Below are 57,671 nucleotides of genomic sequence, written 5' to 3'. Positions count from 1 at the left end.
CCGAGAATCTCGAGCGCGCGGTGGCGACTCCCCCGCCGCGCCAGGAACAGCGCGCTCTTGAGGTGCAGGGCGGTGGCCTGCATGGGTATGGCGAGGCAGATGACCGGTACCTGGAACCGGACGGCGAGCCGGGCAAGCCGTCCGCGCCCGGCCGCCGGCCGCGGACAGAACGCGACCACCTTGTTCTCGATGTCCGGGTCGAGGCCCTCGTGATTGGGGTTGAGGTGATGGCGCCGATGTTTGTCCACCCACCAGCCGAAACTCAGCCCGATCGCGACGTTCGTCGCCAGCAGGCCCAGCATGTCGTTGCCTCGCCGCGACCGGAACACCTGACGATGGCCGGCGTCATGCCCGAGGAAGCCGATGCGCGTGAAGGCCACTCCCAGCACGACCGCGACTCCCAGCTGCCACCACGACCGTCCGACAAGAACGAAGGCGACCCAGCCGAGGACGAGCAACGCCCAGTCCGCCGCGAGACACCACCCGTAGTAGGCCGGATTCCGGTCCATGAGCCCGGCGGCGCGCACCAGCGCCAGCAGTTCCGCGTTACGTCCCCGGTCGTCCGCCGTCGTGAGACTCTGCGCCGACCGGACCTCCACCAGGCTTGCCATGGATACGCTCCTCGAGCAATACCGACCCGGCCCACGGGAAACCGTTCCACCAGGCCTGCCGATCAGGGCTGGACGTGGCATTTCCGCGCGGTAGAATCATCATGAACACCGACCCGGATGACGCCGCCACCCTGGCCGCTACCGAGCCGTGCCCGGCCCGACGTTTCCTGCCCGTCAGTGTGGCAGCAATGCCCAGCCGGTGGAGCGCGCGATCGTCGGATTCGTCATGAATTCGACGAACTCGTCAGCCAGAATTTGGCCGTCAGACGCCGTTTCGCCGCGCATTGTCGCACGACGGGTACGGTTCACGGAGACGGCGCGGGCGGGGGGTCGCGGCGCAGGAGGTAGACGTCCATGATCCAGCCTTTGCGGCGACGGGCGTCGGCGCGGGTGCGGGCGATGGAGCCGCCGACGTCGCCGACGCGGCCGGACAGCAGCAGCTCGTCGTCGGTGCCGAGGTAGGCGCCCCAGTAGATGTGCAGGTCGGGGTCGTCGAGGTCGCGCAACGCGGTGCCGGCGTCGAGCATGACGACGGCGTCGTCGACGCCGGGCGGGAAGCCGTCCTCGGCGAGACGGCGACCGGTGGTGATCGTGACCGGACCGCCGACGCGGTTGAGGACCAGGCGGTGGCGGGCGGCGAGCGCCTGCACGCTGGTGATCCCGGGGATGACCTCACAGTCGAACGCGACCGCGCCGCGCGCCTCGACCCGCTCGAGGATCCGCAGTGTGCTGTCGTACAGCGACGGATCCCCCCAGACGAGGAACGCGCCGACGCAGTCCTCCGGCACCTCGTCCGTGATCATCCGCTCGTACAGCTCGGCGCGGCGGGCATGCCAGTCATCGACCGCCACGCCATAGCCGGCGGTGTTACCGGGGTCGCGGTCGCGGCGCGGGTCGGCGGCCTCGACGATCCGGTAGCTGTCGGGGACGAGATGCTGGTCGAGGATCTGGCGGCGCAGGGCGACCAGATCGGCTGCGGACGGGCCCTTGTCGAGGACGAAGAACACGTCCGCGCGGCCCAGGGCCCGCACCGCCTGCAGGGTGAGCTGGTCGGGATCGCCGGCGCCGATCCCGATCACCAGGATCGTCCGCACCGGCTCGCCTAGCCCGCGGCCCGACCGGCCGCCGCAGCGGCTCCGACGCCCCCCGCCGCCTCCGACGGCTCGGCGGACGCCGCCGGCTCGGCGGGGGACTCGGTGGACACCCGTGCCTCGACCACCGCCGGCTCGACGGCCTCCGCCTTGACAACCCGCGCCGCCGCGATCTCCGCCGCACCGAACTCCGCCTCGGTGCCCGCCGCCTGGTCGACCACTCCCGCGTCGACCACCGCGTCGATGACGGCGGTCTCGACGGCGTGGGCCACGAAGGCGGGGGACAGCGCGGGCGGCGAGCCGGCAGGGATGATCTTGCCAGGGTTGAGGTTGCGGCCGGGGTCGACGCCGTCGAACAGGGCGGTCAGCAGGCTCACGCCCGCCGGCGAGATGTCGTCGGCGAGCCAGGAGGCGTGCTCGACGCCGACGGCGTGATGGTGCGACAGGGTGCCGGCGAGGTCGATGAAACCCTGCTGGATCGCGGACTTCACCGTGTCGTAGCCGACGATCGCGTCGAGGGTGATCGGGGTGGCGTAGGCGAAGGTGAAGTACAGGCAGGCACCCGAGTGGTACGAGTGCGAGAGGTGGCACATGATCCACCCCTTGACGCCGATCTCCTCGAAGGCCTTGTTGGCCCGGGCGACCACACCGCGGTAGAGCGGGGCGAGCGTCGACCAGCTCGTCGCCGTCTCCGACACGTCCGCCACCGCGCCCTGGCCAAGCAGGAAGTCGCGGATGTAGGGGGTGTCGAACTTCTTCTGGTCGTAGAGCTGGCCGGGGCCGGTGCCGACGCACAGCCCGCCGTGGCGCCCGACGATCTCCCCGACGAGCTTGCGCTGGGCGCGCACATGCCCGGCGCTGCCCTCGAAGCCGATGAACGACAGGCACATCTGCTCGAGGTCCCACTTGCGCACGCGGCGCAGGTACTGCTTCATCCCCGAGGAGACGAGCCCGGAGGCGAGCGAGCCCTTCTTGCGGGTGGCGAAGGAGAACCGGGTCTCGTTGGCGTCGGAGACGCGGGTGACGGTCACCTGCGCCTCGCTCTCGGCGATCTCCCGCATCGCGACGAGCGCGTCGTCCCAGGTCGGGAAGAAGTAGCCGAGGATGACCCGCTCCTCGGGCACCCGGTGGACCTGCACGGTCGCCTCGGTGATGATGCCGAGCCGGCCCTCGCTGCCCAGCACCATCTCGCGCACGCTCGGCCCGGTGGACTGGCTGGGCACCGGCCGGGTGACGAGCACCCCGGCGGGGGTGACGACCCGCACCGCCCGGGTGATCTCGGCGATGTCGCCGTACTTGTCCGACTGCATCCCCGAGGAGCGGGTGGCGATCCAGCCGCCGAGGGTCGAATGGCTGAAGCTGTCCGGGAAGTGGCCGAGCGTCCAGCCCTGGGCGCCGAGCTGCTCCTCCAGGTGCGGGCCGAGCGCCCCGGCCTGCACGCGGGCCAGGCGCGCGTCGGTGTCGACGTCGAGCACCCGGTCGAGGCGGCCGAGGTCGACGGAGATCACCGGCCGGATCTCGTCGCGCGGCGCCTCCAGGCTGCCGGAGATGTTCGTCCCGCCGCCGAACGGGATCACGACCGCGTCGGCGTCCAGGGCGGCCGTGAGCACGGCGCGCACCGCGTCCTCGTCGCCGGGGTAGACGACCACGTCGGGCAGCCGGCCGAGGTCCTGGTTGCGGATGCGGACAAGGTCCCGCAGGCTCTTTCCGTACGCGTGGATCACCCGGTCGAGGGTGTCGGTGTGCACGTGCTCGGCACCGACGGCCTCGACCAGCGCGGCGCGCAGCGGCTCTGGGAGCGTCGGCTCGGCCACGTCGAGGTCCGCGAACGCCGGCGCCTGGGCCGGCGGGCGGGTGATGTCGAGCCCGATGTGGGTGCGGATGAACGGCGCGAGTTCCGGCTTGTCGCCGTGGCTGAACGAGACGCTCTCCCGCCCCCAGCCCCACCACTTCATGTGCTCGACCAACGAAGGCTCCTTGACGACGGCGAAACAGCTCGGACGATGGCGAAACAGCTCGGACGGCGGGTGACGGGCGGCGGTGGCGGGCGGTCAGGTTCCGGCGAGGCGGGCGACGACGGGCGCGAGGTCGGTGAGCGCGTCGAGGGCGACCCCGAGGGTGGACAGGCCGAAGCGCTCCCGGCGTTCCACCAGATCGTCGCAGATCTGGTCGACCGAGCCGACCAGGGCGTGCGGGGTGACCAGGGCCTGCTCGGTGGTCAGCCCGAACCCGGCGGCGAGCTGCTCGGCGATCTGGTGCCGGTCCTCGGTGACGATCGCGAGGTGGATGCGGACCTGCAGGCTCAGCTCGTCCCAGCGGGCGCCGGCGGCCTCGCGGATCCAGCCGATCTTCTCCTCGGTGGCGGCGGCCGTCGCGTTCGGCCCGAGGGAGGCGTCGATCACCCCGCCGGCCATGTTCATGTTCAGCCCGATGATGTCCGCCTCGCGCGCGGCCAGGGTCAGCAAGCGCCGCCCGCCACCGCCGATGACGATCGGCGGGTGCGGCCGCTGCGTCGGCTTCGGCGTGCCGTTGAGGCCGTCGACCTGGTAGTAACGCCCGTCGTAGTACAGCGGCTCCGGCGCGAACATGCCCTTGATGACGGCGAGGGACTCGGCGAGGCGGGCGATGCGCACCCCGGGCGGGTCCAGCGGCAGGCCGGCGCGCTGGTAGTCCGACGTCATCCAGCCGGCGCCGAGGCCGAGCTCGAAGCGGCCACCGGACAGCGCGTCGAGCGTCGCGGCCTCCTTCGCGAGCACCACCGGATGCCGGTAGTCGTTGCTGAACACCATCGCGCCGATGCGCAGCGTCGTCGTCGCGTCGGCGGCGGCCATGAGCGCGGCGATCGGGGCGACCTGCTCGTCGAGATGGTCGGAGACGGTGAGTGTTGCGTAGCCGAGGTCCTCGACCTGCCGGGCGAGCGCGGCCCACGAGGCGGGATCGACCCGCTCCGGGGACGAGCACTGGATGTTGAACCGGAACGGCCGCTTGTACGGCCCGCCGGAGATCTCGGTCACGGTCACCCCTCACTCACCGTCGTCCTCGCCGCACGCGAGCGCCCCCGTCCCGCCTCGCCGGCCCTGCCCCCACCCGCCGTTACCCGCTCCCGGCACGACCACGACCACGACGGCGCGCCAGCGAACGAAGGATGTCACGATAGCCCGCCCGGCCGTGCCCCTTCACGCCTCTCCCCGCGCCCGGCCACCGCCGTCGCCCGCCGCGTCCCCGGCGCACCGCGCCCCCGAAGCCGGGAGCAGGCCGTCCGCCGTCTCTCGCGTTGGGCTCGATGCCCGGTCAGTGCTCGGCGCGGCGCAGGGCCCGCAGCTCGTCGCCGGCCGCCTGGACCCGCGCCGCGTCCGGCGGTGGCTCACGCAGCGCCCGCGCGGCGGCCGTGCGGGCGTCACCGGTCAGCCGCTGCAGGTAGAGCATGCCGTCGAGATGGTCGACCTCGTGCTGGAAGCAGCGCGCGAGCAGCCCCTCGCCGGCGTACTCGACCGGCGCACCCGCCGCGTCCACCCCGCGGACCGTCGCGCACAGCGCCCGGGTGGTCGGGAAGTGCAGGCCGGGCACGGACAGGCAGCCCTCGGAACCATCCTGCCGCGCGCCGTCGTCGACGATCGTCAGCACCGGATTGACGACCGTGCGGGCCACCCGGGGCACGGCCAGGTCGCGCGGGTCGTAGTCACAGTCGAAGACGAACACCCGCAGGCCCACGCCGATCTGCGGCGCGGCGAGCCCCACCCCCGGGGCGTCGTACATCGTGTCGATCATGTCCGCGACGAGCCGGTCCAGCGCGGCGTCGAACCGGGTGACCGGCTCCGCCGGGGTGCGCAGCACCGGGTCGCCGACGGTGCGGATGGGAAGCACGGCCATGCCGGACACTCTGTCACAACCCGCCGCACCACCGTGTCCTCGCACCATCACTCCCGCGCGGCACTCCCCCGCGGCACTCCCCCGCGGCGACGCGCCTGACGGGCGCACACCGCGGCCGGTACGCGATGATCGGCAGGCGGAGCCGGGAGCGCGCCGCCACACGCGAACGTTTCGTCGGAGGTGGACGCCATGCCCGACCAGGGCCCGGGGAGCGCGCAGCGCACTGCCGCCGGCGGGCGCCGCGGCGAGGAGGACAACGCCCTCGTCGCCGCTGGGATCGCCCGGCTGCGCGCCCGCGGCGAGCGGGTCACCCCGGCTCGCCGCGCCGTGCTGCGCGTGCTCGCCGAAACCAGCGAGCACCTGTCGGCCGAGGAGGTGCTGGCCCGCGCGGACGAGATCGTGCCCGGCATGCACCGCACGACCGTCTACCGGGCGGTGGAGTCCCTCGGCGAGGTCGGCCTGATCACCCACGTGCACCCCGCGCACGGGCCGGCCGTCTACCACCTGGCCGCCGCTCTCACCGGCGGTGCTCACCTGCACACCCGCTGCCGCCGCTGCGGCGAGATCGCCGACGTCCCAGCCGACCTGCTCGACGACGTCGCCGCCCGGCTGGCCGCCACCGTCGGCTTCCGCCTGCAGCCGGACCACGCCGCGCTCACCGGCCTGTGCCGATCGTGCGCCGACGCGCGTGCCGCGGGCGACGGCGGGGCCGCCGCCCCGGCGTAGGCTCGACAGGCGTAGCCCCGCGAGCAGAATCGGCCCCTGCGCAGGCACGGCGCACCACCGGCTGGCCGGGCCGCCGAGCGGGCAGGGCACCACGAAGCAGGCAGATCACACAGGCCAGGCACACAGGCCAGGGACGCACGAGCAGGCACACGAGCAGGCAAGGAGGCCGCGGGGAATGCCGGCGCAGCACGGTCCGGTGGGCACGGGCGGTCCCGTGGTGATGGGCATCGAGACGTCCTGCGACGAGACAGGCGTCGGGCTGGTGCGCGACGGCGTGCTGCTCGGCGAGGCGCTGTCGACGAGCATGGACCAGCACGCCCGCTATGGCGGCGTCGTGCCCGAGATCGCCGCACGGGCACACGTGCAGTCGCTGGTCCCCTGCGTGCGCTCCGCGCTGGACGCGGCCGGCCTGCGCCCGGCGGACATCGGCGCCATCGCCGTCACCGCCGGGCCCGGCCTCGCCACCGCGCTGCACGTCGGCGTGTCGGCGGCGAAGGCCTACGCCACCGCGCTCGGCGTGCCGCTCTTCGGTGTCCATCACCTCGCCGGCCATCTCGCCGCCGACCTCGTCGACGGCGAGCCGCTGCCGAATCCGCTGATCGCGCTGATCGTCTCCGGCGGGCACACGTCGCTGCTGCGCGTCGGCGACCTCGCCCGCGACCCGATCGTCCACCTCGGCGACACTCTCGACGACGCCGCCGGCGAGTGCTTCGACAAGGTCGCCCGGGTCCTCGGCCTGCCCTATCCGGGTGGTCCCGCGGTCGACCGGGCGGCCGTCGGGCATGACCGGGCGGCGCTGGCGTTCCCCCGGCCGCTGACCGGGCGCACCGACGCTCCGTACACGTTTTCGTTCTCCGGGCTGAAGACGGCCGTGGCCCGCTGGGCCGAGTCGCATCCCGACTCCGACGTGCCGCCCGGTGACGTGATCGCCTCGTTCCAGGAGGCGGTCGTCGACGTGCTGACGGCCAAGGCGATCCGGGCCTGCCGCGACCACGGCATCGCCGACCTGCTCGTCGTCGGCGGGGTGGCGGCGAACAGCCGGCTGCGCGAGCTCGCGGCGTCGCGCTGCGCGGAGGCCGGTATCCGCCTGCGGGTGCCCGCGCGCCGGCGCTGCACCGACAACGGCGTCATGATCGCCGCGCTCGGCGATCTGCTGGTCCGCGCCGGCGCCGCGCCATCCCCCCCGGACCTGGCCGCGATGCCCGGCGCCTTCCTCGACCACGCCCAGCTCGGCCTGCCCACCCCCGCCGCCCACGCGGCCTGACCCGAGCGCGGCGCCGCACCCGCGCCGGACCAGCCCAGCCCACGGGTCGACGACGCCCCTGCGGGACCAGACCGGACCCGATCTCCCAGGGAGAACGACGATGCACCTCGGCCACGACCACGACCTGAACCCGCACGTCTCCGGCGGCGGTGGCGCGCCCGCCTGCGCGTCATCCCCCCTCGGCCGGGCACCGCGGATCGGGATCGGCGGCCCGGTCGGCAGCGGCAAGACCGCGCTGGTCGCCGCCCTGTGCCGGTCGCTGGCGGGGACGCTGCGCCTGGGTGTGGTGACCAACGACATCTACACCACCGAGGACGCCGACTTCCTGCGCCGGGCCGGCGTCCTCGACACCGCCCGCATCCGCGCGGTGGAGACCGGCTGCTGCCCGCACACGGCGATCCGCGACGACATCACCGCCAACCTCGACACCGTCGAGGACCTGGAGGCCGACACCGGCCCGCTCGACCTGGTCCTCGTCGAGTCCGGCGGCGACAACCTCACCGCGACGTTCAGCTACGGCCTCGTCGACCGGCAGATCTTCGTCGTCGATGTCGCCGGCGGCGACAAGGTCCCGCGCAAGGGCGGCCCCGGCGTCACCTCCAGCGACCTGCTGGTCATCAACAAGACGGACCTGGCCCCCCTCGTCGGCGCCGACCTCGACGTCATGGCCCGCGACGCCGCCGCCGCCCGCGGAACCCGCCCGGTGCTGTTCACGTCACTCGCGGCCGACCCGCGCGCCGCCGACGTGACAACCTGGGTGCTGACCCAGCTCGCCGACCTGGCACCGGGCGGCACCCGGCAGACCACCGTGCCGTCCGCCGCTGGGTGACGAGCGGGAGGGGACACGCCACGATGGCAGCCGCGCTGTTGCACCGCCGGTCGATCGACATCGAGGTGTACACCGACGACGACGATGACGTGTTCGTCGTCCGGACTCGGCTGCGCGACATCCGCCCCTGGCATCCCGACGCCGACCGCGTCGTCATGCACGACATCGAACTCGACCTGCACGTACGCCAGGACGACCTGCGCATCGTCGCCGTCGAGCCGCGGATGAACGCCTACCCGCACGCCGAGTGCCCGCTGATCAACCCGAACCTGCAGCGTCTCGTCGGCCTGTCGGTGCGCGGTGGATTCACCCGCGCCCTGCGCGAGCACATCGGCGGCGCCGAGGGCTGCGCCCACCTGCACGAGCTCGCCCGCACCGCCGGCCCCGCCATCATGCAGGCCACGATGGGTGCCCGCGCCGTGCGCCGGCTCGGCGTCACCCTCGACCCCGCCACCGCACCCCCGCCTCGGCCCGCAGCCGCAGCCGCAGCCGCAGCACCCATCATCCCTGGCGCTGCCACCCCGGGCGCCGCCGCTGCCACTCCCGCCGGCGGTGCCCCCACCGCCACTGGCGCGCCGACCGGCGAGGCGGTGGCCGTAGCGGGCGACAGCCGCCCGGGAGGTGTGCGGGGCACGCGGACCCCGCCGCCCCCGCGCGGCGCCGAGCAGGCGTCCGCGCCAGCGGCGGCCGAGGCCGGGAAACAACCGGTCGGCCCGCCGCCCGGCGCTGCCAGCTGCCACATCTGGGCGTCCGACGGCGTCGCCTCGCGCAAGCTCGCCGCCGGCTGGATCCCCGGCGTCGACGCCTACCCCGCGCCCGTCCTCGCCGCGTTCGAGCAGGCCCGCCAGCAGGACCCGGTCGGCTGACGGCGCGTCCCGGCCGGGACGCGCCGCCCCCGCCCCGGGCAGCCCCGCCGCGGCCTGCCGGGTCAGGCGCGGCGGTAGACCTCGATGCGGAACACGCCGGGATAGTCCTCGGTCTTGACGTCGGTGAGGGCGACCGCGACCCGCAGCGCGCCCGTGCCCGTCTTGGAGTTCACCAGGGTCTGGGCCGGGTCGAGGGCGCCGGTGGGGGTGTAGACCGGCGTGTGGACGAGGGCCGAGTGGTACGGCTCCTTGGACCACCAGACGAGCACGTCGTTGGCCTGCAGGCCGGCGGCCGTCGGCACCTCACCGATCTTGCGGTACTCGTCGGCGAGCACCTGCGGCACGCTCGAACCGAACAGCGTGTACCCGCCGACCGCCCCGAAGGCCAGATAGGACGTGCCGAAGCCGTAGCCGTGGCAGAAGAACCGCTGGTCGTTGACGGCGACCGTGGCGGCCGGCTGCCAGGCCACCACCCGGCTGCCCAGTGCCGTCCGCACGCTGACCGACCGGCCCGGTACCCCGTTCGCCGAGACGTTCGCGTTGGCCACCGTGTCGCCCGCGTTGGCATCAAATGGATGCATCGTCGCTCCCACCCGTGAAATCCACCGACTTTGCAAGGACGCAGAAGAAATCCCGGACCATCCCCGACACGAAACAGGCCCAGACGTTCGCCTACCGCCGAAATCGCTGTGACGCCAGACCGAACAAGGTCGGCGTACATTGTTCCGAGAAGGCCCTGGGGTGAATTACCCCGAATTCTCCGCGCAGAGGGAAGTCTGCACGATCACAGGACGGATCGTTACCCTTTTCGACCGGGTGCTCCGGACCGGTTGCCCACTGCCCGCTATGACCCGCTCCGCCCATTGCCGGGAGAGTTCCTGCGCAGGGACAGGCCGTCTCATCGAGGCGCCCGTGTTCGGCCCGGCGGCACCCGGGCCCGATCACCCCGCCCCACGGTCACGGTACTGTCAGCGTCGTCCCGCCGATGGCTCCGCCCGGGAGGCGCCCGATGCCGGCCGACCGCACACCTCCCTCCCCCGAGGCCGGCGCGCTGTTCGACCTCGCGCGCACCATCGCCGCGAAGGAGATCGAGCCCCGCGTCGTCGAGGACGAGGCCCAGGCGCGCTTTCCCCGCGAGGTCGTCACGACCCTCGGCGAGGCCGGCCTGCTCGCGCTGCCCTACCCCGAGCGTTATGGCGGCGGCGGCCAGTCCTACGAGGTCTACCTGCAGGTCCTGGAGGAGATCGGCTACCGTTCGGCGTCGCTCGCCGTCGGTGTCAGCGTGCACAGCCTGAGCGCCTACCCCCTCGCCGAACACGGCACCGAGCCACAGCGCGACGCCCTGCTCTCCTGGCTGCTCGGCGGCCGCACCCTCGGCGCCTACTGCCTGTCCGAGCCGCACGCCGGCTCCGATCCGGCCGCGATGACCACCGCCGCCCGCCCCGACCCGTCCGGTGCCGGCTGGCTGCTGTCAGGAACGAAGGCGTGGGTCACCCACGGCGGCATCGCCGACTTCTACACCGTCTTCGCCCGCACCCGCGCCGACGACCGCACCGGCGGCGTCTCGTGCTTCCTGGTCGACGCCGGCACCCCCGGCCTGCGGATCCAGCCCCCGGAACGCAAGATGGGCCTGACCGCCTCCCCCACCACCCAGATCGTCTTCGACGACGCGCCCGTCCCCGCCGAGCGCCTCATCGGCGGTGAGGGCGACGGTCTGCGCATCGCCCTGTCCGCCCTGGACGCCGGCCGTCTCGGCATCGCCGCCGCCGCCGTCGGCCTCGCCCAGCGCGCCCTCGACGACGCCGTCGCCTACGCGAAGCAGCGCCACACGTTCGGCAGGGCGATCATCGACCATCAGGGCCTCGGCTTCCTGCTCGCCGACATGGCCGCCGCCGTCGAGTCCGCCCGCGCCACCATGCTCGCCGCCGCCCGCCGCCGCGACGCCGGCCTGCCCGCCAGCCGCCAGTGCAGCATCGCCAAACTCGTCGCCACCGACGCCGCCATGAAGGTCACCGAAGACGCCGTCCAGGTCTTCGGCGGCGCCGGCTACACCAGGGACTACCCCGTGGAGCGCTACATGCGCGAAGCCAAGGTCATGCAGATCTTCGAGGGCACGAATCAGATCCAGCGGATGGTGATCGCCCGCCACCTCGCCCGCCCCTGACCAGCACAGTGTTTTCGCAGGTCACAGGCCCAGTTCGGGTGGTGGCGGCGGCTCGGCCGGCGCCGGGATGCTGTCCGGCTGAGTCTGGTTCGGTCCGACTGTTTCCGGCCCGCTGCGGATAGGGCGCGGATGAGAACGGGGCGCCTCGGCGACTCCGGGCGCCTGTGCAGAGGCTCCGGGAGCCTCCGCCGACTCGACCCAAGTGGCCAGGGCGGCGTCGATGCGCTGTTTGGCAATCGTGTCCTGTCCGACGATGCAGCGGGCGTAGACGAGGAGCAGGACGCGCACCGAGTGGCCTGCCCACGCGGCTGCCTGGGTGACGGGGACGCCGGCGTTCAGCCAGCCCGACACCGCGGCGTGCCGCAGGTCGTAGGGCCGCGGGCCAGCGGTGATGCCTGCTCGGCCGGCGACAGGGCCTCCTTGCGGGCCTCCCGCCACACCTGCAGGTAGCGGGTCGCCTTCACCGCGTTCCCGCGTCCAGACCGGAACAGCCGCCCGTCCGGGGTGACCCCGAAGGTGTCGATGTGCCGGCGCAGAACGGCGACAAGCCGCGGATTGAGCGGCACCGGCCGCACTTCGCCCTTCGCCCGATGTTTGAGCTCGCGGGCCTGGCGCGGCCCGTGCGGACTATCGGACCAGCGTGGTGAGATCTCCGGGTTGTTCGCCTCCAGCAGCACCTCACCCCACCCCGAGACGGGCAGGGTCAGCTGGTCGAGGCGCAACTCCTGCAGTTCACCGGGGCGGACCGCGGCGTGGTATATCGTCGCGAAGAACGCCTCCAGCTCCGGGGCCCGCCGCGCGACCGCCGCGAACAGACGGCCGGCCTGTTCGGCGTTGACGACCGCCCTGCGGTCGACCTCGACCACCGTGCGCGGCACCTGCCAATCCGCACCCACCAGCGGATTGACCTCCAGATCGCCACGCGACACCGCGTACTTGACCGCCATCTCGAAAACCTGCCGCCGTCGAATGACCGTGTTCGCCGCCGCCGGCCTGCCATCAAGACGTCGGGTCAACGCACCCAGCACCAGGCGCACCACATCCGGATCAGCCAGATCGGTGACCGGCCGGCTGTGCGCCTCCATCCACGCCACCACCCCCGCCCAGCCCTGCGGCGGCGCCACCTCCCGACGAACACCACCACGCCCCACCGTGGTCCGCGCACCCGTGTTGAACGACCAGCCCGGCAGCGCCTCGCGCACCAGCTCCTCCACCTCCACCGGAACCGGACCGTCGAACAGCACCACCGTCACCGCGGTCAGCACATTCGCGATCGACCGCCTGCTCCCCGGGGCCTGCCCCTGCTCCCACTTCGCATCCACAAACGCCCGCGCCACCTGCAACCAGGTTCTTGCCACCGCAGGCGGCTCCGCCGCCCGCCGCGCGAGCACCTCCCGCACCGGAAGACCCGAGGAAACCTCAAACGCCTCCCCTTTCTTCACCGCGGTCAGGATCTCCGCGCGACGCGCCTCCGCCGCCCCCTTCGTTGTGAACGAACGCGAGTTCTCCGATGGCCGGCCGGCTACCCACCACCGGGCCTGCCACGTCGTCCGCCGCTTCCCCTTCACCTCCCGCACAGCCCAGACCCGCACATCAAACGTGGACCGCGGCTCGTCCCCGCCGCCGACGTTCCCGCCAGACCGAGAGGAGCCGTGCCCGCTCACCGGGACGGATCCCGGGTCAGGCCATCAAGCCACGCATTCAGATCATCACGGGCAACGCGGATCTGCCCGTTCGGCAACTTGATGACCTTCGGACCCGTGCCCTTACGCTGCCAGTCCTGCCACGTCGACCGCGGCAACGGCCCCTCCGGCCCACCCAACTCCACCAGCACCTGATCAAGAGTCAGCAACACCCGCTGACCAGCCCCACCAGGCTGTCTACTCCCACGGCCACGCGCCGCCGACCGGCCAGCCGACTCCGAACCAGCGCCCCCGCCACCCGCAGGCCGCGCGACCACCGCCCGCGGAAACGCCGCCGCCCGGCCGTGATCGGGAATACCCGAACCACTCGGGACACCCTTCGAGACTCGACCCGCCGACACATCACATGAAGTGCATGCGGACCCATGCGAGGAAGGTCGCGCCCCTGGTCCCCAGCATCACCCCATCACCCTGAGGACGGACCACGACACCAGGCGCCGTCCATCACGAGTCAAGTCCAATCTCTCGCGCTGTCGATCGCATTACCAGCGGAATCCACGGGAGTAGGGAGGACCACACCGTATGGCTCACCTCAGTACATCTCGCCCACGCGGGAGGACGGATCACCCCCACGGGCGTGGGGAGGACACGACGTACCCGCCGCGGGCGCGGGATGTCGATCGGATCACCCCCACGGGCGTGGGGAGGACGGTGGCCTGATGCAGGCGATGACGGCCGGGCACGGATCACCCCCACGGGCGTGGGGAGGACCCCGAGCCGGCGCCCGAGTGCCGGCCTCCGCCCGGATCACCCCCACGGGCGTGGGGAGAACCGGCATGACGACACATGCGAAGGCGCCCTGTACGGATCACCCCCACGGGCGTGGGGAGGACGGACGACGGTCGGCGCGTGGACCTGGTGGAGGCGGATCACCCCCACGGGCGTGGGGAGGACACGAAACGAAACGCAACACCAAGCCGGCTCGGCGGATCACCCCCACGGGCGTGGGGAGGACACTCATCACGCCACCGCCAACTGCGCCGACGCCGGATCACCCCCACGGGCGTGGGGAGGACTACCACTGCCAGTCGTCATAATCGGTAGCTCTCGGATCACTGAGAGTGAGGTAGGCCGCTGGCTGGTCCTTTGCTCGTGGCCGGGACGGGGCCCGCGGGGCTCCCGTCGGGCACTTTTGCCGCCCGGCGGCGTGTGAACGCCGTGCTGCCACGAGTGTCGGCTTCGCCAGCGGCCCCCTTTCGATCCGTGCATGTGGTTCTCCCACACACGGCTCTCCGACACCGTTCACCGCGAGGCATGCGCGGTCACCCGCCGGGTCCTTCCGGAGAGACGGAACACACCTAGCCGGGAAAGCCAGACGGCGTTGTGACGCCCGGACCATCCCCGACCGGACCGGCCGTGCTTGTTGCTGGCGAAGATGGCAAGCCGCAGATGGACGTAGCTGTCCAATGACGAGAACACCCGGGAGGAGTTCCCCGCGGCGAAGTACGCCGCCCACCCCCGAAGGAGTCGGTTGAGATTCTCCACCCGCTCCGCCAGCGACTTCCCGACGAAGCGACGGGCCGTGCTGTCACGTATCCCCGCCCGGACCGACCGCGTCGCCGCCGCCGACGGCCACCGCATCAGGTAGAAACGTCGAGGCCCTTTCCACGACCGCACCTTGTGATGGTGCCAGCCGAGAAAATCGAATCCCTGACGTCCTTCCCGCAGGCACACCACGTCGACGAAGACGCCGGCGAACCCGGCGTCGGCGAACACGAGCCGTAGCCGCCGGCCGGCGACGTAGCTGTCGAGCAGGAGCTGCCGTCCGCCGGCGGTGTCGTGGGTACTGGCTGGGACGACGAGGACGGCCAGCAGCAGGCCCATCGTGTCGACGGCGATGAACCGCTTGCGGCCGTTGATTTTCTTGCCGGCGTCGTAGCCGCGGGAGGAGGCGGGCACGGTGTCGGCGCCCTTCACCGACTGGGAATCGATGATCCCTGCCGACGGTTCCGGGTCGCGTCCTTCCGCCCGGCGGGCCTGCTCCCGTAGCGCGTCGTGGACACGTTCGGTGACACCCAGGTCGTGCCACAGGGCGAAGTAGTAGTACACGGTCTGCCACGGTGGATAGTCCGACGGTAGCGCCCGCCACGCGCACCCCGAGCGCACCACGTACAGGATCGCGTCGACCAGATCACGCCGATCATGCTTCTCCGGCCGGCCCACCGCCGCCGGCGGCGGGAGTAACGGCTCGATGAGAGCCCACTGCGAGTCCGACAGATCCGACGGATACCGATGACGGCCAGCAGACGACATCCACACACGATCAGCCGATCACCGCCCGCGGCAGGCCATGATCCGCCGACTGCACCCCCATCGCACACCCCTGAAAGTCACACACCGTCATCAGCAGACGTTCTCAAACACCTTCTCAGCGAGAAATAGTCAAGACTTGTGGATGTTGATCGTTAGGCTGCTTGGTTGACGGATGTGGTGGTGGGTCGTTCGACGAGCTGGCCTGCTTCGAAGACGGCGCCGGCGCGGACGAGGGCGACGAGGTGGGGTGCGTTGACCGCCCGCCAGCGGACCTGGGCGGCCTCGATGAGCTTGAACGCCATGGCCAGCCCGGCGGCACGTGATGGGCCGAGACCAGAGCGTCGCGGCGGGCGGGCGTCCGTACCTGTCGTGCCCGAGCGGGTACCAGTCGCCGTCAGGCTGACCGGGTCTCAGCCGGCCTGAAGCCAGCCCACCCTCCCGGTCAGGGAGTTCGACGGCCGCGGGACAGCCGACTCCGCCGATGCAACAGCGCCCAATAGTACTCGTAAACCCCCATGATCACAACCGGGTGCTCCATGATGCCAATCACTCACGTCACACGCGGCGAACATGAGGAAGAACGACCGGCGGTTGGTGCCGTGCTGGATCACCGACCAGATCCAGTAGGCCTCCAGGCCCATGAACAGCGCGTAGCAGAACGGGACCAAAAGTAGCCGTAGAGCCTTCGAAATCCTGCCGCATAACAACCTGGATCACCGTCGCCGAGTCCGGTACTCAGATCCCATGCTGGGAACGATCAGCCGCGCCCTGGAATCGATCCGACCCACACCGAGGTCCTCATCTCAGGAGGAATTTCTCCTCTCCCGCCACCCAGCAGACGATCCCCGGGGAAAGCCTGGGGTTAGAGTCGGTCGACATGCGGACAATAGATGCGGAGCAGGCCCGGCTGATGCGCGCCCGCACGCAGGGCATCGGCGGCGGGCTGCGCGGCGCCTCAGTGGCGGACGTGATGGACCGCGCCTTCGCCGTGCAGGCGCAGGACGCGTCGGCCGCGGCGCTCGGGCTCAGAGCTCGGGCCGCCGGCCTCACGGCCGAGGCGGTGACCAGGGCGGCCGACGTCGAGCGGAGCGTCGTACGCGGCTGGTTCATGCGCGGAACTCTGTATCTGGTGTCCGCCTCCGATCTGCGCTGGCTGACCCGGCTGCTGGGCCCTATCTTCCTGAAGCTCAGCGTCCGTCGCTACCGCGAGCTCGGCCTAGACGACGGCGCCCTCGCCCACGCCGAACACCTGATCACCTCCGCGTTGGCCACCGAGGGCCCGCTGACCCGTGCCGAGCTAGCCGAACGGCTGGCGGGGGCCGGTCTCGATCCCCGTGGCCAGGTGCCGTTCCACCTCGTGCGGCGCTGCGCTCTGCTGGGGCAGATCTGCCACGGCCCCACCAGGGATGACGGAGAGGCCACGTTCGTCCTCCTCGACGACTGGCTACCGGCGGACGACAGGCCGACCCTTGAGGCGGGGTCGGCCGCCGTCGAGCTGGCCCGCCGCTACCTGGCCGCCCACGCGCCCGCCGCCCTGGAGGACTTCACGACGTGGTCGGGGCTGCCTGCCGCGATGGCCCACAGGGCGTGGAAGGCGCTCGCTGACGCGGAGGAGACCGTGGAGTGCGAGGTGGCCGGGCAGCCCTGCGCGCTGCCCACGGAGCGCGCCGCGGAGACCCCCGAACCATCGCTGGACGTACGGCTGCTGCCGGCCTATGACAACTATCTGGTCGGCTATCGGACCCGCGCGCTTTCCGTGGCCGCGCCCCACGAACGGCGGGTCTGGCCCGGCGGCGGGCAGATCCGGCCGACGGTCACAGTGGACGGCCTGGCCTGTGCGACCTGGAGCAGGCGGAACGGGGGTCGAACGGTGCTCCTCACCCCCTTCGGTGACTTGCCGGACGACGTCCTCACCGGCATCGCCGCCGAGGAAGCGGACATCGCCCGGTTCCTCGGCACGGGGCCATACGGAGGAGACCGGGAGCATAACCACCGGCTAACCGAGCGGCTCTAGCTTCCCGGCCGACGGTGCGCCTTGTCCCTGGCGATGGCGCGCTGCCCGGACAACCGAGGAGCGACCAGGATGACCGAGCTGCAGGACCTCAGTTCACCGCGTTCTCCGCAACGTCAGGCGCTGCTCCGCGAACTCGCTCGGCGCCGCGCGACACAGGCCCGGATCCCCCGCCGGAGAGACAGCGGTCCCGTACCCGCCTCGTACGCCCAGACCCGGCTCTGGCTGGTCGGTGCGCTGGAGCAGGGAGCCTCGGCCTACCATGTGCCGCTGCCGCTCCGTTTCCGCGGCCCCCTGGACACGGGTGCGCTAGCCGACAGCCTGTCCGGCATCGTCCGGCGGCACGAGGCGCTGCGCACGACATTGCGGGAGGACGACAGCCTTGGGCTGCTGCAGGTCGTCGAGTCCGCCGAAGCAGTCATCCTCCCGGTGACCGACCTGAGCGGCCTGGTCGGGCGCGAGCAGGGCGAGGCCGTCCAGCGGCAGCTGACAGACGAGCAGACTCGACCCTTCGACCTGGCGAGCGCACCGTTGCTGCGGGCCCGGCTGCTGCGGTTGGCTCAAGACGACCACCTGCTGCTGATCACCGTTCACCACCTCGGCTTCGACGGCTGGTCGGTCCCGCTGCTTCACAGTGAGCTGGCCGGTGGTTACAACGCGCGGGTGCGCGGCGAGACGCCGCAGGTGCCCGAGCCCCCGCTGCAGTATGCGGACTATGCGGTCTGGCAGCGTCAACGGCTCAGCGGTGCGCGGCTGGACGAGCTGCTCAGCTACTGGGAGGAGCGGCTGGCCGGTGTCGTCCCGATGGAGCTGCCCACCGACCGGCCGATGTCGGACGTCACGTCAACGCGTGGCGGGACCAGGAGTGTCCGGCTCTCGTCCGCTCTGATGAGCCAGTTGGGGGAGATCGCAAGGGCCGAGAGCACATCGTTGTTCATGACCATGTCCGCCGTGCTCGGCGTGCTGTTCTCCCGGCACACGGGACAGCAGGACCTGGTGTTCGGCACCACCTCGGCCGGACGGGATCGTTCCGAGCTCCAGGGCCTCATCGGTTTCTTCAACAACACCCTGGTGCTGCGCGCCGACCTCTCCGGCGCACCGACCTTCCGCGAGCTGCTTCGCCGCACCAGAGACGCGCTGGTCGCCGACTACGCCCACAGCGAACTGCCGTTCGACCTCCTCGTGGACCGGCTCCAGCCGCCCAGGCGCGGAAACCGCACTCCCCTCTTCCGAGTGCACTTCCAGGTCGAGGAAAGCACGGGAACTCTGACCGGCTACGAGGAGCTGCCCGCGTACCACGCGCTTCGGGCCGAAGGACTGGTGCCCGAGTTCGTGACCGCCAAGTTCGACCTGAGCTTCACGGTCCGTGCCGCCGAGGACGGCTCGGTGGTCGACCTCGTCTACAGCACGGACCTCTTCGACGACAGCACCGCGGAACGGTTGTTGGAGCAGGTCCGGGCCGTCGTGGCGGCCCTGGTGGCGGAGCCCGACCTGAGCGTCGCTGCCCTGCCGCTCCCCGAACTGCCCCGCGGCGCGGCCCAGGAGTCCCGGGAGAGCCCGCGGATCCGGCAGCCTCAGCAGGCCGCCGTGCTCTCCGCCGCCGGAGCAGAGGCGATCACCCAGGTCCTGGAGGTCTGGCGCGAGGTGCTTGGCCGCGACGAGATCGGGCTGCACGTCGACTTCTTCGATCTGGGCGGCAACTCCTTCCTGGCCACCAAGGTCCGTCGCCTGCTGGGCGGACGGGTACCGATGGTGGAGCTGTTTCGGCACCGTACGATCCTGTCCCTCGCCGCGTACCTCAGCGGCCGCTCCCTGGCGGACGACACCCCGGAGCGGCTGCTCCACCAGCTGACCCCGGCCGGTCGGACGCCGGAGGTCACCTTGGTGTGCGTCCCGTACGCCGGCGGACACGCCGTCGCCTACGAGGCGCTCGCTGGCGAGCTGCCCGCTCGGTTCGCCCTGTGGGCCGTGGGCCTGCCGGGCCACGAGAGCGGCGGTCCGGACGTCCAGCTGATCCCGCTGGCCGAGGCCACCGCGCGGATCGCGGACGAGGTCCAGGAACGGATCAGCGGACCAGTGGTGGTCTACGGTCACTGCGCCGGCGCCTCGCAGGCGGTCGACCTCGCCCGGGAGCTCGAGGAGCGCGGGGTGGCGGTCAGGGCGACGTACCTGGGCGGAAGCCTGACCGACCCGGACGCGGCGGCGAACCTGACCCGGGTCACCGACAGCGAGGACGACGAGCTGTACGGTCACATCCGGGCCATCGGCGGCTTCGACGGCCCGCTGGATCCCACCGATCTCCAGCACCTGCTGCGGGCGCTGCGGCACGACATGGCGGATGCGACACGCTTCCAGATGGCCTGCCACGCCCAGCCGCCGCGCCGGCTTCGGGCGCCCCTGCACTGTGTCCTGGGTGACGCCGATCCGGCGACCCCGGACTTCGCGACGCGGTACCGGGGCTGGCAGGTGTTCGCGGACTCGGTCTCGCTCGACGTCCTGCCGGGAGCGGGCCACTACTTCATCCGCGACCGGGCCGCCGACCTCGCCGCCGTCATCGAACGGCGTCTGTTCCCGGCGAGTTCGGCGGATTCCCGCACTCCCGTGGTCTGCCTGGCACACGCCGGGGCCGGGGCGTCGTTCTTCCATTCGTGGCGGGAGCTGGCCGGCGACCGGCTGGAGCTCATCCCGGTGGAGCTGCCCGGGCACGAGAAGCGCTTCGCCGAGGATCTGTGCCAAAGCGTTGGCGAGGCGGTGGAGATCCTGCTTCCCGAGGTGCTGCGGGCCGTTGGCGACCGGTCCGAGGTGGTGCTGTTCGGCCACTGCCTCGGAGGCGTGATCGCCTACGAGCTGGCGTACCGGCTCGCGACCACCACCGAGGTCACGGTGCGGCACCTGGTGGTCAGCGGTGCCCCGGGCCCCCTGGTGCCCCGAGAGCGCAGGGCCGCCGGGTTGCCCGACGACGAGTTCCTGGCCCGGCTGGAGGAGCTGGCCGGCTACCGGCATCCGGCCCTGGAGGACCCGGAGACGGCGGAGCTGCTGCTCCCCATCCTGCGCGCCGACCAGGAGATGTACGAAAGCTACCGGCGGACGTCCGTCGAGCCGTTGGACCTGCCGGTCACCGCGCTGCGCGGAGAGCGGGACACCCTGGTCGACGGCGAGGAGATCGGACAGTGGCAGGTTACGACCACGCGGGAGCTGGAACTCGCCGAGTTCACGGGCGGGCACATGTACCACACAGAGCTCGCTGGCCAGGTGCTGGAGCTGATGGCGAGAGGCCTGTCATGACGACCGCGTCCACCGGCTCCCGGCCGCCGGGCACCGCGGGGCGGCCGGTCACGTCGGACGAGAAGGAGTCCCGCCTGGCGGACCTGCTCGCCGCCGAGTACGTTCGCCCGGACTGGGGCCTTGGCGTACCCGGCAGCCAGGGCACTGACACCCACCGTGAGGACCTCGGTATCACGGACGAGGCCACGGTGTTCGCCGCGGTCGCCTTGGTGCTGTCCCATTACGACCGCCTCGACCGGGTGATCCTGGGCGCCGGGGGGGTGGGACCAGACACCTCCCCGGTGGCGCTGGCGGCTCTGCCAGTCTCCGACCGCACGAGGGTGGTAGACCTGCTGGAGAGGGCCGCCGACCTGCTGACCAGGCCCTGGCCCTGGTACGACCAGGAGCTGGCGGCCAGGCTGTCCCAGTCGGACGGAGGCGGTGAGGTATCCGTCGCCGTCCGGTTCGGTCGGGCCGCTGGAACAGGGACGAGGACGGGACGTCCGGCAGCGGAACCTCAGGCCGTGCCACCGCCGTTCCCGCTGACCCTCACCGTGAGCCGAACGGACCTCGGTTCACTCTCATCGACGTGCTCCTTCCGGCGGGAGCTGTTCCACCCGGACATGGTCGCGCAGTTCGCCAGGCACGTCGCGGCCGTGGGGCGGCAGCTCGCGGCCGCGGCGCCCGGGGCGGAGCTGTCCTCGATCGAGCTGCTCGACCAGGAGGAGCGGAAGCGGGTCGCTGCCCTCGGCGACCCGGGGCGTACAGTCCCGGACGAGCCACGCCGGATCGACGAGCTGGTCGCGGCGCGGGCCGCGGCCTGCCCCGTGGCCGTGGCCGTGAGTCATGGGCGTGATCATCTCACCTACCGTCAGCTGGACGAAAGCGCCGACCGGCTCGCCCGCGCGCTGCGGGCCCACGGCGTCCGCTCCGGCAGCCGGGTCGGGGTCTGCATGGACCGCTCGCCCGAGCTGATCGCCACGCTGCTGGCCGTGCTGCGGGCCGGTGCGGCGTACGTTCCGATGGACCCGGGCTACCCCGCCGAGCGGCTCGGCTACACCGTTGAGGACGCGGAGGTCGTGCTCGTGGTGACCGATCTCAAGGAGTTCCCGGCCGGCCCCGCCAGGGTGATACGACCCGAGGAGCTCCGAGCGGCCACCGGGCGGCACACCGCCTCGCCGCCGGCCGAGCGCTCGGCGGACGACCCCGCGTACGTGATCTACACATCGGGATCGACGGGCCGCCCGAAGGGGGTGGTTGTCACCCACCGCAACGTCACCGCCCTGATCTCGGGCACGGATCAGGATTTCCGCTTCAGCCCCTCGGACGTCTGGGCGCTGTTCCACTCGGTGGCCTTCGACATGTCGGTGTGGGAGATCTGGGGAGCACTGACCACCGGTGGCCGGCTGGTCGTCCTGCCGCACCTCGTCTGCCGCTCCCCGAGGGAGCTCCACGCCCTGCTCACGGCCGAGCGGGTGTCCGTGCTCAACCAGACCCCCTCGGCGTTCGCGCAGCTGCTCGAGGCTGAACGCACCGAGCCCGGGCCGCTCACGCCGCGGCTGGTGACCTTCGGAGGTGAGCCGCTGGACACCCGGATGCTGCTGCCGTGGTTCGATCGACATCCGGAAGCCGAGTGCCGGATGGTGAACCTGTACGGCATCACCGAGACAACCGTGCACAGCACGTGGACGACAATCACGCGCGACGCGGCCGCAGCCGCGTCGCGGCAGGTGGGCACGGCCCTACCGGGCGAGTACCTGTCCGTGCGGGACTCCGCGGGCCGGCTGCTGCCGCCGGGGGTGGCCGGCGAGATCAATGTGGGCGGAGTGGGGGTCGCCCTAGGCTATCTAAACCGGCCCGAGCTGACCGCGGAGCGGTTCCTGCCCGATCCCGACCGCGGCGGTCGGATGTACCGCAGCGGCGACAGGGGTCGACTGCTGCCCAGCGGCGTGCTGGAGCACCTGGGCAGGCTCGACAGCCAGGTCAAGCTGCGCGGTTACCGCATCGAGCTGGACGAGATCCGCGCCGTGTTGCTGGAGGATCCGCGGGTGCTCGCGGCGGCCGTGGTGGTGAACCGGAGAGATCCGGACGATCCGGCCACAGCACGCCTGGATGCCTACGCGGTGCTCGACGGCGTTGACCCGGCCCCGGCCGGCGAATCCGGAGCGGCCATCCGGGCCCGGGCGCGGCGGGTGCTGCCCGACTACATGGTCCCGTCGACGGTGACGATCCTGCCAGCGCTGCCACTGACGCCCAACGGGAAGCTGGACGGCGGCCGACTTCCGCGTCCTGCGCCGGAACCCGACGGGCTCAAGGAGCCGGAGACAGCAGAGGGAAGCCAGCCGTGCGCCGCGTCCCCGGTGGGGACGGTGCGCAGGGCCTGGATGTCGATCGTCGGAATCCCGGCGGGCCTCGACGACAACTTCTTCGACGTCGGTGGCAACTCGATCCTGATCGGTCGCCTCGTGAGGGAACTGGAACAGATGGGCCTGCCGCGACTTTCTTTGCGTCAGGCCTATCTCAATCCAACGATCCGCCAGACAGCCGGACTTCTGGAAAAGTTGCGCGAATTCGAAGAAAAACCTCATAACTAGCGCATAACCACGGAGCCCTAGCGTCGCCTCGCAACCGGTTACCGCAACGGGCGAGGAGCTTGGGAGACATGACCGAGATCACCGAAGCCGGGCAGGAAAAGCAGGAAAGCACCACCGGGACGGCACCGCCACCGGAGCACCACCCACACCGCTGGCTGGCGCTCACCGGGCTCGCACTCGTGCAGTTCATCATCTTCCTCGACGCGACGATCGTGAACGTGGCCCTGCCTTCGATCCGGCGCGACCTGGGCTTCACCTCGGCGGGCCTGACGTGGGTCGTCAGCGGCTATCTTCTGGCCGCCGGCGGGCTGCTCCTGCTCTGCGGACGGCTGTCGGACCTCTTCGGACGGCGCCGGATCTTCGGACTCGGGGCCGGGCTGTTCGCGGTGGCCTCGCTCACCGCCGCGCTGGCCCAGTCCCCGGCGATGCTGATCGCCAGTCGCTTCGCCCAGGGCATGGCGGAGGCCCTCGCCGCGCCCGCCGCGCTGTCCATGGTGGTGCTGCTGTTCACCGACGAGAAGGAGCGGACCAAGGCACTCGGCATCTGGGGCGGCCTGGCCGGGCTCGGAGCCACCAGCGGCGTGCTGCTGTCCGGTGTGCTCACCGACCTGGCGAGCTGGCGCTGGATCTTCTATATCGCCATTCCGCCGTGCGTGGCCTCACTGATCATTACCTACCGCCTGGTGCCGGACAGCCGGGGGCCCGCGGCACGGCGCCCGAGCTGGCTGAGCGCCGTGCTGTTGACCGGAGGTCTGATCGCGGTCATCAAGGGCCTGCTGGCCGCCGCGGACACGTCCTGGGGCAGCGTTTCCGTACTTGGTCCGGTGGTCGGCGGCCTTGCTGTTCTGACGGGCTTCCTCGCGTTCCAGCGCCGGGCGGCCGCACCGCTGATTCCGCTCGGGTTCTTCACCAACCGCACGCGCCTGGCCGGTTACGCCGCCCAGATGTTCATGGCCATCGCCACCGCCGCGATGTTCTTCCTGATCGTGCTGTACATGCAGGAGACGTTGCGTTACTCGCCGCTCGAGTGCGGCCTGGCCTGGCTGCCGTTCACGGTGGCCTTCATGCCCGGCCTGGTGGCATCTACCAGGCTGCTGCTGCAGGTCGGTCACCGGGCTGTGCTGACCTCCGGTCTGATCCTGATCTCCGCCGGGGTCTTCCTGTTCAGCAGGCTGGGCCCCGAGAGCAGCTTCGCCGCCGGTCTGCTGCCCGCGATGCTGCTCACCGCGTTCGGTAGCGGCGTCACCGCACCGGCCATGCAGATAGCCGCTCTGGACAGCGTCTCGCAGCAGGACGCCGGGCTTGGCTCGGGCGTGCTGGCCACGGTCCAGCAGGTCAGCCAGGCCCTCGGGCTCTCGGTGATCGTGGCCATCGGGCTGAGCCATCAGCGCTCCCTGGTCGCCGGTGGCACTCCGGCGGCCTCGGCCGTCATCCAAGGGCATGAACTCGCTCTGCGGATCGCCGCCGCGGTCCTGCTCGTCGGGGGCATCAGCATCTTCGCCCTGATGAGGAAGCCGAGTGCCACGGCCGTGAGCGCCGCGACGTAATGCAAGGCTGCCTCTCCGTTGACGACGAGTGACGACGAGACACCCCGACCCGGAGGAGCGGACAGATGCGTGAGGTTCTGGCGCGGCTGGCGACCATGACCGAGCAGGAGCGTGCGGACTTCCTCACCAGGGCACGGCCGGCGGCTGGTCCGACGAGCGCGGCCAGGTCCGTGCCAACGAATGACACCGGTCCCTCGGTCCGAGTCCGGCAGGACGGCCGTTCCGCGGTCTCCTTCGCCCAGGAGCAGCACCTCTTCCTCGACCATCTGTGGTCCGGCAGCACCGCCTACCTGGTGCCGTTCGCCCTCCGGTTGCGGGGCCCGCTGTCCGTCGACGCGTTGAGGGAGGCGATGCGGGATGTCGTCGGCCGGCACGACGTGCTGCGCAGCCACTTCGTCTTCGAGGACGGCGTACCCGTCCAGGTGGTGGATCCTGACTGGCGACCGGTTCTGCGGGTGCGCACCGCCGGGGGTACGACGCTGCCGGAGCGGGAGCGCGCCGCCGAGGACCACGGGGCGGAGCTAGCCCACGCCAGATTCGACCTGCGGACAGGCCCGCTGCTGCGCACCGAGCTCCTGGAGCTCGAGCCGGAAAATCACGTTCTGCTGTGGATAGCCCATCACGCCGTGGCCGACGGCTGGTCGGTGGGTGTGTTGATCGAGGACCTGGGCGCGGCGTACCGGGCACGTCTCGCGGGCCAGCCCCTCGACCTCCCCCCGTTGCCTCTGCAGTTCGGCGACTTCGCGGAGTGGCAGCGGGAGCGGCTGGCCGGCCCGCGGCTCGCGGAACTCGTGAACCGCTGGCGCGACCGGCTGTCGAACGCGCCGGCCGCGGCGGTGCCGACCGACCGCGTCCGGCCCGCGGTGCAGACCTTCCGTGGCTCGACGTTGACCTTCGCCCTGCCGGCCGAGGTCACGGCCGGTCTGACCGCGCTCAGCAGCCGTTCGGCCGCGACACTCTTCTCCGTCCTGCTCTCGGCGCTGCACGTCCTGGTGGCGCGGCACAGCGGCGAGCCCGACGCAGTAACGGGCGTGGTGCTGACTGGACGGGTACTGCGCGAGACGGAGCCGCTGATCGGCCCGTTCGCCAACACTCTGCCGCTGCGTGTCGACGCTTCCGCGGACCCGGCGTTCTCCGAGCTGCTCGCACAGGTCAAGGAGGCCGTCCTGGACGGGCTCGCCGACCAGGGGCTCCCCTTCGGGCGCCTCGTGAAGGAGCTCGGGCACAGCCGGGACATCAGCCGCAACCCGCTGTATCAGGTGCTGTTCAGCATGGGCAGCCTTCCGTTGGGCACAGGTGACGTCCGCCTGGCCCCGGGGCTGAGCCTCCGGCCGGTCGGCCTGCCGAACGGGACGTCGCGGCTGGACCTGGAGTTCACCATGGAACAGACCGGGGATACGCTTTCCGGTCGGCTCGACTACAACACCGACCTCTTCGAACGGAACACCGCGCAGCGGCTCGTCGATCAGTTCCGAACCCTGCTGGCGGCCATCACGACCAATCCCGACCGCCCGGTCTCCCGGTACCCGCTGTTGGCCGAGCACGAGCAGCGGCGTGCCCTGGAACGCAGGGCGCGCGCCGATCGGCCGGCCCTGGCTACCGGCTTCCTCGACCTGTTCGCGCGGCAGGTGGGCAGAAGGCCGGATGAGATCGCGGTGCGCTGCGGCAACCACCATCTCAGTTACCGCGAGCTGGACGCCCTGTCCGACCGGATTGCGCACGCTGTCCTGGCGCGTACCAGAGGCCCCGAGCCCGTCGTCGCGGTCGGCACCGGGCGGACGCCGGACCTGCTGCCAGCGATCCTCGGCATCCTCAAGGCCGGCGGCACCTACCTCCCCCTCGAGCTGGAGCATCCGCCGGAGCGGCTGGCCTACATGCTCGACGACAGCGGAGCCGAGCTGCTGATCATCGGTACGGAATCGCTGCCCCCGCTGCCCGGACCATCCGAGCCGGCCGGTCCAGAGCGTGCGGTGCTGCGCCTCGACCAGCTGCCGGCGGCGACCGGTCCGGCGGACGTCCCGCCGGACCTGGACAGGCTGGTGTACGTGATGTACACGTCGGGATCGACCGGGCGTCCCAAGGGCGTGGCCGTCCAGCATCGTGCCCTGGCGAACTTTCTCGGTTCGATGGCCGACCTGGGGATGATGGCTCCCGGGGACGTCACCGTCGCGCTGGCCAGTCTGCCCTTCGACGGCTCGGTGATCGAGCTGTTCCTGCCACTGGCGGTCGGCGCGACGGTCGTGGTGGGCCAGCGGGCCGACGCCAAGGACGGCTCCCGGCTGCTCCGCCTGCTCGCCGAGCACCAGGTGACGGTCCTGCACGGGACGCCGTCGACCTGGCGGCTGCTGCTGGACGCGGGTGCGGGAGGTCTGGGATCGTCGGACGCGGAGCACGGCCCGGAGGCGGCACGTGGCCGCCTGGGCCCGCTGCGCAGAGCGCTCTCTGGAGGAGAGGCGCTGCCTGCCGGCCTGGCGCGCGAGTTGCGGACGCGCGTGCCCGAGGTGTGGAACCTGTACGGGCCCGCCGAGACCACCGTCTACTCGCTCGCCCAGCTCCTCACCTCCGACACGACTCCGCTGATCGGCCGGCCGATCGCCGGTACCACCGCGCACGTCCTCGACGAGTGGCTACGCCCCGTGCCGCCGGGTGTCCTCGGAGAGCTCTACCTGGGCGGGGCCGGGCTGGCCCGGGAGTATCTGAACCTGCCCGAGCTGACCGCGGAGCGGTTCATCACCCATCCGGTGACCGGCGAGCGGCTCTACCGCACCGGTGACCTCTTCCGCCACCACGACGACGGGTCCCTCACGTTCCACGGCCGACGCGACCACCAGGTCAAACTGCGCGGCCACCGGATCGAGCTGGGTGAGGTCGAGACAGCGCTGGCCCGCCACCCGGCGATTCGCGAAGCGGTCGTCATGCTCAGGGAGTTCGCCGCGAACGACCAGCGACTGCTGGCCTACGTCCGGCCCAGGGCCGAGACCACGGCTGTCCCGGAGGCCGAGCTGAAGGCGCTGGCGAGAACGTCCCTGCCCTCGTACATGGTGCCGTCCCGAGTGATCTGTCTGCCCGGCTTCCCGCTCAACAACAGCGGCAAGGTGGACCGGCGGGCGCTGGACGGCCTGCCACTGGCCGAGGCGGATCCGTCGGAGCTGTACCAAGCTCCGGAGACATCCACCCAGCAGTGGCTGGCGGACCTGTGGAGTGAGCTGCTGAGCCGCGATCGGGTCGGGGTGGACGAGGACTTCTTCGCGGCCGGGGGCCACTCCCTGCTTGCCATCAAGCTGCTCCACCGGGTCCGGGAGGACCGCGGAGTCGAGGTCGCCCTCGACTCCTTCCTCTCGGCCCCGACCATCGCGGGCCTGGCGGGCCAGGTCGACGAGGTGCTGAGCCCGGACGTGATGGCCGCGCTGGAGCGCCAGGTCGACACGATGACCGACGAGGAAGTCGCCGCGCTGCTCTCGCAGGGGGAGATCGACGGTTGACGGCGACAGCCGATGGGACCCCTGGGGTCGGCGAGTCAGCCTGAGCACGGTCGGGGTTGTTCCCGGGCCGTTACCTCAGGCCGCTTTCCTCCGTGCGACTCCCAGCGCGACAGGTCTCCACGGAACCTGCCCGCCAGACTGTCTTCCTTGCAGGTCAACGGCCAGAGCCCGAGCGATCCCCTCGCGCAGCACCCCGACGTCGTCGCGTTCACCGTTCCGAATGCGCAACATCATCAGCATATTCCGTGCATGCAGGATCACTCCGACCGAGGCGGCGGAAGTGTCGTGGATCCGACATCCGAATTCGAAGTTTTCAAAAGCAGCAGCTCAACGTTGCCGACCACGAACCCGAGACGCGAAAGATCGTCCTATCTTCACAAACTTTGTAAGAGTTGCAGACACATGCACGGTGGCGAGGTAGGTTGAGTTCTATCGTCGAACATGGCGACGAAAAGACCGTGACCCACGTCATGCAACCCCCACGGTCAGCAAGAATACAACGACGCCCGCCGCTGAGTCACCCCGAGTTCTGTGGATACTACGAGGGTTGACTCCCGCTGAAGGTTCGGAGGGGTTTCATTGCATCGGAGACTCCGGCAATGAGATGCGCCTGCTGGAATTTCTGGCCCAGCCGGAGCCGGACCGGCACCCGGTGGAGGTTACGGGGCGAGGCCGTCATCGGGACTCGGCATCGGCGATGCCGAGTCCCGAGCAAGACCAGGAGCGCCCCCTGGATTCCGTTCCCAGCGATTTCACCGCCCGCGGGAGAGACGAAATCAGTTCATTAACGGTAAATACAGCGGAGCGCTGATCCTGTTCGATTCCATCCGGAGGAACCGTGGACGGGGTACTTATGGAATTCCGCGTACTCGGACCGGTCGAGGCCTGCCGCTCCGGCCGGCGGATCGACCTCGCCGGGGCAAAACTGCGCACGGTGCTCGCAGCCCTGCTGCTCGCCCGGGGCCATGTGGTGTCCGATCAGCGACTCACCAGTCTGCTCTGGGGCTGGGGCCCGCCTGTCACCATGTACGCGCAGCTGTACACGTACATCTCGCGGCTGCGGAAGCTCCTGGGTAAGGACGTCAGCATCGACCGGCGTTTCCCCGGATACGTCCTCGATATCGGTGAATCCAGGCTGGACCTCATCGAGTTCGAGCGGCTGGAACGGAGCGGCCGGGAGGCGTTACTGCGCGGAGACAGCGAGAAGGCGAGCACACTTCTCGGCGGCGCCCTGGCCGAGTGGAGTGGCCCGGCCTTCTCCAACGTCACGGAGTTCCTCGCGGAGATCGAAGGCCCGCCGCTCGCCGAGTCCCGGGCGGTGGCCCTGGAGAATCGCATCACGGCAGACCTCGAGCTCGGTCGACATCACCAGCTCACCCCCGAGCTCGCCGGGCTTCTGACGGAATTCCCGCTGCGTGAGCGTCTGCGGGCGCAGGCGATGACCGCTCTGTACCGCTCCGGTCGGCAGGCCGATGCCCTGGGCCTTTTCCATGAGGGGCGGCGGACGCTGGCCGAGGAGTTGGGAGTGGAGCCCGGGGAGGAACTGATGGCCGCCTATCAGGCGGTACTGCATGGCAGCCGCGCCTCGCGCACCAACAGCTGGTCTGTTGATTCACCGGTCGCGCCCGGGGACGCCGTGCCGGCGATGCTGCCCCCCGACAGCATCGACTTCGCCGGCAGACAGAGCGAGCTGACATCCCTGTGCCGCTTGCTGGAACCACGGCGGGACGCGGGAGCGCCATCGTCCCGCCGCGTCCTGGTCACCGGGATGGCAGGCATGGGCAAGACGGCGCTCGCCGTGCGCGCCGCCCATTCCAGCCTCCAGCACTTCCCCGACGGCCAGCTCCATGCCGACCTCCGGCACCCGGACGGCACCCCCAAGGACCCCCGCGAAATCCTGGTCCGTCTGCTGCGCGCGCTCGGCGCCCCAGTATCCGGCTACGCCGCCGACGACCTCGACGCCCTGGTCCATCTCTACCGGGCACGGATATCCAACAAGCAGCTGCTGATCCTGCTGGACGACGCGGCGAGTGACACCCAGCTCGTCCCGCTGCTACCCAACACGCCGGAGCCGGCCGTGCTGATCACCAGCCGTACGGTGCTGCCCACCGTGACCGGCTCCCGCACCATCGCGCTCAGGCCGCTGGACGGCGTCGCCTCGCTGCAGCTGCTGGCCGCGGCCGCGGGGCCAGAGCGGATCGCCGCCGTACCGGAGGCGGCGGCAGCCCTCGTCTCCTACTGCGCCGGGCTGCCGCTGGCGCTGCGGATCGCCGGTGCCCGCACGGCCGCACGGCCGCACAGTGACCCGGCAGTGCTCGCCGGGCGGCTCGCCGACCCGGCCACCCGTCTACGGGAACTGCGGTTCGGCGAACTGGACGTCAGCAAGGCCCTGATGCCCTCCTGGCATGGACTCGACGGCCCGGCCCGGGCCGCCTTCCCGCGGCTGGCCCCGCTCGGCCAGTCCCCCTTCCCCGCGGCCCGGGCCGCCGCCCAGCTGGCCGAACCGGAGACGTACGCCGAGCTACTGCTGGAGGCCCTGGTCGACGCGGCCCTGCTGGAGGTCAGCGAGGCCGACGAGCAGGGCCGCCCGCACTATGTCTTCCACCCCCTGACGCTGCTCTTCGCCCGGTCGCTGTGTGGTCGGGGCGAGCAGCCGGGACCCGGGCATAACTGGTGGCTAACCCCCGATCACCAGGCTCTGCCTGTGGTGGCCGTCGGCCTAGGGGTCCCATGCCCTCCCGGCGTCCCGTCCCGTCACAGCGAGCGGAGTAGTGCATGACCGACCTTGAGCGGACCCGCACCAGCGACAGCGCGGCAGCGGCTCCGGGCGTCGCCGCGCCCCCCACGCCCTTCCCCATGACCGAAACCCAGCAGGCGCTGATGATCGGGCGTGGTGATGCCGTCGAGCTGGGCGGTATCGGCTGCTACGGCTATTTCGAGTGGGAGCGCGCGGGCCTCGACCCGGCTCGGCTGGCCACCGCGTGGCGACGTGTCGTCGAGCGTCACGACATGTTGCGCGCCGTCGGCCGTCCCGACGGCACCCAGGTGGTGTTGCGGGAGCTGCCACCGTACGGGATTCCCGTGCGCGATCTGCGCGCCGCCTCTCACGGTCAGGTCGAAGGGGAACTCGCCGCCCTCCGTGAGGAGATGAGCCACGTGGTTTTTCCCGTGGGCGGCTGGCCGCTGTTCGACCTGCGGATCGTCAGGCTGCCCGGGGACGTCTGCCGGGTGCACCTGGGCATCGACCTTCAGGTGCTGGACGCCTCCAGCGCGTTCCAGGTGCTCTTCCCCGATCTGATCGACCTCTACGACGACCCGGACGCACACCCACCCAGGCCAGGGATCACCTTCGCGGACTACGCGCGCTGGCGTGCGCTGGCCCTGCCCGAGACCGAGGAGTTCCGCACGGCTCGGGACTACTGGCTCGGGCGGGTGCCCGACCTGCCCGCCGCCCCCGACCTGCCGTCCGGCGGCCCGCGGACCGGCGACGTGCGCTTCGACCGCCGGGAACACAGACTGCCCGCCGAGCGCTGGCAGCGGCTGGCCGGGGGCGCGCGGCAGGCCGGCCTCACCCCGTCGGTGCTGCTGACCGCGGCGTTCGCCGAGGTGGTGCGGTGCTGGTCCGGGGCCCCCGATTTCACCCTCAACTATCCGGTCTTCCACCGGCCCGACATGCACCCCGGGATCGGCTCGGTCCTCGGCGACTTCACCAACGCCGTGCTCTTGGCGGTGGACGGCGCCGGGGAGACCTTCCTGGACCGAGCTCTCGCTCTGCGTGACCAGCTCGACCGGGATCTCGAGCACACCGCGTTCAACGGGGTCCGGGTAATGCGCGAGCTGACCCGCCGGCACGGCGCGGGAGCTCAGGCCGGGATGCCGATCGTCGTCACCAGCCTGCTCGATTACCCTGTCCGACGCCCCGTCTCCGACCTGGGGCGGGAGGTCTACTCGATTTCCCAGACCCCGCAGGTCTCCCTGGACGTCCAGCTGCGCGAGCTGGACGGTGAGCTCCGGGTCATCTGGGACTTCGTGGACGGCGCCTTCGCTCCTGGGTTCATCGACGATGCCTTCAACGCCTACGTGCGGCTGCTGCACCTGCTCGCGGACGACCCGGACCGCTGGCACGACACGCGCTTCGAACTGATCCCGCTGGCGCAGCGGGAACTGCGCCGCGTGGTGAACGACACCGCGGGGCCGGTCCGGCCCGCCACCCTCCACGAGCTCTTCGCCGCCCAGGCGACAGCCACGCCCGACGCTGAGGCCGTCGTTGACGCCCGGCGCCGTCTCACCTACGCCGAGCTCTCCACCTACGCCAACCGGATCGGACGCCGGCTACGCCAGCGCGGGGCCGCCCCCGGTGACCTCGTCGCGGTCGTCATGGAGAAGGGCTGGGAGCAGTACGCGGCGGTGTACGGCATCCTCACCTCCGGTGCCGCCTACCTGCCGCTGGATCCGTCCGTACCAGCAGAGCGGCTGCGGCGGCTGCTCGCTGAGGGCGAGGTCGACACGGTTCTCACCCAGGCGCGTCTGGACGCTCGGCTGAGCTGGCCGCCGCAGGTGAGACGCTTCCGGGTCGACGTGGATTTCGAGATCGGGGACGCGACACCGCTGCCCACCGCCCAGACTCCGTCGGATCTCGCGTACACCATTTTCACCTCGGGTAGCACCGGTGAGCCCAAGGGCGTGATGGTCGACCACCTCGGGGTGGTCAACCTCGTCGACGATGTCGCCGACCGCTTCGACGTCACCGCCGAGGATCGACTGCTCGCCGTCTCCGGGCTGCACTTCGACGCCTCGATCTACGACGTGTTCGGAGTGCTCCTCCACGGCGGCACGGTGGTGCTGCCGCCGCCCTTCGAGCACGCGGAGCCGGATGTCTGGGCCGAGTTGGTGGCCGCCGAGTCGGTGACCTTGTGGAACTCGGTACCCGTGCTGATGGAGCTGCTCGTCGGTACGGCAGAGGTGCGGGAGCGCCTCGGCGCCGGCAGACCGCTGGAGTCGCTGCGGCTCGCCGTGCTCTCCGGCGACTGGATTCCGCTGACCCTGCCCGACCGGCTGCGGGCGCAGAGCCCGGGAATCCAGGTCGTGGGGTCCGGTGGGCCGACCGAGACGATCTGCTGGTCGCTGTTCTACCCGATCGGCAAGGTCGACCCGTCCTGGACCAGCATCCCCTACGGCAAGCCGATCACCAACCAGCGCTACTACATCGTCGACGACGCCCGCCGTGAGCGACCCGTGGGGGTCGTCGGGGAGATGGCGGTGGCCAGCGAGGTGGGCCTGGCAATCGGTTACTGGAAGGACGTCGAGCGCACCACGGCGCGCTTCGTCACCCTGCCGGAAAGCGGGGAACGCGCCTACCTCACCGGCGACCTGGGCCGGTACCTGCCCGACGGCAACATCGAGATACTGGGTCGGAACGACTTCCAGGTGAAGATCCAGGGACACCGAATCGAGCTGGGCGAGATCGAGGCCGCGCTGCGCCAGGACGCCGCGGTCCGGGCGGCCGTGGTGGTGGCGCCGACGAGCGCGCACGGCGTGCGGCGGCTGCACGGCTTCGTGGTGCCATCGGATGGTGCGCTCGACGGCGCCACGGTGCCCCCTTCGGCACTGGCCGACACGGTACGCGGACGGCTGGCCGAGCGGCTCCCCTCACACCTCGTCCCCTCAGCGCTGACCGTGCTGGACGAGCTGCCACTCACCCGGAACGGCAAGGTGGACCGGCTGACGCTCGCCACCGCGGCAGGGCAGCAGAGCACCGCCCAGGACGAGGTCCGGGAGCGGGCTCAACACCCAGAGAACCCGCTGGAGCGGCTGCTGTGCGCGGCCGTCGCCGAGATCCTCGGCCTCGACCGGGCCGCTCTCGATGACAACTTCTTCCGGCTGGGCGGAGATTCGCTCAGCGGTACCCGGCTGGCAGCCCTGCTCACCGAACTGCTCGCGGTGCCGGTACCGGTCAGGACCGTCTTCAACACCCCTCTGCTGTCCGAGCTGGCCGCCACAATCGCCGCGGACGAGCGGCACGGCTACGCCGCCCAGCTTGCCGCCGAGGCGCTGAGCCTGTTGGAAGGGGACCAGCCCGAGGTCGCCGCCACCGCCGCCTCCGAGAAGGGACAGGCATGAGTCTCGCCCTCCCCGCGCCCGCGCCCACGGCGCGGCCGCCGGACACCCCCGACGGGCTCGACCTAATCGGCTTCGCCCGTCACGCTGCGGCCAGGCTCCGGGAGGCCGACGCCCCGCTGTACAAACTGCTGGCCCGGGAGGCCGCCCGGCAGAACGAGACACTGATGATGGTCGCGGCCTCCAGCGTCGCCGATCCCTCCGTGCTGGCCTGCAGTGGCACCTCGCTCAGCAACCTCACCGCGGAAGGCTACCCGGGTGCCCGCTACCACGCGGGCTGCGAGGTGGCCGACGAGGTCGAACGGCTCGCCGCCGACCGCGCCTGCAGTGTCTTCGGTGCCCGGGAGGCGATCGTCCAGCCGCATTCCGGCTCCTCGGCCAACCTGGCGGTGATCACCGCTCTGCTGAATCCGGGCGACACACTGCTGGGCCTCGACCTCGACTGCGGCGGCCACCTCACACACGGCTCCCCCGCATCGCTGACCGGCCGCTACTACAACGCCAAGGGCTACCGCGTCACCCCAGACGGCTTCCTGGACTACGGGCAGATCCGGGAGCTGGCTTTGGCACACCGCCCGAAGCTGCTGGTGTGCGGAGCGAGCGCCTACCCGCGGACCGTCGACTTCGCCCGCTTCCGGGAGATCGCCGACGAGGCGAACGCGTTCCTCCTCGCCGACATCTCCCATATCGCGGGCCTGGTGGCGACCGGGCTGCACCCGAGCCCCATCGACCACGCGCACGTGACCACCACCAGCACGTACAAGCAGCTCTATGGTCCGCGCGGCGGCCTCATTCTGCTGGGACGCGACGCGCACCGGCCCGGGCCGGGCCGAGGATCGCTCGCGGCAACGCTGCGCCGCGCCGTCTTCCCCTTCACCCAGGGCACTCCTGACCTGGCGTCGATCGCCGCCAAGGCGCGGGCGCTGGACTTCGTCGCCGGGCCCGGCTTCGCGGAGCTCGCCCAGCGACTGGCGGCCGGCGCCCAGGCCATCGCCGAGCGGCTGGCCGCCCGCGGTCTGCGCGTGGTCACCGGCGGCACCGACACCCACATGGTGCTGCTCGATCTGCGCGGCACCGGGCTGACCGGAGACATCGCCGAGCAGGCCCTGGAGTCGTGTGGAATCGTGGTCAACCGCAACCGCGTCCCGGGAGACACCACTCCCGCCCGGGTCACCGGCGGGCTGCGCATCGGCAGCAACACCCTGGCCGCACGCGGCATGGACCGGGACGAGGCCGCCGCGTGCGCCGACCTCGTCGCCGATGTGCTAGAAGCCGTTCGCCCGGACGAACAGAGCGGCCATGTCCTCGCCCCCGCTGTTCAGGCCCGGGTCCGCGCCGCGGTCGCTGAGCTCTGCGCCCGCTATCCTCTGCCCGCCTATGCACCCCGGCACCGGAGCGGGGAGGGATCCGCGCCATGAATTTCACCGGCTTCCCCCCGGCGGCGCTCCACCTGTACGCCGCCCTGAAGGCCGACAACTCCAGGGAATCCTGGCAGCAGCGCTACCGCCGGGTCTACGAGCGGCAGGTGCTCGCGCCGATGACCGCCCTGGCCCGGGAGTTGTCCGACGAGTTCGGCGATATCCGCGTGCTGGGTCCCGTGCGGGACACTCGGCTGTCGCACGACAAGTCCCCGTACAAGACCTATCAGGGAGCCTATCTTGACCTTGAGCCGTTCCTGGGCTTCTGGCTGCACCTGGACGCGGAGGGCCTGTACGCCTCGGGCCGCTACTACCCGCGCGCCGCGGAGCACATCGCCCGCTACCGGACCGCGGTGGCCGAGGACGGCAGTGGCGCGGAGCTGGCCTCGATCGTCGAGCGGCTGCGGGAGAGCGGCTTCGCGATCGGCGGGGACCAGCTCAGGACGCATCCCCGCGGCTTCAGCCAGGACCATCCACGGCTGGAGTTGCTGCGCCACCGCACGCTCGACGTCGGGCGGCGTTACGGCCCGGGGCCCGAGCTGCACTCGGGACGGGCAGCGCACCAGGTGCGGGAGACCTGGCGGCTGGTGCGCCCGCTGCTGTCCTGGGTGGCCGACCAGGCGCCAGCCCGCACGGCGGAGCCGTCCCGGTGACCGACGCACCGGTGACCGGCGCACCTGTCGATCTGCGGAGCGACACGGTGGCCCTGCCGTCACCAGGGATGCGGGCCGCGATGGCCGAGGCCGAGCTCGGCGATGACATGTTCGGGGAGGACCCGACCGTCCGGGCGCTGGAGGAGCGGCTCTGCGGGCTCTTCGGTTTCTCCGGCGCGCTGTTTGCACCGTCGGGGGTGATGGCCAACCAGATCGGGCTGCGGCTGCTGGTCGGCCCCGGCGAGGAGCTGGTCTGCGACGCGGAAGCGCACATCCTCGCTCATGAGGACGGGGCGCCCGCCCTGCACGGCGGAATACAGACCCGCACCCTGACGTCCGAGTCCGGGCTGATCGACCCGCGGGCGCTCGCGGCCTTCGTACGCCGCGGCAACTCGTACACGGTCGGCACCCGGGCGGTCGCGGTGGAGCAGACGCACACCCGCTCGGGCGGCAACGTCCATCCGCTGGAGACACTGCGCGGCATACGTGCGGTGGCCGATGCCGCCGGGATCGCGGTACATCTGGATGGGGCTCGGATCTGGAACGCGCACGCCGCCACCGGGGTTCCCCTCGCCGAGTTCGGGGCTCCGGTCGCCGACACCCTCTCCGTGTGCCTGTCCAAGGGGCTGGGCGCGCCTGTGGGGTCGGTGCTGTTGTGCGACGGCGAACTCCTCGGGCAGGCTCGGAAGATCAGGCACCGGCTGGGCGGCGGCATGCGCCAGGCCGGGGTACTCGCGGCGGCCGGCCTGTACGCGCTGGAGCACAACCTGGCGCGCATCGGCGACGACCACAGCAACGCGGCCCTGCTCGCCGACGGACTCCGGGAGGCGGGCTGCGCCGTGAGCGCTCCGGAGACGAACATCGTGCTGGCCCGCACGCCCGCTGCCGAGGCAGTCGTGGAACAGGCGTCCCGGCACGGCGTGCGGGTCACCTCCCCGGCTCCGGGGCTGCTGCGGCTGGTCACCCACCTCGATGTGGACAAGGCGGGCTGTGAACAGGCCGTGCGGGTGCTGGCGAAGGCGATCCACGGGCAGTCCGCCGGCTGACGAGCTGGCAACTGCTGGAGGGCTCCCGTATCGGGCGGAAGCCCTCCAGCTCGTGTTTCGCACCTATGCGACGGCTGCGGCGCAGGCCAGGGAGTAGTCCCGTAATAGATCGGGGTCGACGTGACCTGGGCGAACCGCGGTAAATCTGGCTGCGATCAAGGTCCTGCGCAGCTTGACAATCATGTCTTCGAAGGATGGTTCGGTCTTGCTGTCGGACCACCTCAGTGAGCCGGCGGGCGAGTACGTCCTCGGGTTGGTGGCCGTGCAGGTGTACCAGACGATGACCAAGGTCTGCACCAGCATGCCGAACGGCACGGTCCGCTCGATGGCTTTGGGCACCCGGTTGCGGGCCTGCCCGACACTGGTCTGCTGCTCGCTGGTGGCGTTGACAGGCTCGCTCGATCGGCCATCGCACCGCGTAGCGCCCTACTACCCAGCGGCGGTGGCGGTCGTATCGACGGTGAACAGCGCCGGATCATAGTGCCTGGTCGGGTCTTCTTCCCGGACCAGGACACGCCGGCCCACCGCGTTACCGAAGCTGCCGTACCAGATGCAGGGCACCTCGGCGAGAAGGACCGATTCGGGTGCAGCCGTACCGGACAACCGTGGCATTCGCCCAGTCGGCTACCCCCACGGCCACGTCGGCCGGCCTGCCGAGTTTGGCGCCTTTGAGCGCGGGCCGCCCGCACCTGCCGGTGCGCGGTGGCGCCAGGTAGTACAGCGCGGCGTTGGCCGGCAACCGGGTCGTCCACGTGGTCCTGGCCACCAGCAGCGGCCTGCCGTGATAGGCGGCGTCGCCAACTCCGTGCAGGCGACGGCCCGGGAACTCGGCCGCGATCAGCCCCAGCAGCTGCCCGGCCAGCTCGACCGGGCCGGCGGTGCCTTTACCCGCGCACAGCCGGAACAACACCGGCAGGCACACCGGGGCAGTGCAAAACGGAAGCCAGACCACGATCCCGGCCACCACCCACCGATTCCCCCGGGCGATCTTCCGGCCGCCCTGGGCCGCGCCGTCATAGGTCCAGAACGCATGATGTACCTTGCGGCCCCACCGTTTGAACAGCGTGTCGTCGACCACCACCGTGACCGGCGCGTCGTCGTCGAGCAACCGCCGCGCGGCGATCAGCCCTAGTTGGTCGACGTCCCACATCGCGTGGGAGAAGAACCGGCACGCGGCATGAAACGAGATCACGCCGGCCATCCGCGCCCCGGACAGCATCCCCACCACGCTGCGCCGTCCGGTCTGCGCCACCATCCCGGTTGCCAGCACGGTGAACAGCGTGAACGTGCCCCGGCGGCGAAACCCCGGACGGAACATCTCCAGCAACGCGGCCCAGGGCGCCGGCAAGGTCACCGCCGGACCCTATGAAACCGGTCGTCTCCTCGACGTATGCGACACGCCGCACCCGTACGTGACGCGCCCCGGGGACCCATCATGAACGACGTGCCCGACACACCCAGCCCGCGCACCCGCACCGCCGTCACCGAGCGGATCATCGCCCACGTCACCCGCGGCTGGCCGCAGCTCGGCGACCCAGTCGTGCGCTACCGCGGACCGTTCTGCTACGTCAGCGCGGTCCTGCCCGGCCATCGCGACCCCGCACCGATCCTGCGCCTGCGCTGCCAGGGATCCGCCGACCACTGGGCCATCGCGATCTACCTGGCCAGCGACGACCGGTACACCGAGTCCGAACTACCTGCCTCCCTCGGGCCCAAAACCGGCACCCCGGAACAGCGCATCGATCACACCTTCATCCTCTACGCGGGTCCCAGCTCTCAGGACAGCGCTCAGCCCCACCCGACCGCACGACCAAGACCGCGAAACTGCGATACACGGCCTCCAGACTGAACGCTCCTGGCACGAATGCGCCTGCGGCGACTTCCGGCGTCACAGCCAGCTGGGCGCACGGCGATGGTGGCGCTCGCCCGCACTACTCGCGAATGTCACCACCGCCGGTCGACGAGCCCGGGGCCCTCGTTCGCGGACGGCCCCGCGACCCGCCGGCATCATCATCCCCGTCAACGCCTGCCGTTCTCCGGCGCGCTCCTCTCGGCCGGCCGACGCCGCAGCACGGCGTAGTAGCCCGGCAGGCCCAGCGCACCGGCGTCGCTCTCCGGGTCGATGACGTGCAGGTTGACGGCGTCGTCATCGACGAGCTCCCACCGCTCCGCCGGGAAGACGTCGGTCAGCTCCGGGCGGTCGAAGCGCCGGGAGTGCCGGACGCCGGCGGCCTCCAGCGGGCCGACCAGGCCCTCGGCGCGCCCCTTCTTGCCACCGACGAAGCCGAGATAGCCGAAGGAGCCGGCGGAGTAGTCAGGTTCATGGAGGATCAGCACCCCTTCTGATCCCAGCAGCCGGTCGACCACAGTGGCCAGCCTGGCTCGGGCCGCGCCGCGCAGGATGTGGAAGACGCCGCGGACGAAGATGTTGTAAGGGCCCTCGCCCAGCGTCCCCGCCTGTTCGGCGTCCGTCATGTCCAGCGCCCGGTAGTCGGCGTTACGCACCCCGGCACTCGCCGCCTCCGCCGTGGCGTGCTCGATGGCGCTGGCGGCGACGTCGACGCCGGTGACGTGCGGGAAGTGTGCCGCGAGTTCGCGACTGTACCGGCCGTTGCCGCAGCCCAGGTCGATCACCGGCAGGTTGGGGGGGAAATGCCGCCGGGCCTGGCCGAGAAGCCATGCGAACTCCTCGCCGCTGTCCGCGTCCCAGATTACGTCGCCGCCGCGACCGGTGCGCTCGATGCCTGCCCAGTAGCGCTCCCAGGCATCCGCGGTGTCGCGCTCCGCGGCCTGTGCGGGAACGGCGATCTCAGGTGCCCGCTGATCCGTCGCGGAGGACCGCAGCGCGAAGGCGGGCTTCTCCCAGTTCTGCGCCTTCCCCAGGGATTCCAGCAGGCCGCGGAACGCGTCGAACATCTCGTCGATCAGGCCGTCCGGGTACACCGCTGGCAGGAAGTCCCAGTTGAAGGCGAGCCCGTGCGCCCTCTCGAAGATCTGGAAGTCCAGCGACACCTGCGGAGTCTGGGATATCCCGTACACCGGGACGCCCAGTGCCGTCTCCTGATCCTGCGGCGGGTGTCCTACCAGGCTGGTCATCACGACAGGCATCGCGGGCGCGAGTGAGCCGCGGAGCTTCGTGAGCTCTCGCAGCACCCTGACCCCGCTGAAGTAGCGGTGCTCCAGATCGGCCCAGAGGCGGCGTTGGAGATCCTGGGCGCGTCCGACGAAGGTGCCAGCCCGCTGCTCGACGGCGAGCAGCAGGGTGGTGGTGGTGTCCGCGAGCAGCTGGTTGACCTGGGGGTGCAGCGGAAGTCGGTTGAACAGCGGGAAGTTCACGGTGAAGCGTGGCTGTCCGCTCCAGGCGCCGAGCACCTCGGCGAACGCGGCGGCGAGGATGCCGGAGGGGGTCACCTCGCGCGCCTGGCCGAGCGCCTGGATTCGGCTCCAGAGCTCGGCGTCCACCTGGTGGTTACGCCGTTCGAAGCGGACCGGCAGAGCCGGCGCGTCGGCGGGACGTCCGGGAAGGGCGGGGGCGGGAGGCAGCGTCGCGAGCCGATCGCGCCAGTACCACTCGGAGCGGAGGTAGAGCTCACTGTCACCCAGAGAGTCGTTGATCGCAGTCACATAGTCACGGAAAGTGAGTGTGAGGGTCTCTCGGGTGGCGTCGGGATCGGCATAGAAGGCCGCCAAGTCGGGGACGAGCACCTGGAAGTAGCTCCAGGCATCGGCGATCAGGAAGTCCAGCGACAGGTGAATCCGGGCGCGGCGGCCGCCCGCCGCGCCCGGCGGCAGCAGGGTGATCCGTACGTCGAACAGCGGCCAGCGCGCTGCGTCCAGCACCTGGTGGGAGAGGCGATCGCGCAGCGCGCCCAGTTCCTCCTCCAGCCGAGGACCATCGAGCGTGCGCAGATCCCGTACGGGAATGTCGTAGGCCGGTATCTCCTGGAGCACCTGCTGGGTGCCATCGGGCAGGATCACCGTACGGAGTGCGTCATGGCGCTCCACCAGACGCAGCCAGGCCCGCTCGAAGCGGGCAACATCCAGGTCCGGGCTCTGCCACTCGAAGTACCCGTGACAGCCGACGTTGCCCAGCTCGACCAGCCCGCCGCGGCCGATCCACAGCGCCTGCTGGCTCTCGGTCAGCGGGAAGGGTTCGAAACGCCGATCCGGGTCGGGAACGATCGCGGGCAGCCCGCCGAAGTCGCCTCGCCTGCCGACCCGTTCAGCGGTGATCAGCTCAGCGAGTTCGGCGACGGTCGGGCGACGGGAGAGGTCGGAGAGGCTGAGCTCGACAGCATAGCTGTGGCGGATCGCGTCGATCAGCTGGAACGCCAGCAGCGAATGCCCGCCGATCTCGAAGAAGTTGTCGTGGATGCCGATGCTCTGGGTGCGGAAGGCCGTGGCCCACAGGCGGGCCAGGCCGTCCTCCACCTCGGTGCGGGGCGCCGCGTAGCCGGCATCGGTACCCTCACGCCCCTCGGGCGGGGCGGGCAGCCGCCTGCGGTCCACCTTGCCGTTGGGCAGTCGCGGCAGCTCGGGGAGAACGACGACGGCGCTGGGCACCATGTAGTAGGGCAGTCCGCTGGCCACCTCGGCACGGACCGTACCAGCGTCCAGGTCGGCGTCGGGGGCGGGCGAGACATAGGCGACCAGCCGTTTGTCGTTCGGGCCGCGCTCATGCGCGACGACCACGGCCTCGACGACACCGGTGAGCCGGGCGATGTGCGTCTCGACCTCGCCCAGTTCGACGCGGAAGCCGCGGATCTTCACCTGCGAGTCGGCCCGGCCGAGTATCTCGACGGCTCCGTCGTCACGCCTCCGGGCAAGGTCACCGGTGTCGTAGAGAATCGGCTCCGGCTCCTCCGGCAGCGGGTTGGGCCGGAACGCGGCCGCGGTCAGCTCGGGGTGCCCGTGGTATCCGGCGGCGAGTCCCGCCCCTGCCACGTGGAGCCGCCCGACCTCACCAAGCGGCACCGGTCGGTCGGCGTCGTCGAGCAGATAGACCCGGAGGTTGGCGATGGGCCGACCGACCGGGACGGGGCGGGTGCGCTGTATCTCCTCCGGAGTGGCTTGGCTGGTGTAGTCGATGCCGGCGCCGAGGTCGAGACACGACAGCACATTGGTCGTCTCGGTGGTTCCGTACGTCATCACTACTTGGAACGAGGTGTCCACCGGCGGCCAGCTGTTCACGCGCTCGGCGGTGGTGACCATGATCCGCAGCGCGGCGTCGTCGGGCCACTCCAGGCCCCAGACCGGCTCGGCGAGGGCGGCGACCAGCATGGTGTGGCTGATCTTCTGGTCGACGAGCCAGTCTCGGATCTGCTGCGGGGTCTGGGCCTGGCCCGCCTCGGGGATGTGCACGGCGGCGCCGAGAGGCAGATACGGCAGCCACTCCATGATCTGGACCGCGAAGCCGGGGGTCGACATCCACGATGCCCGGTCTCCAGGGCGCACCCCGTAGGCGCGTTCGGTCCAGTGGACCAGGTTGGTGATGGCGCCGTGGCGTTCGAGCACCGCCTTGGGTGTGCCGGTGGAGCCGGAGGTGTAGATGAGATGGCTGACCGTGTCCTTGTCCGTGGGCGTTCCTGTTGGTGTGGCCGGCAGACCCCGGCCGGCGGTAGCCACCTCCGCCCGGGGCAGGCCGACGGGCGTCCGCGCGGTCAGCTCCTCCGGTACGAGCAGCAGCAGCGGGGCGGCGTCCTCGATCATGATGGCGAGGCGGTCGTCGGGGTTGACGGGATCGAGGGCGACGATCGCCGCGCCGGTCTTGAGAATTGCCAGGGAGCCCAGCACATAGTCGGCGGAGCGCGGATAGCATAGACCGACGCGCTGGCCGGGACCGGCGCCACGCGAGATCAGGTAGTGAGCCAGGCGATTGGTTTCGACCTCGAGTTCGGCGAAGGTCAGCGAACGGCCGCCCTGTACCAGGGCCGGGGCGTGCGGGGTACGGACGGCCTGGGCGGCGAGCAACTCCGGGTAGCCGGTGTCGGGGAAGGCCGCCTCCGTCCGGTTCCCGTCGACGAGGAGCCGCCGGCGCTCGGCCGCGGTGAGCGGCCGTGCCAGGGCATCGGCCTCCGGCGATGTCCCCCGTAGGTCCTGGTGGTGGCTCTGTCCGTGGGTAGCCCCAGCTTCCGACCGCAGTTCCGGAGCGAGCTCAGTGGACACAACAGCACCCTTTCTGCTGGAAGTTCGGCGCGGGTGTCACGGCGGTTCCGTGTTCCGGCCCGGGTCGACGCCGCGCCGGCGGTCAGCGGTGCGCGCGCGGCAGTACCCTCACCGGGAGGCTCCTGATCCCCCAGGTGAAGTTGGACGAGTTGAAGAGGGCGGGGCCGGTCTGCTCGAAGCCGTCCACCCGGGCCAGCAGCTCGGTGAGGAGGGCACCGAGCTCGAAACGGGCCAGCCGGGCGCCCAGGCAGAGATGGCGGCCGTGACCGAAGGCGACATGTCGGTTGGGTGCCCTGTCAACCAGGAATCGGTCCGGCTCGGCGAAGATCTCCTCGTCCCGGTTCGCCGACACGTTCCACAAGGTCACCCGGTCACCCTCGGCGACGGGAACTCCCGCGATCTCGGTGTCGCGGGTGGCGGTGCGCAGCGCATGCACGCCGGGGGTGGTCCAGCGCAGGATCTCCTCGACCGCGGAGGTGGTTCCCGAGGGGCCGCGGTGACGCAGCAGGTCCCACTGGTCGGGGTGCCGGGCGAACATGTGTACCGCGCCGGCGGAGGAATAGCGCGTGGTCTCGTTCGCGCCAGAGAGTACACCGTTGCAGTTGAAGACGATCTCCTCGTCGGTCAGCGGCCGGTGTTGTTCGCCGCCCCTCTCGCTCACCTCCGTGTCATGGGCGATCTCGCTGATCAGGTCGTCGCCCGGGCGAGCGCGACGCTGCCGGAGGAGCTCGATGAAGTAGAGGAAGATCTCCGAGTGCGCACTACTCCGTGTCGCCTCGTCCGGAGAGTCGAAGGCGTCGGTGGTGAGGTCCCCAATCCAGGCCCAGTCGGCGTGCGGAATACCCATCAGGGCGCACACCACCCGGTTGGGCAACGCCTTGGCGATGTCGATGAAGTCCAGCTCGCCCTGCTCGACCGCCTCCTCGGCCAGGTCGGCCACCACATGCTCGACCAGCTTCTCGAGCCGGGGCATGCGGTCCGGGCCGAAGGCCTGGGCCAGGGCGCGTTTGAGATCGGTGTGGTGGGGGGCGTCGGAGACGATCAGCATCCGCTGGGATACCGCCGCGACGGCGGCGGGATCGCTGCCGAGGCGCATGCCCCGAGCGGAGCTGAAGGTGTCGCTGTCGGCGTAGGTCCGTACGATGTCGCGGTGCCGGCTGAGCACCCAGAAGCCGGTGCCGCCGGGCTCGGGATGCCAGTGAACCGGGGAGTTGGCCCGCAGCCAGGCGAAGGTGGGCCAGAAGTCGTTACGCCCGAAGGGGCCGGGGTCGAGCAGATCGATCCGCATGTCAGGTTTCCTGCCGTCGTCGCAGGCTCAGCGGGCGGGTGTCGGCCCAGTGCGCGTCGACATGGGCGATGCACTCGTCCTCGGTGCCCGAGAAGCCGGCCGGTACCCAGCTCCTAGGTGCGGGCAGTCCCTCCGGGAAGAGGGCGTACTGCTCCTCCTGATTGATCAGGACCTGGTAGCGCTGCTCGTGTTCGGTGGTGGTGGCCGCGCCGGTGGCGGGCATGACGTCCTCCTGGCTCAGGCGTTGCGGGGCGGATCGGGGCGACCGGATCCCACGGGAGCGAATCCCACGAGGAGATCGGTGAGAAGTCCGAATAGCGGTTCAGGGCGGCGCATCACCGCGTGGTGTCCGCCGTCGGTCCAGTGGCGGCGGAAGACGGCGGTGGTCGTCTCCGCCCAGCCGGCCAGCTGGTCGGAGGTGACCGTCTCGTCGCCAGTCGCCCCCCAGGCGTGGACGGGAATGGGCAGGAGCGCACCCGGGGTGTGGGCGTAGCTGAGTGAGAGCCGGGCGTCGCGGCGAAGTACTTCGAGCATCAGCTCCCGGGTCTCCGTGTCGAGCAGTGCGCGGTCCGTGGCGTCGGTATCGAAGAGCTTGTCGAGCTCGTCCTCGTCGTCGACGATGCCGCGCCCGGCTCCGTCCCAGTAACGGGGCGGCCGGCAGGCGCTCACCACCAGGGCCAGCGGGGTGACCCGGCGGGCTAGTTCATAGGCGATGAGGCCGCCGAAGCTGTGACCGAAGAGCACCAACGGCCGGCCGGGTCGCAGCCGTTCCACCAGCTCGCGCGCGATGACCTCGACCGCCTCCTCGAAGGTCGGCGGCATGGCCTCGCGCCAGCGGTTCTCACGGCCGGGGAGTTGCACGCCCAGTACCTGCGCGACGCCGGAGAACGGTTCCTGCCACGCACGGAACTGGTGGCAACCGGCGCCGGCCGGCGGCAGGCACAGCAGCACCGGCAGGCCGTCGTCGACATGGTTCCCGGCCCGCCAGCCGACGATCCAGGAGCCGCCCATGCTCACGCTTCTCTGCTCTGGCGCGTGGCCATCCGGTCGAGTTCCGCGGCGAACGCCTCCGCCGTCGGATTGGCCAGCAGCTGCGACAGAGTGACCCGCAGGCCGGTCCGCTGCCGAAGTTCGGCGACCGCACGGGCGGCCAGCAAGGAATGCCCGCCCAGGTCGAAGAAGTCGGCTCGGACGTCCACCACGTCGCGTCCGAGCAGCTCGGTCCACAGGGCCAGCAGCTCACGTTCCCGCAGGGTGGTGCGGCGGACATCCGCAACGGGGCCGTCGTCCGCCGCGAGCAGCTCGGCCGCGGCCATCCCCACCCCTGTCGCCGCGGAGACTCCCGCCGTGGCCAGGCCACGGGCCAGCGCCGCCCGGTCGGCCTTGCCCGTGGCCAGGGTGGGGAGCGTGTGCACCACATGGACCGTCTGCGGTACCGCGGCGTCGGGCAGCAGAGCGGCGCAGCGGTCCTCGACCCTGGCCACCACTAGACCCGCGTCGGCTCCGTCCGCGGTCACGACGGCGAGGCCCAGGGCGTCACCCGAGGGAACCAGGTAGCAGACCGCGGCCACCACCTCGGGCAGTTCGCTCGCGATCCGCTCCACCTCGCCCAGTTCCACTCGGTGGCCGCGGATCTTCACCTGATCGTCACGGCGGCCGCGGTACTCCAGTTCGCCGTTCGTACCCAAGCGGACCATGTCGCCGGTCCGGTACATACGCGCCCCGTAACCCGCGAACAGGTCGGGTACGAAACGGGCCGCGGTCAGGCCCGGTTGACCGCGGTAGCCACGGGCGACCGCCGGGCCACCGACGTAGAGCTCGCCCTGGGCGCCTGACGGCACCGGACGCAGGGAGTCGTCCAGGACATAGGCGCGATATCCCGGCAGAGGACGGCCGATGCCCCGCACATCGTCGCCCCGCGCGCTGTCCGCCCAGGTGGCGGCGATGGTCGTCTCCGTCGGTCCGTAGACGTTAAGGAAGCGGCGCCCGGCCACGAACCGGTCGGCCAGGGTGGGTGGGCATGGTTCGCCGGCCACCACGACGACTTCGGCGTCGCCGAGTGCGTCTCCGTGGGCGGCCAGCAGCGACGGGGTGAGCGAAGCGGTGCGCAGTCCGGCGGGGAGGATCTCGCCACCGCCGGCGGCAGCCTCGCGCAGCCCCTCGAGAGACAGATCGACCAAGGCGACGCCCTGCCCGTGGACCAGGTAGAGCAGCGAGCACCACAGCCAGCCGTCGAAGGCCGGGGAGACCGCGTTGAGGCCCAGCCCGCCCGCGGTGAGCCCGATCCCCGCTATGGCGTCGACGAACGTGTCCAGGCCGCGGTAGGTGACCTCGACCCCCTTGGGGCGACCGGTGGTTCCGGAGGTGTAGACGAGATAGGCGCAGGCGTCCGGCGCGGCGTCGGTCTCGGGCAGCAGCGTGAAGGCCGCGCCGTCGGCCTGTTCAGGGTGGACGGTGCGCACCCCGGTGAGGTCGAGCCCCTCCGGCATCCGTCCGGCGATGAGCACGGTGGCGTCGGCGTCCCGCAGAATGTAGCGCAGTCGCTCGACCGGATGCCCGGTGTCCAGGGGCACGGCGACGGCACCGATCCGCCAGACCGCGAGCAGAGCGGGCAGGCTCTCCCGGGACCGGCCGAGCAGCAGACCGACAGCCTCGTCCCGCCCGACGCCCACGGCGGCGAGAGCGGAGGCGAACCGCACCGCATGGGCCGCGAGTCCGGCGTAGGTCAAGACGCCGTCCGGTGCGCTCACCGCCGTCTCCTGGGGCCGCTCGCGCGCCCAGCGGTCCACGACCTCGAGCACGCTCGGCCGCCGCGACGGTCCAGTCATCGTTCGTCCCTCTCCGCGGGCCGGTCAGGGGTGGCTGTCTCCAGCCCCTTCAGCCGCGGGCCGACGGTCTGCCCGGTCGATGGCCGGGGCAGCTGCAGTGACTTGGTCTCCAGGAAGCCGTCCAGCCCAGCGGTCCCGCACTCGCGCCCGATCCCGGACTGCTTGAAACCCCCGAAGGGGGCCGCGGGGTTGAACGGTCCGCCGTTGATGTCAACCAGCCCGGTGCGAAAGCGCCGGGCGACCCGCTCAGCCCGCGCGCCGTCGCCGGACCAGACCGCGCCGTGCAGCCCGTAGCGCGTGTCATTGACGATCCGTATCGCTTCGTCCTCACTGTCGTACGGCATGATGCACAGCACCGGGCCGAAGATCTCCTCCTGGCCGAGCGCGGACCGGGGATCGACATCGGCGAAGATCGTGGGCCGCACGTAGTACCCGACGTCCAGCCCCACGGGCTGGTCCGGGCCGCCGCGCACCAGCCGGGCGCCGCCCGCGACCCCGCGCCGGATGTGCGTGTTGACCCGTCCGCGTGCGGCCGCCGAGACCAGGGGACCCAGGTCCGTCGCCGGGTCGCGAGGGTCCCCCACCACATAGCCGGACATCGCCTCGTCCGCGACGCCCACCGCTTCGTCTTGGCGGTCGCGGGGCACGAGCAGCCGACCCCACTGTAGGCAGGCCTGGCCGGAGTTGAAGAGCGCCTGGTCGACCGTGGCCCGCACCGCGGCGTCGAGGTCGGCGTCGTCGAGCACCAGGCTGGCGTTCTTGCCGCCGAGCTCGAGATGGACGCGCTTGATGTGCTCCGCGCCGAGGGCGAGCACGTGACGCCCGGCCCGGGTCGACCCGGTCAGCGAGACCAGGTCGACGTCGGGGTGCACGGAGAGCGCCGCACCGACCACCTCGCCGGTTCCGACGACCATGTTGAACACCCCTGGCGGAAGGTCGGCCTCGGCCATCACCTCGGCGAGCAGCCGAGCGTGCAGCGGAGTGACCTCGCTGGGCTTGTGAATGACGGTGCAGCCCGCGGCCAGGGCGGGCAGCACCTTCTGCACGGTCAGCAGCAGCGGCACGTTCCAGGGGGTGATGCACGCAGCCACACCGGACGGTTCGCGCATCACCAGCGAATGCCCCACGCGCTGCTCGAACGCATAGGCCTCCAGCACCTCGGCACAGTGGGCAGCCATGCCCAACGCCAGTCCGACCTGGGTGGCGCGCGACACCTGGACCGGCGTCCCCACCTCGGCGGTGATGAGCTCGGCGAAGCGAGCAGCCCGGCTCTCCAGCCCGGCGATCATCCTGCGGAGCACGGCAGCCCGTTGCGGTGCGGGTGTCGTCGACCAGCCAGGGAAGGCCTGGGCCGCGGCGCGTGCAGCCCGGTCCGCGTCCCCCGCGGTGCCCGCGGGGACCGTCGCGAGTACCTCCTCCGTGCTGGGGTCGGTCACCTCCAGGCCTTCGGTGGCGTCGGAGAGGACCCAACGGCCACCGATCCACTGATCGCCGTGATGCGGTGGCCGACCAAGTTCCCCCCCTGGCCCACCGGGCTGGTGCGGTGTGGTCAATACGGTCATGTCGAGTCCTCGCTAACTGGCGATCGTGGCGGGGAGGGAAAGGTGCGGGCGGGGACGCACCATGCTCGGCCCGTCCGGCGACGCCGGTGCTTCGGCGCGCGACAGCAGGGAGTGCAGCAGCCGCTCGGTCTCGCGGGCGGGCTCCACGGCGAGCTCGGTACGCAGGCGGCGGGCGCACAGTTCGTACCAGCTACGGACGCACCCGAGTTCACCCCTGCTGCCATGCGCGGCCATCAGGGCCCGGTAGCTCTCCTCATGGTGCCGGTCGATCTCCAGCGTCCGCCGGCAGATGTCGATCAGGTCGGCGAAGCCCTGCCGGCCCATTGCATCGGCTCGGAGGGCCGCCAGGGCTCTCAGGGCCAACGACTTGAGGTACTCACGCTGTTCGACGATCCAGTCGGCGGTCTCGCCTTGGAGGAAATCACCGCGGTAGAGCTCGAGTGCGGCACGCAGCCGGGCGCGGGCCACCTCGCCGTCCTCTCCGGACACCCGGAGGCCGGCGTACACCAACTCCTCGAACTCGTCGACATCCGCCCACAGGTCCGCGATCTGCAGCGCATACCCGAAGTCACGGGAGACCAGCTGGATCCCGGAGTCTCCGGGGTGGTCCGGATGGGCGCCCACGACACGGCGCAGCGCATGTACGGCGACCTTGAGCGAGCTGCGACCCGCGGGCCACGGGGAATCAGGCCACAGAGCTTCGTACAGCCGGTCCTTGGTGAGAGTCTGTCCCAAGCGGAGGGCGAGGTACTGAAACAGGTTTCGCGCTTTCCCGGCCCGCCATCGCTCGACCGGGCTGCCCTTGATGAACAAAGAGAAGTCCCCCAGGAAGCGGACTTCCACCGCATGCCGCACACCATCGTTCACCACCGCGGTCATGGCTTCCTCCTGGTTCCCGTCCGGTCCGGCGACGCGCCCGTCCTCGCGCCCGCGCCGGAACGCCCGCTGATTCGCCATGGAAGAGCATCTGGCAGCCGTCTATCAGGGTTCTATACAGGCGTAAGTATTCGGTGATGCTGTGGGGCGGCTCGTTCCGTCCTGTGGCGGGTGGCGGCTGTGGCGGGTGTTGGGATGGCCAGCCGCAGCCCCCGGCCTGCACCCGGCCCCGCCCGTAAGGTCCTCGCCACCCTGGACCGGGAATGGGACGGACTGGCCCGCCACCGCGACTTCCCCGACCTCGCCCTGGACAACAACCCCGGAAAGGGCGCTGAGAACCCCGGTCGTCGGCCGGAGAAATTACTACGGCGCGCAAGCCGCATCGACCGCGCACCTGGCTGCCCGGGTCTGGACGATCATCGCCACCGCCGAACGCAACGGCCACGAGCCCCTGGCCCACCTCACCGCCTGCCTGAACGCCTGCGCCCAGACCGGAGGCGCACCCCACCACCCGAGGGCACCGCACTCGAACAGTTCCTCATCTGGCAGCCCACCCACGAAGACACCACCGGCGACAGGCCCCCGCCTTTACATACAGGCTTTGTAGGTCCGGCATAGGGGCGTTGCCCACACTGTTCCGGACGGTCGTTCCTCCCGCTCCGCCGACCAGAAACGAGGCCTGCGCATGACTGCCAACCCCGACAACCGGATCCAGAAGGTCGTCATTCTGGGCGGAGGCACAGCCGGCTGGATGACGGCCGCCTATCTGGGCAAGGCTCTTCAGGGCACCGTCGGTATCACGGTGCTCGAGGCACCGACTATTCCCCGAATCGGGGTCGGCGAGGCCACCGTGCCCAACCTCCAGCGCTCCTTCTTCGACTTCCTCGGCATCAGCGAGGACGACTGGATGCGCGAGTGCAATGCCAGCTTCAAGATGGCCGTCCGCTTCGTGAACTGGCGGACCGAGGGCCCCGCACAGGCCACGGCGCGTGAGCTGCGGAACGGTGGGCCAGATCACTTCTACCACCCGTTCGGGCTGCTCCCGGACTACGGCCAGACGCCGCTGTCCCACTTCTGGTTCAAGCGCAAATACGAGGGAAGAACCACCGAGCCATTCGACTATGCCTGCTTCCGCGAACCGCCGGTGATGGACGCCCTCAAGGCACCCCGTTGGCTGGACGGCCGCCCGGCGACCCGCTATGCCTGGCATTTCGACGCACAGCTGGTGGCAGATTTCCTGCGCCGCTTCGCCACCGAGAAGCAGGGCGTGCACCACGTACAGGACGCGATGGTACGCGTCGAGCAGGACGACCACGGCTACGTGACAGCCCTGCGTACCAAGGGCGGCCTTACCCTGGAGGCCGATCTGTTCGTGGACTGCTCCGGCTTCCGCGGACTGCTGATCAACCAGGCGCTGGAGGAGCCCTTCATCGACATGGGCGACCACCTGCTGTGTGACAGCGCGGTGGCCACTGCCGTCCCGCACGACGACAAAAGATACGGCATCGAGCCGTACACCTCGGCAATCGCGATGTCCTCCGGCTGGACCTGGAAGATCCCGATGCTGGGCCGCTTCGGCACCGGCTACGTGTACTCCAGCAAGTTCACCGACCAGGAATCCGCCACCCAGGAATTCTGCAACCTCTGGGACCTCGACCCCGAGCAGGCGAAGTTCAACCACATCCGTTTCCGGGTCGGCCGCAATCGCCGGGCATGGGTGAAGAACGTAGTCGGCATCGGACTCTCCTCCTGCTTCCTGGAGCCCTTGGAGTCGACGGGCATCTACTTCATCACCGCAGCGATCTACCAGCTCGCCAAGCACTTCCCGGACCGGAACTTCAGCCAGGGCCTGATAGACAGCTTCAACCACGAGATCGAGCTGATGTTCGACGACACGCGCGATTTCATCCAGGCACACTTCTACTATGCGCCGCGGAACGACACACCCTTCTGGCAGGCCAACAAGAACCTGAGACTGCCGGAGAACATCCAGAAGAAGATCTCCGCCTACCGGGCCGGACTTCCGATCAACTCGCCGATCACGGACGAGAGCACCTACTACGGGAACTTCGAGGCCGAGTTCCGCAACTTCTGGACCAACGGCAGCTACTACTGCATCTTCTCCGGCCTCGGCCTGCACCCGGACGCGCCGCTGCCCGCTCTCGCCCACCAACCGGAATCCGTCGCCGGTGCGGAACCGCTCTTCGAGACCGTCAAGCGCCAGCAGCAGAACCTTCTGGAGACCCTGCCCAGCGCCTACGACTACCTACGACAGCTGCACGGTGCCTGATCCGGTGCGGGCCGGCGGCACCCATCCCCCGATACGACGGCCAGCCCGCACCATGTCCGCTCCTCAGGAGTCCGAGATGAACCAATCCACGCCCCTGCCCTCCGCCTCCTGCCCACCGGATGCCGACGCATCCGGGACCACTCCCTCCCAGACCGCCGCGCCCGAGGTGGATCTGCGCAGCCTAATGGCCGGATTCCCCACCGGCGTCGGCGTGCTCACCACACTCGGTTCCGACGGGCTCCCGCGCGGGATGACCTGCAGCTCCCTCTGTAGCATCGCGCTCCGTCCGGCCACCCTGCTGGTCTGTCTGCGGACCGTCGGACCCACCCTCTCGGCGGCGCTCGAGCGGGGCGGCTTCGCGCTGAACCTGCTGCACGAGCAGGCCGGTCGGGTATCCGAGCTCTTCGCTTCCGGCGCACATGACCGGTTCGACCACGTCGACTGGCGACTGCCTCTGGGCGCCCACGGTCCGCATCTGACCGCAGATGTCCACGCCACCGCTGACTGTCTGATCGATCACACCGTGGCGGTCGGCGACCACACCGTGATCTTCGGAACGGTGCACCAGGTCACCATCCGCGAAGACGCCGCGGAACCACTGCTGTACGGGCGTCGACGCTACGCCCGCTGGTCAGACGCGGCAGCCGTGCCCGCCCACAGGGCGATGTCGGGATGACCCAGGGTGCCGTCAAAGTCTCTTTTCGCTGATCAGGGCGATGATCTGGAGGACGCGTTCGGGTTGGCGGGCGGTGGATCGCATGGCTTTGGCGATGCTCTTGTGGCCGGTGAGGCGTAGCGCGCTGATGGCGGTGTCGCGGGCGATGGCCCAGTCCAGGGGGCGTTGCCGGTGCGGGCGGTGTGGCGGGCCTCGTCGAGGACCCGGTCGCGGACGTGGTGGACGGCCTCGACGGTCCAGTGCCCGCGGGCGCGGGCAGCGAGGTCGCGGGGGTGGGCCTGCTCGGCGGCAGGCTGGTGACCAGGTAGAACACCTCCTCGGAGTAGGCCGGCTTCGACGTGACGGTCTTCTTGCGTCGGGTACGTCGGCGTAGTTCGACGACCTGTTTCGTGCCCCAGAAACCGACGAGCCTCGGCGTGGTGACGGTCAGGACCTTCAACGAGCGGACCTCGACCCGGCCGTGGGCCTTCTCGGTGATCGTGACCAGGTCCGGGGCCTGCTCCCAGGGCAGCCGGGTGAGGTTCGCGTGGACGGTGGGCTGGTTCAGCTTGATCACGAGGAGCCAGTGGCCGCTCCTGGCGCGGATCTTCCGGGCGAGGCGTTCGTGGGGGTGGAGCGAGTCCGCGGTGACGAGCACGTCGGTCGCATCGAGCCGGCCAGCCAGCGCCTCGACCGCGGCGATCTCGTCGCCGCCGACGACCCGCTGGTGGCCGGCGGCGACACCGGTGTTGTGCCAGACCGCCTCGACCACCGCCTCCTGGATCATCGTGCCCGTCTCCGTGAACGACCGGGCGCCCCTGAGCGTCTTGCCTCGAAGGCCAGCCCCCGAAGCCCCGGCGCCGTGTCGTCCCCGGCCCGGGCGATCCAGCCCGAGAGCGCCTCGTCCAGCCCGGCCGGGTCGCAGCCGGCGACCAGGCGGCGGATCGTGCGCTCGGACGGGACCCCGCGGGTCAGCCCGAACCCGGCCAGCGATTCCGCCGGCAGGTCCGCTGCCCACTCCCAGACCGCGGTGAATGTCTGCTGACCAGCCAGAACACCGGTGAACCACAGCGCCAGCACCGACGCTGGCCCATAGCGACGCCCCCGCGCCCGCCGCCGATCCGGCACCGCGCCCAGCACCTCGAGCAGCGCTGCGGCCTGTTCGACGGCCCGGCCCGCAAGCAGGGCGCGGATAGGCGACACTGAAGCACGGACGCGGCCCCACTCTTGGACGATCATGGTGTAGGAAGCTCGATCATCCCATGGGCGCCGCGTCCGCCTGTTGTCGTCCCGTTCCGCCCCGCCACCTATAGCCGCTACCAGCCCGTGATGCCAGCCGACACGCCGATCACGACTCTGTCGCAGCCCTGGGGATGACCGGGGGAAGCACTCCTCGGCCCGGGCATCGAGATGCTTCGCCGGCACCGATACCTGGGATTTCGAGGATATGCGTACCCCGAGCTGCCTGAGGAAACGGGCCGGGGGTAGGATCGACGCCGCGCCTCAGGCCGCCTCATCGGCCGACAGGACCGGAAGCCACCTTGGACGCGACCGGGGGGAGGCCGCCGTACGAGGTCGCTCAGCCGACCCTGTCGATCCGCTCCAGGTATGCCAGTATGCGCTCGGTGATCAGCTCGGTGGCCTCCTTGTCATATTCGTCGGGCAGGCTCGGGTCGGTGAAAAGATGCCCGGAAACGTCGTACTCGAAGAAGTCGTACCCGGCGCCCGAAGCGCGGACGGCGGCGCCGAACGCATCGAGGGCGTCCTCGTGGCGGAACGGGTCCTCGACGGCGTAGTGCACCTGAACCGGCACGGTAACAGGCCACTCGGACGCTCCGAACGCCGCCAGCGGAGCCGCCGCGTGCATCAGCACCGCCCCCCGTGCGCCCGGACGGGTCGCCGCCAGCAGTTCCGCGGACAGGCCGCCGTTGGAGAACCCGACGTAGACGAGCTCCCGGGACATCCCCGCGACCGCCGCCTGGGTGCGGTTCACAAGCTCCGGGACACCGCCGATCGACTCGATCCACTGAAAAGCGGACGGGTAGTCGTCGAAGACCTTTCCGTTGTACAAATCAGGGACATGGACTACGTGTCCGGCGAAACGCATGCGCTCGCTGACCTCTGTCACACCACTCCGCACGCCCAACACGGAGTGAAACACAACGATCTCTGCCATGGGAACTTTCTACCAGCTCGCCCTGCCTGCACGTGAGCACACCCTCACGGCTCCGCCGCATTTGGCATAGAAGCAAGTGGCCGGCGCTCCGAGCAGCCCCGTCGACGAGGTCGCCGCAGTCGTACGGGACCAACCGGTCCCGATACAGCTCGGACCGGGTTGATGTTGGTTTAGGCGCCCGGGGGAGAGATTTGGGCAGCGAACGTCGCCGCCGCTGCCTCGGTCGCGGGATCGAGCACGACCGCGCCGATCGGCCACACGGGCGCATACAACCCGTTCGTCTCCTGCGTTGGCCCCCAACGAGAAGCCCAGGGGCCAGTCGATGCTCGGCTGGTTCGGCGCGCTGACTGTAGCGGTCAGCTGGCTTGGGCCAACGGACGCGACCCGAGCCGGTTCACCTCCCGCACCTGGTCGACAGCGTTAGCCGGGTCCTGACCCGCGTCTGCCGAATCGAGTGGGCCATGGTCGCTTGCTGGAAGGTCGGCCTCGACAGCGTGTTCTTCCAGTGTCCGGTGTGCGTCGGCACGTAGCTGCACCACGAGACTCCGCGCCCGTTTCGAGCCGACTTTCAGGCGCTGCCGGAGAACCTCGGCGGAGATCGGCCGATGGTGCTGCTCCCAGTAGAGGGTGTCCTCCGCCGTGCACGCTGCAGCAGGACACCGTCCGTGACGGCCCGCAGATTCTGGTCAGTCCTGCGCTGTGCGGGCACAGATGACAGCCCGTCAGCGGCACCCTCACCGTCGCAGTGTGGCCGTTCCACTCCTGCAGCCGCCGATGTCGAGGGTCCTCTCCCCAGTCCCGGCGCCATAGCCGGATCCTGGACGCCCCCGTTGTCCAGGCCGCCGATTTCCTCGAGTGCCGCCGCGTCCACCGCTGCACTGGGCCGTTCTGCCATCGTGTCCGGCTCGGCCCGTCCGAGTTCGTGCATGGCTTGCAGGAGGTGGTCCGACGTGGGCCCAGCCGATGAGGAGCCAGCATCCGACGCTGTCGAACGCGGCCTTGCCGTACTCCGCGGTGATGATCGGTTCGGAGACGTTCAACGCGAGGGTGACCATGCTGGCGAACACCAGCAGCCTTCGAGCTGGACGCAGCTGCTCAGGACGGGCTCCGTGCGCGGACAGGTGCCGGATCCCGAGGAGCAGGCCGACCACCGACAGGTCCACCGACGGCGCGACCAGTGGAGCCACATAGGCGGGTACCCCGAGCCGTAGCGCCAGCAGCCATACGTTGCCGAAGGCGAACAGGAAGCTCAGGCCGACAACCCCGCCCATGATCACGGTCACCCCGCGAGCTGCCGCTCCCGGCTCTGCCGCCGACGGAAGTGCACCCGTCGTAGCCCGGCTTTCGGTATGATCGGAAACGTGCTCGCCGACCGGTGTGTTCATCGGTCGTACCCCCGCTGACCTGCGAGGACGAGGTCATCGGAGAGGGTGACCGGTGGTGGGGTAATGGTTCGAGTCCCCCCTCGGACACTCATCCCACGCCAGCCGGCGCCGACTCGACGCGCAGGATCTCCGGCACCGAACACGAACCTGATCTCCTGCCTGCGCCGCCGTCCGCGATATGTCGTATCACCTGGCCACCGACCGGATCGTCAAGGCCGAGCAGTACGCCAAAGCCGGCATCACCTAACTACTTGGCGAGTTGAGCAGCCCGCCGCCGGCGTCCCCGTCACCCACACCCACGTCCTCGACCCGACAAGCGGAACCTACCGGCCCCTTTGACGTCTTCACCGGCGTCATCGACGCGGCCGCCCCCTTCCCCGTCCGCATCGACCTCACCCGGCTCTGACGGCGTTCGCCGCGTCGGCCCTCCTGCCGGCCCCGGCGAGGTGCACGACGGATCGGGCACGCGGGCTCCGCGGTTCCCTCCACGCCGCTGTGGACAGGGCGTGGCTACGCGCAACCGCCATCACCAGCAGACCGACATCACCGCAGCTCACGACACGTGTCGATCATTGCAGACGAAGGCCATGCAGATCTTCGAGGGCACCAATCAGATCCAGCGGATGGTCATCGCCCGCCACCTCGCCCGCCCCTGACAAGGCAGGTGTTTTCGCAGGTCAGAGGCCAAGATCGGGGGCTGATAACGGCTCGGTCGGCGGAGTCGGGGTGTCCGGCTGGGAGCGGCTGGGTCCATCGGTGTCCGGGGGTCTGTGGCTGAGTGGTGGCTGAGTTCGGGAAGCCTCGACGGTCACCGATGGCCTCTCCGTCCCATTGGTCGCGGCCAGGGCGGCGTCGATGCGCTGTTTGGCGATCGTGTCCTGACCGACGATGCAGCGGGCGTAGACGAGGAGCAGGACGCGCACCGAGTGGCCTGCCC

The 57,671-nt window shown here is 70.7% G+C and carries 39 protein-coding genes, 4 pseudogenes and 1 CRISPR repeat array (1 of these 44 running past the window's edge); of the genes and pseudogenes, 20 read left to right on the top strand and 23 right to left on the bottom strand.

Going from position 1 to position 57,671, the window contains the following annotated elements:
• From C1A33_RS32570 to def, 5 genes are all read right to left on the bottom strand, one after another.
• Positions 1 to 611, bottom strand: partial view of a fatty acid desaturase family protein gene (locus C1A33_RS32570; protein ID WP_165818691.1) — the 5' portion only. 475 nt of this gene lie to the left of the window's left edge; only the first 611 of its 1,086 coding nucleotides appear in the window; the start codon lies at positions 609 to 611; its stop codon lies beyond the left edge, outside the window.
• Positions 612 to 916: 305 nt separating this feature from the next.
• A complete protein-coding gene (gene cobF / locus C1A33_RS32565; protein WP_207770600.1) occupies positions 917 to 1,705 on the bottom strand; it encodes a precorrin-6A synthase (deacetylating) in 789 nt (262 codons plus the stop codon).
• 8 nt (positions 1,706 to 1,713) lie between these two features.
• Positions 1,714 to 3,669: an FAD-binding oxidoreductase gene (locus C1A33_RS32560; protein ID WP_243408157.1), complete on the bottom strand. Its 1,956-nt coding sequence runs from the start codon at positions 3,667 to 3,669 to the stop codon at positions 1,714 to 1,716.
• 84 nt (positions 3,670 to 3,753) lie between these two features.
• On the bottom strand, positions 3,754 to 4,716 hold the full coding sequence (locus C1A33_RS32555; RefSeq protein ID WP_101836329.1) for an LLM class F420-dependent oxidoreductase: 963 nt from the start codon (positions 4,714 to 4,716) through the stop codon (positions 3,754 to 3,756).
• Between the two features lie 277 nt (positions 4,717 to 4,993).
• The gene (gene def, locus C1A33_RS32550) at positions 4,994 to 5,572 is read right to left on the bottom strand and encodes a peptide deformylase (RefSeq protein WP_101836328.1); all 579 of its coding nucleotides are present in this window, start codon (positions 5,570 to 5,572) and stop codon (positions 4,994 to 4,996) included.
• 189 nt (positions 5,573 to 5,761) lie between these two features.
• On the opposite strand from def, the gene C1A33_RS32545 reads away from it, so the two are divergent.
• From C1A33_RS32545 to C1A33_RS32530, 4 genes are all read left to right on the top strand, one after another.
• Positions 5,762 to 6,298 carry a Fur family transcriptional regulator gene (locus C1A33_RS32545; protein WP_101836327.1) on the top strand — a complete coding sequence of 179 codons (537 nt, stop codon included), beginning with the start codon at positions 5,762 to 5,764 and terminating at the stop codon, positions 6,296 to 6,298.
• A 175-nt stretch (positions 6,299 to 6,473) separates the two neighbouring features.
• Positions 6,474 to 7,562: a tRNA (adenosine(37)-N6)-threonylcarbamoyltransferase complex transferase subunit TsaD gene (tsaD, locus tag C1A33_RS32540; protein WP_101836305.1), complete on the top strand. Its 1,089-nt coding sequence runs from the start codon at positions 6,474 to 6,476 to the stop codon at positions 7,560 to 7,562.
• Positions 7,563 to 7,662: 100 nt separating this feature from the next.
• Positions 7,663 to 8,391 carry an urease accessory protein UreG gene (gene ureG / locus C1A33_RS32535; protein ID WP_101836304.1) on the top strand — a complete coding sequence of 243 codons (729 nt, stop codon included), beginning with the start codon at positions 7,663 to 7,665 and terminating at the stop codon, positions 8,389 to 8,391.
• Positions 8,392 to 8,414: 23 nt separating this feature from the next.
• Positions 8,415 to 9,257 (top strand): DUF2889 domain-containing protein, encoded by an 843-nt coding sequence (locus C1A33_RS32530; protein ID WP_165818690.1) that lies wholly within the window; start codon positions 8,415 to 8,417, stop codon positions 9,255 to 9,257.
• 62 nt (positions 9,258 to 9,319) lie between these two features.
• Here the strand turns inward: C1A33_RS32530 and C1A33_RS32525 are convergent, their stop codons facing one another.
• Positions 9,320 to 9,838, bottom strand: a complete 519-nt coding sequence (locus C1A33_RS32525; protein ID WP_133150910.1) for a hypothetical protein — start codon at positions 9,836 to 9,838, stop codon at positions 9,320 to 9,322.
• Between the two features lie 428 nt (positions 9,839 to 10,266).
• Between C1A33_RS32525 and C1A33_RS32520 the strand changes: the two genes are divergently transcribed.
• Positions 10,267 to 11,421 carry an acyl-CoA dehydrogenase family protein gene (locus C1A33_RS32520; RefSeq protein WP_101836302.1) on the top strand — a complete coding sequence of 385 codons (1,155 nt, stop codon included), beginning with the start codon at positions 10,267 to 10,269 and terminating at the stop codon, positions 11,419 to 11,421.
• Positions 11,422 to 11,756: 335 nt separating this feature from the next.
• Here C1A33_RS32520 and C1A33_RS37255 read toward each other — a convergent pair whose 3' ends face one another.
• The 4 genes and pseudogenes from C1A33_RS37255 to C1A33_RS32500 form a co-directional block, all read right to left on the bottom strand.
• Complete coding sequence (locus C1A33_RS37255) at positions 11,757 to 12,821, bottom strand: tyrosine-type recombinase/integrase (protein WP_243408156.1); 1,065 nt, start codon at positions 12,819 to 12,821, stop codon at positions 11,757 to 11,759.
• Between the two features lie 260 nt (positions 12,822 to 13,081).
• On the bottom strand, positions 13,082 to 13,276 hold the full coding sequence (locus tag C1A33_RS32510; protein ID WP_243408155.1) for a helix-turn-helix transcriptional regulator: 195 nt from the start codon (positions 13,274 to 13,276) through the stop codon (positions 13,082 to 13,084).
• 407 nt (positions 13,277 to 13,683) lie between these two features.
• Positions 13,684 to 14,140: direct repeats of the CRISPR family, unit length 29 nt; unit sequence CGGATCACCCCCACGGGCGTGGGGAGGAC.
• Positions 14,141 to 14,366: 226 nt separating this feature from the next.
• Positions 14,367 to 15,377, bottom strand: a complete 1,011-nt coding sequence (locus C1A33_RS38260; protein WP_133150909.1) for an IS5 family transposase — start codon at positions 15,375 to 15,377, stop codon at positions 14,367 to 14,369.
• Between the two features lie 152 nt (positions 15,378 to 15,529).
• Positions 15,530 to 15,706, bottom strand: a pseudogene (locus tag C1A33_RS32500) (IS256 family transposase); the annotation flags it as partial.
• Between the two features lie 548 nt (positions 15,707 to 16,254).
• Between C1A33_RS32500 and C1A33_RS32495 the strand changes: the two are divergent.
• The 11 genes from C1A33_RS32495 to C1A33_RS32445 all read left to right on the top strand — a co-directional run bounded on the left by C1A33_RS32495 (position 16,255) and on the right by C1A33_RS32445 (position 37,990).
• Positions 16,255 to 17,391 carry a winged helix DNA-binding domain-containing protein gene (locus C1A33_RS32495; RefSeq protein ID WP_101836300.1) on the top strand — a complete coding sequence of 379 codons (1,137 nt, stop codon included), beginning with the start codon at positions 16,255 to 16,257 and terminating at the stop codon, positions 17,389 to 17,391.
• Positions 17,392 to 17,460: 69 nt separating this feature from the next.
• Positions 17,461 to 20,673, top strand: coding sequence for an alpha/beta fold hydrolase (locus C1A33_RS32490; protein ID WP_165818689.1), 3,213 nt, complete (start codon positions 17,461 to 17,463; stop codon positions 20,671 to 20,673).
• Entirely contained in the window at positions 20,670 to 23,246 is a 2,577-nt protein-coding gene (locus tag C1A33_RS32485; RefSeq protein ID WP_207770599.1) for a non-ribosomal peptide synthetase, read from the top strand. Before C1A33_RS32490 ends, C1A33_RS32485 begins: the two co-directional genes overlap by 4 nt.
• Before the next feature lie 68 nt (positions 23,247 to 23,314).
• Positions 23,315 to 24,793, top strand: a complete 1,479-nt coding sequence (locus C1A33_RS32480; RefSeq protein WP_101836298.1) for an MFS transporter — start codon at positions 23,315 to 23,317, stop codon at positions 24,791 to 24,793.
• Positions 24,794 to 24,858: 65 nt separating this feature from the next.
• Entirely contained in the window at positions 24,859 to 28,275 is a 3,417-nt protein-coding gene (locus C1A33_RS32475) for a non-ribosomal peptide synthetase (RefSeq protein WP_101836297.1), read from the top strand.
• 853 nt (positions 28,276 to 29,128) lie between these two features.
• On the top strand, positions 29,129 to 31,054 hold the full coding sequence (locus C1A33_RS32470; RefSeq protein WP_101836296.1) for an AfsR/SARP family transcriptional regulator: 1,926 nt from the start codon (positions 29,129 to 29,131) through the stop codon (positions 31,052 to 31,054).
• A complete protein-coding gene (locus C1A33_RS32465; protein ID WP_101836295.1) occupies positions 31,051 to 34,395 on the top strand; it encodes a non-ribosomal peptide synthetase in 3,345 nt (1,114 codons plus the stop codon). Before C1A33_RS32470 ends, C1A33_RS32465 begins: the two co-directional genes overlap by 4 nt.
• A complete protein-coding gene (locus tag C1A33_RS32460) occupies positions 34,392 to 35,810 on the top strand; it encodes a serine hydroxymethyltransferase (RefSeq protein WP_101836294.1) in 1,419 nt (472 codons plus the stop codon). Before C1A33_RS32465 ends, C1A33_RS32460 begins: the two co-directional genes overlap by 4 nt.
• On the top strand, positions 35,807 to 36,463 hold the full coding sequence (locus tag C1A33_RS32455) for a DUF2461 domain-containing protein (protein WP_101836293.1): 657 nt from the start codon (positions 35,807 to 35,809) through the stop codon (positions 36,461 to 36,463). Before C1A33_RS32460 ends, C1A33_RS32455 begins: the two co-directional genes overlap by 4 nt.
• Positions 36,460 to 37,509, top strand: a complete 1,050-nt coding sequence (locus C1A33_RS32450) for a threonine aldolase family protein (protein ID WP_243408154.1) — start codon at positions 36,460 to 36,462, stop codon at positions 37,507 to 37,509. The genes C1A33_RS32455 and C1A33_RS32450 overlap by 4 nt, the downstream gene beginning before the upstream one ends.
• 205 nt (positions 37,510 to 37,714) lie before the next feature.
• A complete protein-coding gene (locus C1A33_RS32445; protein ID WP_101836292.1) occupies positions 37,715 to 37,990 on the top strand; it encodes a hypothetical protein in 276 nt (91 codons plus the stop codon).
• A gap of 48 nt (positions 37,991 to 38,038) precedes the next feature.
• On the opposite strand, the gene C1A33_RS32440 is transcribed toward C1A33_RS32445, so the two are convergent.
• The gene (locus C1A33_RS32440) at positions 38,039 to 38,863 is read right to left on the bottom strand and encodes a transposase (protein WP_101836291.1); all 825 of its coding nucleotides are present in this window, start codon (positions 38,861 to 38,863) and stop codon (positions 38,039 to 38,041) included.
• Between the two features lie 81 nt (positions 38,864 to 38,944).
• On the opposite strand from C1A33_RS32440, the gene C1A33_RS32435 reads away from it, so the two are divergent.
• Positions 38,945 to 39,358 (top strand): hypothetical protein, encoded by a 414-nt coding sequence (locus C1A33_RS32435; RefSeq protein WP_101836290.1) that lies wholly within the window; start codon positions 38,945 to 38,947, stop codon positions 39,356 to 39,358.
• Positions 39,359 to 39,528: 170 nt separating this feature from the next.
• Here the strand turns inward: C1A33_RS32435 and C1A33_RS32430 are convergent, their stop codons facing one another.
• The 7 genes from C1A33_RS32430 to C1A33_RS32400 form a co-directional block, all read right to left on the bottom strand.
• Complete coding sequence (locus C1A33_RS32430) at positions 39,529 to 43,674, bottom strand: non-ribosomal peptide synthetase (protein WP_101836289.1); 4,146 nt, start codon at positions 43,672 to 43,674, stop codon at positions 39,529 to 39,531.
• A gap of 82 nt (positions 43,675 to 43,756) precedes the next feature.
• The gene (locus C1A33_RS32425) at positions 43,757 to 44,962 is read right to left on the bottom strand and encodes a cytochrome P450 (protein ID WP_101836288.1); all 1,206 of its coding nucleotides are present in this window, start codon (positions 44,960 to 44,962) and stop codon (positions 43,757 to 43,759) included.
• Between the two features lies 1 nt (position 44,963).
• Positions 44,964 to 45,185: an MbtH family protein gene (locus tag C1A33_RS32420; RefSeq protein ID WP_101836287.1), complete on the bottom strand. Its 222-nt coding sequence runs from the start codon at positions 45,183 to 45,185 to the stop codon at positions 44,964 to 44,966.
• 14 nt (positions 45,186 to 45,199) lie between these two features.
• The gene (locus C1A33_RS32415) at positions 45,200 to 45,973 is read right to left on the bottom strand and encodes a thioesterase II family protein (RefSeq protein ID WP_101836286.1); all 774 of its coding nucleotides are present in this window, start codon (positions 45,971 to 45,973) and stop codon (positions 45,200 to 45,202) included.
• Positions 45,974 to 45,975: 2 nt separating this feature from the next.
• Positions 45,976 to 47,790 carry a non-ribosomal peptide synthetase gene (locus C1A33_RS32410; RefSeq protein ID WP_101836285.1) on the bottom strand — a complete coding sequence of 605 codons (1,815 nt, stop codon included), beginning with the start codon at positions 47,788 to 47,790 and terminating at the stop codon, positions 45,976 to 45,978.
• Positions 47,787 to 49,271, bottom strand: a complete 1,485-nt coding sequence (locus tag C1A33_RS32405; RefSeq protein ID WP_279354741.1) for an aldehyde dehydrogenase family protein — start codon at positions 49,269 to 49,271, stop codon at positions 47,787 to 47,789. The genes C1A33_RS32410 and C1A33_RS32405 overlap by 4 nt, the downstream gene beginning before the upstream one ends.
• 93 nt (positions 49,272 to 49,364) lie before the next feature.
• Positions 49,365 to 50,309, bottom strand: a complete 945-nt coding sequence (locus C1A33_RS32400) for an AfsR/SARP family transcriptional regulator (protein ID WP_101836283.1) — start codon at positions 50,307 to 50,309, stop codon at positions 49,365 to 49,367.
• Positions 50,310 to 50,913: 604 nt separating this feature from the next.
• Between C1A33_RS32400 and C1A33_RS32390 the strand changes: the two genes are divergently transcribed.
• Complete coding sequence (locus C1A33_RS32390) at positions 50,914 to 52,518, top strand: tryptophan halogenase family protein (protein ID WP_101836282.1); 1,605 nt, start codon at positions 50,914 to 50,916, stop codon at positions 52,516 to 52,518.
• Positions 52,519 to 52,570: 52 nt separating this feature from the next.
• The gene (locus C1A33_RS38255; RefSeq protein ID WP_423748178.1) at positions 52,571 to 53,194 is read left to right on the top strand and encodes a flavin reductase family protein; all 624 of its coding nucleotides are present in this window, start codon (positions 52,571 to 52,573) and stop codon (positions 53,192 to 53,194) included.
• Here the strand turns inward: C1A33_RS38255 and C1A33_RS32380 are convergent.
• The 4 genes and pseudogenes from C1A33_RS32380 to C1A33_RS38250 form a co-directional block, all read right to left on the bottom strand.
• Positions 53,088 to 53,960, bottom strand: a complete 873-nt coding sequence (locus C1A33_RS32380; RefSeq protein WP_243408152.1) for a hypothetical protein — start codon at positions 53,958 to 53,960, stop codon at positions 53,088 to 53,090. The two genes, C1A33_RS38255 and C1A33_RS32380, sit on opposite strands and share 107 nt — an antisense overlap.
• Positions 53,957 to 54,376, bottom strand: a complete 420-nt coding sequence (locus C1A33_RS37240; protein WP_243408151.1) for a transposase family protein — start codon at positions 54,374 to 54,376, stop codon at positions 53,957 to 53,959. Before C1A33_RS37240 ends, C1A33_RS32380 begins: the two co-directional genes overlap by 4 nt.
• Positions 54,377 to 54,752: 376 nt before the next feature.
• Positions 54,753 to 55,349, bottom strand: coding sequence for a dienelactone hydrolase family protein (locus tag C1A33_RS32375; protein WP_101836280.1), 597 nt, complete (start codon positions 55,347 to 55,349; stop codon positions 54,753 to 54,755).
• A gap of 518 nt (positions 55,350 to 55,867) precedes the next feature.
• Positions 55,868 to 56,620, bottom strand: a pseudogene (locus C1A33_RS38250) (hypothetical protein); the annotation flags it as partial.
• Between the two features lie 689 nt (positions 56,621 to 57,309).
• Here C1A33_RS38250 and C1A33_RS38245 point away from each other — a divergent pair.
• A pseudogene (locus tag C1A33_RS38245) lies at positions 57,310 to 57,390 on the top strand (acyl-CoA dehydrogenase family protein); the annotation flags it as partial.
• A gap of 21 nt (positions 57,391 to 57,411) precedes the next feature.
• On the opposite strand, the pseudogene C1A33_RS37220 reads toward C1A33_RS38245, so the two are convergent.
• Positions 57,412 to 57,671 (bottom strand): annotated as a pseudogene (locus C1A33_RS37220) (integrase); the annotation flags it as partial.

It is taken from the genome of Frankia canadensis (genome assembly GCF_900197875.1).
Classification (GTDB): domain Bacteria; phylum Actinomycetota; class Actinomycetes; order Frankiales; family Frankiaceae; genus Frankia; species Frankia canadensis.
The sequence above is the reverse complement of the archived record's forward strand: the minus strand, read 5'-3'. Positions and strand labels throughout refer to the sequence as shown.

Bases quoted from the DNA above. Each gene is read 5' to 3' on its own strand.
- def (WP_101836328.1), bottom strand. From the start codon at position 5,572: ATGGCCGTGCTTCCCATCCGCACCGTCGGCGACCCGGTGCTGCGCACC.
- C1A33_RS32545 (WP_101836327.1), top strand. From the start codon at position 5,762: ATGCCCGACCAGGGCCCGGGGAGCGCGCAGCGCACTGCCGCCGGCGGG.
- tsaD (WP_101836305.1), top strand. From the start codon at position 6,474: ATGCCGGCGCAGCACGGTCCGGTGGGCACGGGCGGTCCCGTGGTGATG.
- ureG (WP_101836304.1), top strand. From the start codon at position 7,663: ATGCACCTCGGCCACGACCACGACCTGAACCCGCACGTCTCCGGCGGC.
- C1A33_RS32530 (WP_165818690.1), top strand. From the start codon at position 8,415: ATGGCAGCCGCGCTGTTGCACCGCCGGTCGATCGACATCGAGGTGTAC.
- C1A33_RS32525 (WP_133150910.1), bottom strand. From the start codon at position 9,838: ATGCATCCATTTGATGCCAACGCGGGCGACACGGTGGCCAACGCGAAC.
- C1A33_RS32520 (WP_101836302.1), top strand. From the start codon at position 10,267: ATGCCGGCCGACCGCACACCTCCCTCCCCCGAGGCCGGCGCGCTGTTC.
- C1A33_RS38260 (WP_133150909.1), bottom strand. From the start codon at position 15,377: ATGTCGTCTGCTGGCCGTCATCGGTATCCGTCGGATCTGTCGGACTCG.
- C1A33_RS32495 (WP_101836300.1), top strand. From the start codon at position 16,255: ATGCGGACAATAGATGCGGAGCAGGCCCGGCTGATGCGCGCCCGCACG.
- C1A33_RS32490 (WP_165818689.1), top strand. From the start codon at position 17,461: ATGACCGAGCTGCAGGACCTCAGTTCACCGCGTTCTCCGCAACGTCAG.
- C1A33_RS32485 (WP_207770599.1), top strand. From the start codon at position 20,670: ATGACGACCGCGTCCACCGGCTCCCGGCCGCCGGGCACCGCGGGGCGG.
- C1A33_RS32480 (WP_101836298.1), top strand. From the start codon at position 23,315: ATGACCGAGATCACCGAAGCCGGGCAGGAAAAGCAGGAAAGCACCACC.
- C1A33_RS32475 (WP_101836297.1), top strand. From the start codon at position 24,859: ATGCGTGAGGTTCTGGCGCGGCTGGCGACCATGACCGAGCAGGAGCGT.
- C1A33_RS32470 (WP_101836296.1), top strand. From the start codon at position 29,129: ATGGAATTCCGCGTACTCGGACCGGTCGAGGCCTGCCGCTCCGGCCGG.
- C1A33_RS32465 (WP_101836295.1), top strand. From the start codon at position 31,051: ATGACCGACCTTGAGCGGACCCGCACCAGCGACAGCGCGGCAGCGGCT.
- C1A33_RS32460 (WP_101836294.1), top strand. From the start codon at position 34,392: ATGAGTCTCGCCCTCCCCGCGCCCGCGCCCACGGCGCGGCCGCCGGAC.
- C1A33_RS32455 (WP_101836293.1), top strand. From the start codon at position 35,807: ATGAATTTCACCGGCTTCCCCCCGGCGGCGCTCCACCTGTACGCCGCC.
- C1A33_RS32435 (WP_101836290.1), top strand. From the start codon at position 38,945: ATGAACGACGTGCCCGACACACCCAGCCCGCGCACCCGCACCGCCGTC.
- C1A33_RS32425 (WP_101836288.1), bottom strand. From the start codon at position 44,962: ATGCGGATCGATCTGCTCGACCCCGGCCCCTTCGGGCGTAACGACTTC.
- C1A33_RS32420 (WP_101836287.1), bottom strand. From the start codon at position 45,185: ATGCCCGCCACCGGCGCGGCCACCACCACCGAACACGAGCAGCGCTAC.
- C1A33_RS32415 (WP_101836286.1), bottom strand. From the start codon at position 45,973: ATGGGCGGCTCCTGGATCGTCGGCTGGCGGGCCGGGAACCATGTCGAC.
- C1A33_RS32410 (WP_101836285.1), bottom strand. From the start codon at position 47,790: ATGACTGGACCGTCGCGGCGGCCGAGCGTGCTCGAGGTCGTGGACCGC.
- C1A33_RS32400 (WP_101836283.1), bottom strand. From the start codon at position 50,309: ATGGCGAATCAGCGGGCGTTCCGGCGCGGGCGCGAGGACGGGCGCGTC.
- C1A33_RS32390 (WP_101836282.1), top strand. From the start codon at position 50,914: ATGACTGCCAACCCCGACAACCGGATCCAGAAGGTCGTCATTCTGGGC.
- C1A33_RS38255 (WP_423748178.1), top strand. From the start codon at position 52,571: ATGTCCGCTCCTCAGGAGTCCGAGATGAACCAATCCACGCCCCTGCCC.
- C1A33_RS32380 (WP_243408152.1), bottom strand. From the start codon at position 53,960: ATGATCCAGGAGGCGGTGGTCGAGGCGGTCTGGCACAACACCGGTGTC.
- C1A33_RS32375 (WP_101836280.1), bottom strand. From the start codon at position 55,349: ATGGCAGAGATCGTTGTGTTTCACTCCGTGTTGGGCGTGCGGAGTGGT.